48 protein-coding genes and 1 pseudogene (2 of these 49 cut by a window edge) are annotated in these 57,671 nt (G+C 56.3%); 30 read left to right on the forward strand and 19 right to left on the reverse strand.

What is annotated here, in order from left to right; genetic code table 11:
- Both DV711_RS16805 and DV711_RS16810 read left to right on the forward strand, forming a co-directional pair.
- Nucleotides 1-371 carry the 3' portion of a multiheme c-type cytochrome gene (locus DV711_RS16805; RefSeq protein ID WP_114696896.1) on the forward strand. 1,267 nt of this gene lie to the left of the window's left edge, so 371 of the gene's 1,638 nt are visible here — the last part of the coding sequence; its start codon lies off the left edge, out of view; its stop codon occupies nt 369-371.
- Entirely contained in the window at nt 361-780 is a 420-nt protein-coding gene (locus DV711_RS16810) for a type II secretion system protein GspG (RefSeq protein WP_114696897.1), read from the forward strand. The genes DV711_RS16805 and DV711_RS16810 overlap by 11 nt, the downstream gene beginning before the upstream one ends.
- A 5-nt stretch (nt 781-785) precedes the next feature.
- Here the strand turns inward: DV711_RS16810 and DV711_RS16815 are convergent, their stop codons facing one another.
- Nucleotides 786-1,484 carry a zinc metallopeptidase gene (locus tag DV711_RS16815; RefSeq protein ID WP_165840150.1) on the reverse strand — a complete coding sequence of 233 codons (699 nt, stop codon included), beginning with the start codon at nt 1,482-1,484 and terminating at the stop codon, nt 786-788.
- A gap of 160 nt (nt 1,485-1,644) precedes the next feature.
- On the opposite strand from DV711_RS16815, the gene ribA reads away from it, so the two are divergent.
- Nucleotides 1,645-2,265, forward strand: coding sequence for a GTP cyclohydrolase II (gene ribA, locus DV711_RS16820; protein WP_424398996.1), 621 nt, complete (start codon nt 1,645-1,647; stop codon nt 2,263-2,265).
- Nucleotides 2,266-2,459: 194 nt separating this feature from the next.
- Here the strand turns inward: ribA and DV711_RS16825 are convergent, their stop codons facing one another.
- Nucleotides 2,460-2,903: a winged helix-turn-helix transcriptional regulator gene (locus DV711_RS16825; protein WP_114696899.1), complete on the reverse strand. Its 444-nt coding sequence runs from the start codon at nt 2,901-2,903 to the stop codon at nt 2,460-2,462.
- A 78-nt stretch (nt 2,904-2,981) separates the two neighbouring features.
- On the opposite strand from DV711_RS16825, the gene DV711_RS16830 reads away from it, so the two are divergent.
- Together DV711_RS16830 and DV711_RS16835 are read left to right on the forward strand one after the other, a co-directional pair.
- Nucleotides 2,982-3,401 (forward strand): hypothetical protein, encoded by a 420-nt coding sequence (locus tag DV711_RS16830; RefSeq protein ID WP_114696900.1) that lies wholly within the window; start codon nt 2,982-2,984, stop codon nt 3,399-3,401.
- Entirely contained in the window at nt 3,401-3,718 is a 318-nt protein-coding gene (locus DV711_RS16835; protein WP_114696901.1) for a YciI family protein, read from the forward strand. Before DV711_RS16830 ends, DV711_RS16835 begins: the two co-directional genes overlap by 1 nt.
- A 69-nt stretch (nt 3,719-3,787) precedes the next feature.
- Here DV711_RS16835 and dxs read toward each other — a convergent pair whose 3' ends face one another.
- From dxs to DV711_RS16850, 3 genes are read right to left on the reverse strand one after another with little or no spacing between them, the layout of a single operon-like run.
- Entirely contained in the window at nt 3,788-5,623 is a 1,836-nt protein-coding gene (gene dxs / locus DV711_RS16840; protein ID WP_114696902.1) for a 1-deoxy-D-xylulose-5-phosphate synthase, read from the reverse strand.
- A 45-nt stretch (nt 5,624-5,668) separates the two neighbouring features.
- Nucleotides 5,669-6,574 (reverse strand): (2E,6E)-farnesyl diphosphate synthase, encoded by a 906-nt coding sequence (gene ispA, locus DV711_RS16845; protein ID WP_114696903.1) that lies wholly within the window; start codon nt 6,572-6,574, stop codon nt 5,669-5,671.
- A 6-nt stretch (nt 6,575-6,580) separates the two neighbouring features.
- Nucleotides 6,581-6,829 carry an exodeoxyribonuclease VII small subunit gene (locus tag DV711_RS16850; protein WP_114696904.1) on the reverse strand — a complete coding sequence of 83 codons (249 nt, stop codon included), beginning with the start codon at nt 6,827-6,829 and terminating at the stop codon, nt 6,581-6,583.
- A 260-nt stretch (nt 6,830-7,089) separates the two neighbouring features.
- Here DV711_RS16850 and pomA point away from each other — a divergent pair, with 260 nt between their 5' ends.
- From pomA to DV711_RS16870, 4 genes are all read left to right on the forward strand, one after another.
- Nucleotides 7,090-7,854 carry a flagellar motor protein PomA gene (pomA, locus tag DV711_RS16855; protein ID WP_114696905.1) on the forward strand — a complete coding sequence of 255 codons (765 nt, stop codon included), beginning with the start codon at nt 7,090-7,092 and terminating at the stop codon, nt 7,852-7,854.
- Between the two features lie 42 nt (nt 7,855-7,896).
- Nucleotides 7,897-8,859 carry a flagellar motor protein MotB gene (locus tag DV711_RS16860; protein ID WP_114696906.1) on the forward strand — a complete coding sequence of 321 codons (963 nt, stop codon included), beginning with the start codon at nt 7,897-7,899 and terminating at the stop codon, nt 8,857-8,859.
- A gap of 75 nt (nt 8,860-8,934) precedes the next feature.
- Nucleotides 8,935-9,891 carry a magnesium/cobalt transporter CorA gene (gene corA / locus DV711_RS16865; RefSeq protein WP_114696907.1) on the forward strand — a complete coding sequence of 319 codons (957 nt, stop codon included), beginning with the start codon at nt 8,935-8,937 and terminating at the stop codon, nt 9,889-9,891.
- Between the two features lie 123 nt (nt 9,892-10,014).
- On the forward strand, nt 10,015-10,662 hold the full coding sequence (locus DV711_RS16870; protein WP_114696908.1) for a glutathione S-transferase family protein: 648 nt from the start codon (nt 10,015-10,017) through the stop codon (nt 10,660-10,662).
- Between the two features lie 50 nt (nt 10,663-10,712).
- On the opposite strand, the gene dtd is transcribed toward DV711_RS16870, so the two are convergent.
- From dtd to typA, 8 genes and pseudogenes are all read right to left on the reverse strand, one after another.
- On the reverse strand, nt 10,713-11,150 hold the full coding sequence (dtd, locus tag DV711_RS16875) for a D-aminoacyl-tRNA deacylase (protein ID WP_114696909.1): 438 nt from the start codon (nt 11,148-11,150) through the stop codon (nt 10,713-10,715).
- 54 nt (nt 11,151-11,204) lie between these two features.
- Nucleotides 11,205-12,155, reverse strand: coding sequence for a prolyl aminopeptidase (gene pip, locus DV711_RS16880; protein ID WP_114696910.1), 951 nt, complete (start codon nt 12,153-12,155; stop codon nt 11,205-11,207).
- A gap of 83 nt (nt 12,156-12,238) precedes the next feature.
- Entirely contained in the window at nt 12,239-12,640 is a 402-nt protein-coding gene (locus DV711_RS16885; protein WP_114696911.1) for a hypothetical protein, read from the reverse strand.
- Entirely contained in the window at nt 12,637-12,816 is a 180-nt protein-coding gene (locus tag DV711_RS19400) for a hypothetical protein (protein ID WP_133297479.1), read from the reverse strand. The genes DV711_RS16885 and DV711_RS19400 overlap by 4 nt, the downstream gene beginning before the upstream one ends.
- Before the next feature lie 240 nt (nt 12,817-13,056).
- Nucleotides 13,057-13,266: pseudogene (locus DV711_RS16890) on the reverse strand (translational GTPase TypA); the annotation flags it as partial.
- A 448-nt stretch (nt 13,267-13,714) separates the two neighbouring features.
- The gene (locus DV711_RS16895) at nt 13,715-14,230 is read right to left on the reverse strand and encodes a hypothetical protein (protein ID WP_133297480.1); all 516 of its coding nucleotides are present in this window, start codon (nt 14,228-14,230) and stop codon (nt 13,715-13,717) included.
- Nucleotides 14,231-14,238: 8 nt separating this feature from the next.
- A complete protein-coding gene (locus DV711_RS16900) occupies nt 14,239-25,581 on the reverse strand; it encodes an Ig-like domain-containing protein (RefSeq protein WP_165840151.1) in 11,343 nt (3,780 codons plus the stop codon).
- Nucleotides 25,582-26,138: 557 nt separating this feature from the next.
- The gene (gene typA / locus DV711_RS16905) at nt 26,139-27,977 is read right to left on the reverse strand and encodes a translational GTPase TypA (RefSeq protein ID WP_114696914.1); all 1,839 of its coding nucleotides are present in this window, start codon (nt 27,975-27,977) and stop codon (nt 26,139-26,141) included.
- 511 nt (nt 27,978-28,488) lie between these two features.
- Between typA and glnA the strand changes: the two genes are divergently transcribed.
- The 3 genes from glnA (at nt 28,489) to glnG (ending at nt 32,735) form a co-directional block, all read left to right on the forward strand.
- Nucleotides 28,489-29,895, forward strand: a complete 1,407-nt coding sequence (gene glnA / locus DV711_RS16910; RefSeq protein ID WP_114696915.1) for a glutamate--ammonia ligase — start codon at nt 28,489-28,491, stop codon at nt 29,893-29,895.
- Between the two features lie 328 nt (nt 29,896-30,223).
- Nucleotides 30,224-31,291, forward strand: coding sequence for a nitrogen regulation protein NR(II) (gene glnL / locus DV711_RS16915; RefSeq protein WP_341537600.1), 1,068 nt, complete (start codon nt 30,224-30,226; stop codon nt 31,289-31,291).
- 16 nt (nt 31,292-31,307) lie between these two features.
- Nucleotides 31,308-32,735, forward strand: a complete 1,428-nt coding sequence (gene glnG, locus DV711_RS16920; protein WP_114696916.1) for a nitrogen regulation protein NR(I) — start codon at nt 31,308-31,310, stop codon at nt 32,733-32,735.
- 6 nt (nt 32,736-32,741) lie between these two features.
- On the opposite strand, the gene DV711_RS16925 is transcribed toward glnG, so the two are convergent.
- Entirely contained in the window at nt 32,742-34,916 is a 2,175-nt protein-coding gene (locus tag DV711_RS16925; protein WP_114696917.1) for a tetratricopeptide repeat protein, read from the reverse strand.
- A gap of 108 nt (nt 34,917-35,024) precedes the next feature.
- On the opposite strand from DV711_RS16925, the gene DV711_RS16930 reads away from it, so the two are divergent.
- Nucleotides 35,025-35,486: a tRNA (cytidine(34)-2'-O)-methyltransferase gene (locus DV711_RS16930; protein ID WP_114696918.1), complete on the forward strand. Its 462-nt coding sequence runs from the start codon at nt 35,025-35,027 to the stop codon at nt 35,484-35,486.
- A gap of 78 nt (nt 35,487-35,564) precedes the next feature.
- Here the strand turns inward: DV711_RS16930 and secB are convergent, their stop codons facing one another.
- From secB to DV711_RS16945, 3 genes are read right to left on the reverse strand one after another with little or no spacing between them, the layout of a single operon-like run.
- The gene (gene secB / locus DV711_RS16935; RefSeq protein WP_114696919.1) at nt 35,565-36,074 is read right to left on the reverse strand and encodes a protein-export chaperone SecB; all 510 of its coding nucleotides are present in this window, start codon (nt 36,072-36,074) and stop codon (nt 35,565-35,567) included.
- A 39-nt stretch (nt 36,075-36,113) separates the two neighbouring features.
- Complete coding sequence (grxC, locus tag DV711_RS16940) at nt 36,114-36,371, reverse strand: glutaredoxin 3 (RefSeq protein WP_114696920.1); 258 nt, start codon at nt 36,369-36,371, stop codon at nt 36,114-36,116.
- A 38-nt stretch (nt 36,372-36,409) separates the two neighbouring features.
- On the reverse strand, nt 36,410-36,826 hold the full coding sequence (locus DV711_RS16945; protein ID WP_114696921.1) for a rhodanese-like domain-containing protein: 417 nt from the start codon (nt 36,824-36,826) through the stop codon (nt 36,410-36,412).
- A 247-nt stretch (nt 36,827-37,073) separates the two neighbouring features.
- Between DV711_RS16945 and DV711_RS16950 the strand changes: the two genes are divergently transcribed.
- The 6 genes from DV711_RS16950 to DV711_RS16975 all read left to right on the forward strand — a co-directional run bounded on the left by DV711_RS16950 (nt 37,074) and on the right by DV711_RS16975 (nt 43,301).
- Nucleotides 37,074-37,334 (forward strand): hypothetical protein, encoded by a 261-nt coding sequence (locus DV711_RS16950; protein WP_114696922.1) that lies wholly within the window; start codon nt 37,074-37,076, stop codon nt 37,332-37,334.
- Nucleotides 37,318-38,304, forward strand: coding sequence for an SEL1-like repeat protein (locus DV711_RS16955; protein ID WP_114696923.1), 987 nt, complete (start codon nt 37,318-37,320; stop codon nt 38,302-38,304). Before DV711_RS16950 ends, DV711_RS16955 begins: the two co-directional genes overlap by 17 nt.
- A gap of 101 nt (nt 38,305-38,405) precedes the next feature.
- Entirely contained in the window at nt 38,406-39,950 is a 1,545-nt protein-coding gene (gpmI, locus tag DV711_RS16960) for a 2,3-bisphosphoglycerate-independent phosphoglycerate mutase (RefSeq protein WP_114696924.1), read from the forward strand.
- Complete coding sequence (locus tag DV711_RS16965) at nt 39,947-41,113, forward strand: murein hydrolase activator EnvC family protein (protein ID WP_114696925.1); 1,167 nt, start codon at nt 39,947-39,949, stop codon at nt 41,111-41,113. Before gpmI ends, DV711_RS16965 begins: the two co-directional genes overlap by 4 nt.
- A gap of 41 nt (nt 41,114-41,154) precedes the next feature.
- The gene (locus tag DV711_RS16970) at nt 41,155-42,456 is read left to right on the forward strand and encodes a S41 family peptidase (RefSeq protein WP_114696926.1); all 1,302 of its coding nucleotides are present in this window, start codon (nt 41,155-41,157) and stop codon (nt 42,454-42,456) included.
- Complete coding sequence (locus tag DV711_RS16975) at nt 42,456-43,301, forward strand: divergent polysaccharide deacetylase family protein (protein WP_207802676.1); 846 nt, start codon at nt 42,456-42,458, stop codon at nt 43,299-43,301. The genes DV711_RS16970 and DV711_RS16975 overlap by 1 nt, the downstream gene beginning before the upstream one ends.
- Nucleotides 43,302-43,316: 15 nt before the next feature.
- Here DV711_RS16975 and DV711_RS16980 read toward each other — a convergent pair whose 3' ends face one another.
- Nucleotides 43,317-43,712 (reverse strand): acyl-CoA thioesterase, encoded by a 396-nt coding sequence (locus DV711_RS16980; protein ID WP_114696927.1) that lies wholly within the window; start codon nt 43,710-43,712, stop codon nt 43,317-43,319.
- 185 nt (nt 43,713-43,897) lie between these two features.
- Between DV711_RS16980 and DV711_RS16985 the strand changes: the two genes are divergently transcribed.
- The 11 genes from DV711_RS16985 (at nt 43,898) to phoU (ending at nt 56,027) form a co-directional block, all read left to right on the forward strand.
- The gene (locus DV711_RS16985; protein WP_114696928.1) at nt 43,898-44,890 is read left to right on the forward strand and encodes a PstS family phosphate ABC transporter substrate-binding protein; all 993 of its coding nucleotides are present in this window, start codon (nt 43,898-43,900) and stop codon (nt 44,888-44,890) included.
- Nucleotides 44,891-45,507: 617 nt separating this feature from the next.
- The gene (locus DV711_RS16990) at nt 45,508-45,963 is read left to right on the forward strand and encodes a hypothetical protein (RefSeq protein ID WP_133297481.1); all 456 of its coding nucleotides are present in this window, start codon (nt 45,508-45,510) and stop codon (nt 45,961-45,963) included.
- 39 nt (nt 45,964-46,002) lie between these two features.
- Nucleotides 46,003-47,544: a hypothetical protein gene (locus DV711_RS16995; protein ID WP_114696930.1), complete on the forward strand. Its 1,542-nt coding sequence runs from the start codon at nt 46,003-46,005 to the stop codon at nt 47,542-47,544.
- 51 nt (nt 47,545-47,595) lie between these two features.
- Nucleotides 47,596-48,228: a hypothetical protein gene (locus tag DV711_RS17000; RefSeq protein ID WP_114696931.1), complete on the forward strand. Its 633-nt coding sequence runs from the start codon at nt 47,596-47,598 to the stop codon at nt 48,226-48,228.
- Nucleotides 48,229-48,335: 107 nt separating this feature from the next.
- A complete protein-coding gene (locus DV711_RS17005; protein ID WP_114696932.1) occupies nt 48,336-48,698 on the forward strand; it encodes a roadblock/LC7 domain-containing protein in 363 nt (120 codons plus the stop codon).
- Nucleotides 48,699-48,747: 49 nt separating this feature from the next.
- Nucleotides 48,748-49,209 (forward strand): PAS domain-containing protein, encoded by a 462-nt coding sequence (locus DV711_RS17010; RefSeq protein WP_114696933.1) that lies wholly within the window; start codon nt 48,748-48,750, stop codon nt 49,207-49,209.
- An 11-nt stretch (nt 49,210-49,220) separates the two neighbouring features.
- A complete protein-coding gene (locus tag DV711_RS17015; protein ID WP_114696934.1) occupies nt 49,221-49,967 on the forward strand; it encodes a phosphate/phosphite/phosphonate ABC transporter substrate-binding protein in 747 nt (248 codons plus the stop codon).
- Between the two features lie 279 nt (nt 49,968-50,246).
- Nucleotides 50,247-52,538, forward strand: coding sequence for an ABC transporter permease subunit (locus DV711_RS17020; RefSeq protein ID WP_114696935.1), 2,292 nt, complete (start codon nt 50,247-50,249; stop codon nt 52,536-52,538).
- A gap of 59 nt (nt 52,539-52,597) precedes the next feature.
- On the forward strand, nt 52,598-54,289 hold the full coding sequence (gene pstA, locus DV711_RS17025) for a phosphate ABC transporter permease PstA (RefSeq protein WP_114696936.1): 1,692 nt from the start codon (nt 52,598-52,600) through the stop codon (nt 54,287-54,289).
- A gap of 29 nt (nt 54,290-54,318) precedes the next feature.
- Nucleotides 54,319-55,197, forward strand: coding sequence for a phosphate ABC transporter ATP-binding protein PstB (pstB, locus tag DV711_RS17030; RefSeq protein ID WP_114696937.1), 879 nt, complete (start codon nt 54,319-54,321; stop codon nt 55,195-55,197).
- Between the two features lie 110 nt (nt 55,198-55,307).
- On the forward strand, nt 55,308-56,027 hold the full coding sequence (gene phoU, locus DV711_RS17035; RefSeq protein WP_114696938.1) for a phosphate signaling complex protein PhoU: 720 nt from the start codon (nt 55,308-55,310) through the stop codon (nt 56,025-56,027).
- A gap of 76 nt (nt 56,028-56,103) precedes the next feature.
- Here phoU and DV711_RS17040 read toward each other — a convergent pair whose 3' ends face one another.
- Nucleotides 56,104-57,671, reverse strand: the 3' portion of a protein-coding gene (locus DV711_RS17040) for a formate--tetrahydrofolate ligase (protein WP_114696939.1). Its footprint extends 106 nt past the window's final position; only the last 1,568 of its 1,674 coding nucleotides appear in the window; its start codon lies beyond the right edge, outside the window — the gene reads right to left on this strand; it ends in the stop codon at nt 56,104-56,106.

Here is a 57,671-nt window from a genome sequence, read left to right on the forward strand (position 1 = left end):
GCTACATCAAACGGATGTACAACGATGACGGGGCTTACAACGATCGTCATATCCTGTTCGATGTCAACCGGATGCACTACGAGCGTAAACCGATCCGGCCGATGGAAACCGATCGAATCGGCTATCGGGTGCCATTGGGTGAGGCCGCCAGTGGCCCGCTGAAACTAGAGGTCAGACTCTGGTACCGGCTGGCGTTGCAGCAGATTCTGGAAAACACCGTCGAGCAGTTTCCAGTGGAAGCCAAGCTGCTTGAAGGCACGGTGATCCCGCCGGTGGTGATGCTCGAAACGGTCAGCGAAGTTGACCCTGCCGAGGTATCCAAGGTGTGGGCCGGTTCGGGCGCCGCTAAGGGAGCAGATCATGGGGCTTAATCGGAAAGATATCTCACTGCTGGATCTGGTGATCGTCATGCTCTGTGTGCTGGTGGTGGTGGTGATCAGCGCCCACTATGTCGAGGCATTGGAGAGTCCGCAGCAAGCCGATGCCCGACGGGCTCGTGATGGCTTGATGATCATCGAGAGTGCCGTCGGGGGCTACGGGACCGATCGGGGAGTCGGGCCACCCAGCAGCGCGGCGGGCGGCTTGCAGGTGTTGGTCGAGGCCGGTTACCTGCCGGGCATTCCCGTCGACCCCTGGGGGCAGCCTTATCAATACCAATACCCGGGGGCCTACGACATCATGGATATCTGGTCCCGGGGACCCGATAGGGTAGACAGTGAAGACGATATCGTCAGCTGGGATCGCTACGGCAACCTGGTCCGGGATCTAGGGGTGAAGTAGCCGAGTCAGTCGAGCTGTGGAAGTCGAAACCCCAGCACCTTCAACCAGTGGCGCCCGTCCAGCAGGTTGGCCAGCGCATAAGCGAAGGGGCTCAGGGCGCAGGCGGCCAGCAGCTGTTTCACGGCGGGTCGATCCTGCTGCTTGATTTGCTGCGAGCGTACCAGCAAGGGCAGGGCATACTCGAAGCTGGCTTGCCATTCCAGCGGGATGATTATCAGGTGGACCAGCGCACCGGTCAGCATGCTGACGACGGCACAAAACAGCAGCGTGGCACCGATGCTGGGCTCGAGCAATGCCACCAGCGGTGACAGTAGCAGTGCACCGGAGCCGATCTGCTCCCCCTGCTCGGCCAGATGCAGCAGTCCGGCCCGAAACCGTCCGGCGGCGGCCTTGCGATGGTCCTGCCAGGCGTGGCCCACCTCGTAGGCGGCTTTAACCAGCGCCGTCAAACTGTGGTTATTCATGCAGTTGGGGCTGAGGCAAACCGCCTTGCTGTCAGAATCGTAATGGCTGCGATGTTGCGTTGGTTCCAGATGGACCTGGGGCAGGTGCAGCTGGCGAAGCTGTTCGCAGGCTAGCTCGCCGCCGCTGTCGGGCAGATCCTGCCTATCGCGGTTATGCTTAAAGAACACATAGCGAGCCCAGATCTTGGGTGCGGCCAGCACCACCACCACTGCCAGAAGAATCGATAACAGGTCGAACATGGCTGTGCTCCCGTTAGTCATCGAGCTATTTTTTGCTTGTTAGACTTTAGTATATATAGCAGGGATTCTGTGTTGGTCTAGGGTGCGGAATATCAATTTTGTTTAAATGGTCGCCAAGCCATTGTCCCGGTTGCTAGAATACAGCGCCGATTTTTTAGAGATGATTCCCGTGTCAGTCAGTTATATCGCCAGCTCCAAGCTACCCACCCCCTGGGGGACCTTCCAGATGCATGGTTTTGAAGACCAGCAGAGCGGTAAGGAGCATGTGGTGTTGACGTTCGGTGAACTGGATCCCGAATCTCCGGTGCTGGCACGGATTCACTCCGAGTGCCTGACCGGCGATGCGCTGTTCAGTATGCGCTGCGATTGCGGTTTCCAGCTCCAGGAAGCGATGAAGCGGATTGCGGATAATGGCAGCGGCGCCATCCTGTATCTGCGCCAGGAAGGCCGGGGTATCGGACTGCTGAACAAGATCCGGGCTTACCATCTGCAGGATCAGGGGGCCGATACGGTCGAAGCCAACGAGAAGCTGGGCTTTGCCGCCGACCTGCGCGATTACAGCATGTGCGTGACGATGATGGAGCACCTGGGAATCAAGTCGGTACGGCTGATGACCAACAACCCACGCAAGGTGGAAGCGCTGAAGGGTTTCGGCGTCAACGTGGTCGACCGTGAACCGCTGCAGGTGGGCAAGAACAGCCACAACGAGCAGTACCTGGCCACCAAGGCCGGCAAGCTGGGGCACATGATGTCCGAGCATCACTTCGCCGACGACGAATAATCGAGCAGACTTATCGCTCCGACCCAGTAGGCCTCGAACTTCTGGGTCAGCCTCCCATCAGTACCAGCCGGTGACTCTGGGCGCTTCTTCGCCAAACACCCCGTCTATGACCCAGCCGCATCAAGGCAGGGCTCGGTGGCTGAGCTGGCTCGGTAAAGCCTAAAGCTCAGTCGGTGGATCGTCCTCTTCGATTTCTAACCGGTTAAAAACTCAGCTTCCCAACGCTGGAGTTCAGCCAGCATTGCGGCCTTAAAGGCTTCCTGGCCTTGGTCCATCAAGTTCCTTTTTTCCGTGGGAATGTCGAGATAGTGCGCTAAATAGCTGTCTGCCCAGTAGACCAGTGGCGTCAGTACATGGATCAGGTCCTTACCCATATCCGTCAGGTAATAGAGCTTCCTGCGGGCACTTTCCGGATGGGGTATTTGGGCAACGAGACCTTCTCTTTCCAGCATTTTCAGGCGCTCGGTCAGGACGCTGGTGGAGATTTTCTCAGGCATCAGCAGCATGTCTTTGAATTCGTGAACGCCGAAAAACAATAGATTTCGGATCACAAGTAGCGTCCAGTGGTCGCCCAGGATATCCATGGAACAGGCAACGGGGCAGCCGGTTCGGGTTCGGTGTTCGATTTTTACAGCCATTTAAAATACTTGCATAAGAGAAGTGTTCTGCTATTACTTCTATTATAGAAGTAATTAGAGGGGTTCAAGGATAGTCCTATGGTCTCTACCAGAAAGATTGCTCAATTCGTTGCGGCTTATTTCGTGATCACCATGTGCTGGGCCTATCCATGGCATATGGTTCTGTTCCATGACCTGTATGCGGCAATAGGTGCGCTCCAGCGTACCGAGCCCCTCATGGCATACGGGATGTCGGCCGTTGTGCTCCAGGGCGCAGTGATTGGTTATCTGTTTCCCTATTATCTGGCGGGGCGTCCTTCGACGATCCGCTTGGGGGTCCAGTTTAATTTACTTGCGGGTTTGCTGACTTACAGCGTGATGGCGTTCGCTAATGTCGCCAAGTTTAACATTGAGCCGGTTTCCGTCTTCCTGCTGTACCAAACGACGTTTCAGCTGGTGCACTTTGTGTTGTCGGGAATCGCCATGGGCCTCATTTTCAAAAGCCGGAGGATACAGTAATGGCACAATTTATCTTTACCTATCATGGCGGTAGAAAGCCTGAGTCGCCGGAAGAGGGTGAACGAATGATGCAGGAATGGCAGCACTGGGCGGCAGGTCTAGGCCCGGCTCTTATCAATCCTGGGAATCCTGTGGGGATCACGAAGGTTTTGACGGCCGAAGGGCCTTCCGATCTACCTTCGCCCCATCCCATCATGGGTTTTTCCATCCTGGAAGCAGAGGATATGGACCAGGCACTGCAGTTGCTCGGTGGCTGTCCACATTTCCAGCTTGGTGGGACGCTGGAGATCTCCGAAATGATGGAGATGCCAAGTTGATGGCTTGGATAGGGTCAGCGTTAACCACGCTGACCAATGTCGCCTGAACCTGGGATCGCTACCCCGGCTTTATGCTTCGATTCGCTGTTGAATCCGTCTGATCAGCGTTTCCGCATCCAACCCGGCCTGTTGGCGCAACTCATCCGGTTGGCCGTGACCGATAAACTGATGCTCCAGTCCCAGATTCATCAGAGCGATCGATTGGTTGGTCCGAGCGGCCCATTCGTTAACCGCTGAACCGGCGCCGCCGGCGATGGCATTCTCTTCCAGGGTGACCAACAGCTGGTGGTCGGATGCCAGTTCGGTCAGTCGGGCTTCATCCAGCGGGACGACAAAACGCATATCCACCAGGGTCAGATCCAGTGACTCGGCGACCTCGCGGGCCGTCGGCAGCAGGTGGCCGAAGTTAAGTAGTGCGGCCTTGTTGCTACCCCCAGCGGTGCGAAGCGTGCGGCTTTGTCCCAGTGGGATTGGCTCAGGGTTCGGCGCCGGAGTTGCTCCCGGCCCTTTGCCGCGGGGGTAGCGAACACAGGCGGGTCCCGGATGCTGATAGCCGGTCTGCAGTAGACGCACGGTTTCGGCTTCGTCCGCCGGAGTCATGATCACCAGTTCGGGAATGCAGCGCAGAAAGCTCAGGTCGAAGCTGCCGTGGTGGGTCGGACCGTCTTCGCCCACCAACCCGGAGCGGTCGATCGCCAGCAGTACATCCAGCTGCTGCAGCGCGATATCGTGGATCAGTTGATCATAGCCGCGCTGCAGGAAGGTGGAGTAGATCGCCACCACCGGCTTGGCTTGTTGGCAGGCCAGCCCGGCGGCCAGGGTCAGGGCGTGTTGTTCGGCGATGGCGACATCGTAGAAGCGTTCCGGAAAACGCTGGGCGAACTCGACCATCCCGGAGCCTTCGCTCATCGCCGGCGTGATCGCCACCAGCCGTTGATCCTGGCTGGCTTGCTGACAGAGCCAGTCGCCAAACAGCGTTGAGTATTTGATCCCGGGCTGAGAGGGCGCTTCGGCCTCCTGCGGTGAGGGCATCTTGGTGATCGCGTGGTAACCGACCGGATCCTGTTCGGCCGGCTCAAACCCTTTGCCCTTGGTGGTGACCACGTGCAGGAACTGCGGGCCCTTGGCCTGACGCAGGCGACTCAGCTCGCCGATCAGGGCATCGAGGTCATGGCCATCGATCGGGCCGCTGTAGCTGAACTCGAGCGCTTCGAACAGCGCGGCGGCGGTGCCGGACTCGGTACGATGGCCGTTGCCGTCACGGCTGACCTGGTCGATGTCGAAGGCATTGCGCAGATGTTTGGCTAGGTAGGTCGCCAAGCCGCCTTCGTTGGCCGAGATCGACATATCGTTGTCATTCAGGATCACCAGCAGGTCGGCGCTGGTATGGGCGGCGTGGTTCATCGCTTCGAATGCCATGCCGCCGGTCATGGCGCCGTCACCGATGATCGCCACGGCGCGCTTGTCTTCACCCTGGAGCTGATGCGCCAGTGCCATCCCCAGCGCGGCGCTGATCGAGGTGCTGGAGTGACCGGTACCGAAGCAGTCGTAGCGGCTTTCGTGCCGTTTCGGGAATGGCGCCGGGCCATCGCTGTGGCGGATCCGGGGCAGTTGCTCGCGACGGCCGGTCAGGATCTTATGGGGATAACACTGGTGGCCCACGTCCCAGATCAGGCTGTCCTCGGGGGTGTTATAGACATAGTGCAGCGCCAGGGTCAGCTCGACCACCCCGAGTCCGGCACCGAAGTGACCGCCGCTTTGGGCGACGCTGTAAAGCAGGTAGCTGCGTAGCTGTTCGGCCAGCTCGGCTAGTTCACCGGGTTGGAGTTGGCGCAGAGTGGCCGGATCGTCGATCCGATCAAGCAGCGGGGTTTCGGGACGGCAACTGGGAAGCGTACGGTGCATAGAAACAGTCTAGTCAGTGGCCGGTGTAGCCGCCGGTGATTGGTATTAGTGGTCGCGGCTGATGATGTAGTCGGCGATCAGGCGCAGTAGCTCAGTATTCTGGGGCAGCGGCTGCAGTGCATCTAGGGCCAGTTGATGGAGTTTTTGGGCCATCTCGTGGGCGCCTTTGAGGCCAAGCAGAGCCGGATAGGTGGACTTACCCCGGGCCAGATCGGCCCCCTGGGTCTTGCCGAGGGTCTCGGTATCGCTCTCGATGTCGAGGATGTCGTCCTGGACCTGAAACGCCAGACCGATGGCGTTGGAGTATTGCGCCAGCGCGGCCAGGGTTTGCGGATCGGCGTTACCGGAGGCGCGGGCGCCCAGTTCAACCGAGGCATTGATCAGGGCGCCGGTTTTGAGATTGTGAACCCGCTCCAACTGCGCCAGTGTCAGGGTTTTCTCTTCGGCGTCCATGTCCAGCGCCTGACCTGCCACCATGCCGCTGGCGCCGCTGGCTCGGCTCAAACAGAGCAGCATCGCCAGGCGGTTTTCAGCCGCCAGTGCTGGGTCGTTGGCCAGCAGCTCAAAGGCCAGGCTCTGTAACGCGTCACCAGCCAGAATCGCGGTAGCTTCGTCGAAGGCGATATGGCAGGTGGGCTTGCCACGGCGCAGCTCGTCGTCGTCCATCGCCGGTAGATCATCGTGGATCAGGGAGTAGGCGTGGATACACTCAACCGCTGCCGCCGCATTGTCGGCTCGAGCAGGTTCGCCACCCAGCGCCTCACAGGCAGCGTAGACCAGCACCGGGCGGATCCGCTTACCGCCATTGAAGAGGCTGTAGCGCATCGCGTCCAGCAGTCGGGCCGGATGTCCATCGGGATGGGGGGCGGTTTCAAGGCTGGACGATAGCGCGCTATCGACCCGTTGGCATAGGGGTTCGATTCGGTTGGCGAGGGCTTGCTTGGGGTTCATGCCGGCTCAGTTTTCCACCGGCTCGCCGGTTTCGAAGTCGACCGCTTCGATCTGGCCGTTCTGCTCGATCAGTACCTGCACTTTCTGCTCGGCCTGACTGAGTCGTTGCTGGCAATCGCGGGTCAGTTTGATGCCCTGCTCGAAGGCCTGCAGCGACTGCTCCAGAGTCAGTTCACCCTGCTCCATCTGATCCACCAGCTTCTCGAGTTCGCTGAGGCTGGCTTCGAAATCGGGGACTTGGCTTTTGCGGGGCATAACGGCTGACTTCTGGACGGCTGAGGATTAGGAGCGCTTACACTACCTGAGCCCCCGGAGGGGGTCAATCCAGGCTGTAGGCGCCCGCGTCGATGCTGCCGGACGGGGGGCCATTAGATAACCAAAAGATAACGGGAAGATGCAGGGTATAGGTGATCTTTTATGCCGTTTTTTTGTTATGATCTTGCATTCCTTTCGCATAGAAATAGAAGCAAAACAGTAGCTTCTGTTGAATCCTAAGGTTTTAAGGGGGTTTCAGGGTGGATATCGCAACGCTGGTTGGCCTGGTCGGCTCATTCGGCATCATTATCGCGGCCATCATCCTCGGTGGCAGCGCGGGGGTTTTCATCAACCCGCCATCAATGCTGATCGTGATCGGCGGTACCATCATGGTGGTACTGATGCAGAATACCCTGGCCCAGTTTATCGGCTCCTTCAAGGCGGCCGGTAAGGCCTTTATGTTCAAGTCGGTATCTCCCGACGAACTGATCTCCGAAACGGTTGAACTGGCGGACGCGGCTCGTAAGGGCGGCCTGCTGTCGTTGGAAGAGAAGGAGGTCAGCACCGATTTTATGCAGCGTGGCATCCAGCTGCTGGTGGATGGTCATGATCCGGAAGTGGTCCGCACCCTGCTGACCAAGGATATGAACCAGGCCAAGAATCGACACGAAGTGGCGATCAATATGTTCAATACCATGACCGACGCGGCCCCGGCGATGGGGATGATCGGTACGCTGGTGGGCCTGGTACAGATGCTGTCCAACATGGACGACCCCAAGGCGATCGGTCCGGCGATGGCGGTAGCCCTGCTGACCACGTTGTACGGGGCGATGATTGCCAACATGGTATCTGGCCCGATCGCGTCCAAGCTGGTGGTGCGTCAGGAAGAGGAAGCGACCAATAAGGCGCTGACCATCGACGGACTGTTGGCGATCCAGGCGGGTCAGAACCCGCGCGTGATTGAGCAGATGTTGAAGAACTATCTGTCCGAAAGTAAGCGTGGCGGATCTGAGGCTGAGGCCTGATAGTCCGCACGACTGGTTGGGCTGCTGAGACGGTTTGAGGCAATGAGCGAAGAAGCCGAAGAGTGTAAATGTCCCCCACCCGGCTCCCCGGCCTGGATGGCGACCTTTGCCGACCTGATGTCGCTGCTGATGTGCTTCTTCGTACTGTTGCTGTCGTTCTCGGAGATGGACGTTCTCAAGTTCAAGCAGCTGGCCGGTTCGATGCGCGAAGCCTTCGGGGTTCAGAACCAGATCAAGGCCAAGGATATTCCCAAGGGCACCAGTATTATCGCCCAGGAGTTCAGTCCGGGGCGCCCGGAACCGACGCCGTTGAACGAAGTACGCCAGTTCTCCACCGATACCTCCAAGCGCAATCTCGATGTGCGTCGTCAAGAAGGCCGAGCTGAGTTCCTGGATATGGACGCCGGTGAGCTGCAGGAGCTGTTGCGGCAGATGAAGGAGGAGGAAGCGCAGCAGGAGCAGAATCGTTCCGAAGCCGAACAGGATGCGCTCACCATGGCGCTGGCGCTGCAAAAAGAGATCGGTGAAGGCAGTGTTGATGTGGAAACCCGCGACGGCAAGGTGATTATCCGGGTCAAGGAGAAGGGCTCATTCACATCCGGTGCGGCCGAGTTGAATGCCGAATTTGTACCGATCATCTCCAAAATTCGAGACGTGCTGCTGGGTATCAAGGGTATGGTGGCAGTCGAAGGCCACACCGATAACATTCCGATCTCGACTGCGGAGTTCCAGTCCAACTGGGGTTTGTCGGCGGCACGAGCGCTGTCGGTGGCGCAAGAGCTGTTTGCCGATCCGCGGATCGATCAATCTCGTTACGAGGTGTCGGGTTATGCCGACTCCAAACCGCTGGTTCCAAACAATTCAGCCGAGAACCGCTCGATCAACCGGCGGGTCGAGATCGTGATCCAAAAGGGCAAGGACGAAGAGCTGTTCAACCGCTTACCTGCCGGAACTGGCGGTATCGAGGTCGAAGGTTTGGATCTAAATCCTTCGGAAATTTTCTAACTAGAATCTGCTAACAGATTCTAAACTGTATCCAGATTAGCCACGTCGCCTGATCGGCGGCTTTGGAGTTCATCAATGCTTCGTGTCTTTGGTATCCACAACGGTCGACTGGCCGAGCAGCGGGCGCAGGAAAATGATGAACAAACCCCGCGCCTGGGCGAAGGGGCCTGGATCGATGCCCACGAGCCCAGCGACGAGGAGCGTGACCGGCTCGAGGCCTTTTTGCGGGCCGAGCTGCCCGAATCCGATGATGTCGAAGAGATCGAGGCCTCGGCACGTTATTTCATCGACCACCTCGGTATTCATATTCACTCACTGTTCCTGGCCCAGAGCGAGGGCCGGCATCAGACCGTCACCACCGCTTTCATCTTACAGCCGGATCGATTGATCTCGATCCGCGATGACGATCTGGCTGACTTCCGACTCCTGCGTCTGCGCACCCGTGCCGGACAGATCGAGGTCAACACCCCGGCGGAACTGCTGGTATCGCTGTTCGATCAGAAAGTCGAGAACCTGGCTGACCAATTGGAGGATATCCATACCGATCTGGAAACCGTCAGCTATTCGGTGCTGGAGGAGGAGGACTCGGCCTTGGACGATGCGATCGATCAGTTGGCCAAGACCGAGGACAGCAACGGTAAGATCCGGCTCTGTCTGATGGATACCAAGCGGGCGGTGGCCTATATGATGCGCCAGCTGCGTAATGCGCCGGATCTGCAGGAACAGTGCCGTGAAATCATGCGTGATATCGATACGTTGATGTCCCACAACACCTTCCTGTTCGATAAGATCAACTTCCTGATGGACTCCACCCAGGGCTTTATCAATATCAAGCAGAACCAGATCATCAAGATCTTCTCGATCGCCGCCGTGGTGTTCCTGCCGCCGACCATGATCGCCAGTATCTACGGGATGAACTTCCAGTTTATGCCGGAGCTGGCCTGGGAGTTGGGTTATCCCTGGGCGCTGCTGTTGATGGTGCTGGCCGGGATCGCTCCCTACCTCTACTTCAAGCGTAAAGGCTGGCTGTAAGCGCCAGTTTCCAAAGATGTTTTCTATAAGCGGCGTCCAGGTGGCGCCGTTTGCGTTGTTGCCGATGCGGGACTAAGCTGAATCGCCGATCAGCTTTGAGAGCAATAACAATAGGAACCTATCATGATCAAGGTGTTTGGATACCCTAATACCCGCTCGTTACGGATCACCTGGCTGCTGGAAGAGCTGGGGTTGGATTACGATTACCAACTGGTTGACCTGGCTAAGGCTGAACACCACTCGGACTGGTACCGGGCGATCAACCCCAACGGCAAGGTGCCGGCGATCAACGATGGCGATCTGGTGATGTTCGAATCCGCTGCGATTGCCAGCTACCTGGCGGATAAATACGGCGACAACCGGATGATTCCCGAAGTCGGTACGCTCGAACGGGGATTGTACGAGCAGTGGAATCGCTATGCCGTTTGCGAGCTGGAGCAGCCGCTTTGGACCATCGCCAAGAGCAAGTTTGCGTTGCCCAAGGAGCATCGGGTAGCGCAGATCCAGCCGACCAGTGTGTGGGAGTTTCAGCAGGCGCTGAAGGTTCTCAGTCAGGGGCTGGGTGACAACGATTATCTGGTCGGTAACCGGTTCACGGTCGCCGATATCCTGGTGGCGCAGACCCTGCAGTGGGGAGTGGTGTTCAAGCAGACCATTGAGCAACCCAACCTGCAGGCCTATCGGGAGCGGATGCTGGCCCGGCCGGCTGTGGCGCGAGCCATGCAGCGCGAAGCCGACGCCTTGGCGAATCAGCAGCAAACAGAAAGCTAATTTGACAAGCTTTTATCGGGTTCTGCAAATCAAAAGCCAGTTTTGATTAATCAGCTTTCCAGCATGAAGGTGACCGGACCATCGTTGAGCAGCGCCACCTTCATATCGGCGCCGAAACGACCGGTTTCCACCGTTGGGTGGAGTCGGCGTGCCTGTTCGACGAAATAGTCGTACAACTCCTCGCCCAGCGCCGGAGGGGCGGCACTGGAGAAGCTGGGCCGCAGCCCTTTACGGGTGTCGGCGGCTAGGGTGAACTGCGAGACTACCAGCAGACCACCGCCGGTCTGGCTCAGGCTCAGGTTCATCTTGTCATCCGCGTCGGCGAAGATGCGGTAAGCCAGTACCTTCTTCAGCAGCTTGTCGGCGCTGGCCTGATCGTCGCCTTTCTGGACCCCCAGCAGCAGCAGAATACCGGGGCCGATCTGGCCGTTAACTTCATTGTTGATGGTGACGGAGGCCTGGCTGACACGTTGAATCAGGGCGAGCATGGGGTTCCTTAACTGCAAGGTTCGGTGTGCTGTTGGGCGAGTGATTCTACCAGCTTAAGCCAGCCGCAGCGCAAACTGGTTGGTGGCTTTGATCAGGTTGTCGGTGATGCCCGGCTCTAGCGCCGAATGTCCGGCATCGCGGACGATATGGAGCTCGGCGGTGGGCAGTTTCTCATACAGTGCATAGGCCTGGTTGATCGGGCAGACCATATCGTAGCGACCATGGATGATGATGGTCGGAATATCCTGGATTCGAGCGGCATGATCAAGAATCTGGTTCGGCTCGATAAAGGCGTTGTTGACGAAATAGTGCGCCTCGATACGGGCCATCGCCAGGGCCACATGGGGATCGCTGAAGTGGGTCACCAGCGAATTGCTCGGATTCAGGGTCGAACAGCGCGCCTCCCAGGTCGACCAGGCTTTGGCGGCGGCCATGCGGGCCAGTTCGTTATCCGAGGTCAGGCGGCGGTAGTAGGCGCCGACGAAATCCTGTTGTTCCTCCGCCGGTATCTGGGCGGCGTAATCTTCCCAGAAGTCCGGGTAGATATGGTTGGCCCCCTGCTGGTAAAACCAGCGTATATCCTGTTCGCGACACAGGAAGACACCGCGCAGAATCAGACCGTTGACCTGCTTGGGATGGGTCTGGGCGTAGAGAAGGCTTAGGGTTGCCCCCCAGGAGCCCCCGAACAGCAGCCAGCTGTCGATGTCCAGATGCTGACGGATCGCCTCGATATCGTTGATCAGCAGCTCGGTGCGGTTGCCCTCCAGTTCGGCATGGGGCTTGGAACGGCCGCAACCGCGCTGATCAAACAGGATGATGCGGTATTTTTCCGGATCAAAAAAACGGCGATTGAAGGGGCTGGTGCCGCCGCCGGGACCGCCATGCACGAACAGCACTGGACGACCATTGGGGTTGCCGCTCTCTTCCAGATAGAGACTGTGCCGGTCATCGACATCGAGCCATTGCTGTTTGTAGGACTGAATCTCAGGGAAGAGGCTGTGCATGACGTCGCTCCTGCTAGTCTATCCCTTTGATAATAGCGGCAATGGACCGATAGTCACAGCGAGTCGTGGCGATTCTCTGTGGCTCAATTGGAGCTGCAGGGCTCGGCCAGGGTCTGGCGGATCAGGGTCAGTTCCCGGGCGGCTCGCTCGGCGCTTAGCGGCTCAATGGGGAGGCTGTGGTAGAGCGGGTTGGGGTGTTGGTCGCGCCATTGTTGAGCCTGTTGCCGGTTAAGGAACAGATGCAGGCCCGACTCGATCATGGTGGCGCTGTTGGTCATGCTCCACTCGATCAGAAATAGCTCTGCGCATGGGGTCTGTTCGAGTCGATCAAGAAGCGCACTGTTTTGGTGCGAGTCGAATGGATCACCGCCATCGATGTTGTAGCTGCGCAGTTCGCTATGCTGGGGCTGTGGGATATGGATGGTATGACCGCTATCCTGTTGCAGCGTCAGAATCTGACGCAGCAGCTGATTGAAGACGCTCATTCCTGTTTGCCGGATTCGCTGTTTGCCGCGGCGCTATCCTTTTCTTTCTCGGCGGGGGATTCTGCTTCGTCTTTCTCGGGCTCGTCCTTGAAGGCCAGCGGAATCAGACGCCCGATCACAAACCAGCCCACCAAGAAGACAAACATCGGTGCGAGCACCATTATCGATTCTAACATAGAGACTCCGTACGGCTGTGCCGGACCGACCCGGCCCATGGCGATTGATTTGTTGATGTGAAGGTCCGTCGATGATCTTGTGACCTTTACCGCTCTGATTCTATCCCAGCTGGGCGAGGATTTGTCTGGGTTAGATCAAGACGGATTAAAGATTGGCGGGTCCTGCACGTTACGCAGGCTTCTTCAGCCAGGGAGCAGACAAAAAAATCCCCGCCGAAGCGGGGATTTTCAGTCAAACGATTAACCGCCGCGAGCGGCACGCTTACGCTCGTGCTCCTTCAGGAACTTCTTACGCAGGCGGATATGGTGCGGCGTCACTTCGACCAGTTCGTCGTCTTCGATAAAGTCCAGTGTCTGCTCCAGGGTGAAGCGGACCGGCGGGGTCAGCTGGATGTTTTCATCGGAGCCGGAGGCGCGGATGTTGGTCAGCTGCTTGCCCTTGGTCGGGTCAAATCTCCAAAAAATAAATCTGTCCCGGTTTTCGTGTCCCGGTTTTCTGCTGGGATAGATCAAGGTGAACCGAAGATCATGGAGCCTATCGGAGCCTGGTCGCGCTTTTCTGTTCCGATTCGGTGCAGACTGCGAACCAGACGGGCAGGGTTATCGACCCTGGTCACCCCGTCCTTGGGGCCGTGACCCTATGTTGAAATTATCGGGACCGGGGGAGCAAAAAAAATAAATCTGTCCCGGTTTTTCCGTCTTCGATAAAGTCCAGCGCCTGCTCCAGGGTGAAACGGACCGGCGGGGGTCAGCTGGATGTTTTCATCGGAGCCGGAGGCGCGGATGTTGGTCAGCTGATTGCCCTTGGTCAGGTCAAATCTCCAAAAAATAAATCTGTCCCGGTTTTCTGATCCTATCTTCTATTTCGATATAGCGATAACATGCCAGCACGTAACCATCATCCTGAGCCTGGTTTTGATTTTGACAGATACTCCTGTAAAAAATCACTAACTTCATCAGCAGCCTGCAGCGATTTCAAATGGTAAAGCATAACTTCATCATCACTGCCGTCTTTTTGTGCTTGCTTAAGCAGAGAGGTGTATCTCACTTCATCATCTAATAATCGCTTGTGCTTTTCGTAAGGCACTCCGTGAGTTAGCTGGTACTGCCATAAGTTCCACTTGTAGGCAGAGTCAATCTCTTCAGGAATCTCAGCTGCAGATAAATCTAGACTTCTAATGATTTTATCCAGAGCTTTTTCATAATCATTTTCAGATAAATTAAATTTTTTCCATTCAATCCTGTTACCAGCCCCCCACTCTGATGGATCTCTTTTGCAAAGGTCGCTCAGTACAGTGTATGGAGGAATCACTTTAGCCTGATACATATAGTGGAATTCCAAAAGAAATTCATGTAAGTCACTATCATGACTTTCCACACCTACATTTGTAGAGACCGTATATTTTACTCTCATAATTAATTCTACTTGGGCATCATTAAGTTAGCACCTGTATACACGGCCGTGACTGGTACACAGCTCCCCCTTGGGCCAGGTTTATATGATTCAACGCCAAGATGAAGAAAGCCAGTACTCTCCATAGCTACAAAATAGCTAACATCTTGATTTCGTGGTTTTGCGTATAAAACTGACCGTAAATCTGTTTGTGTCCAGCCAGATATCCATGGATGCAATAGCGTTGCATAAATACCAGGGGGGCGTTCTAGGCCATCTGGGTGCTTAAACCACTTAGATGCAAATCCGCACTGCATTGCCATTATTGCTCTTGCTGCAACACGATCTGTGTAATGATAAACAAGATCTCCTCGGCCTTTCGATGATTCTGTAACCTTTGACTCAAGCTTTCCACGCTCTAGCTCCAACATCTTCTGAGCTGCAGCACTATTTGCAAGCATGGTTGTATATGAGTCATTCACACCATATGCAATGGTACCCGATGCAAACAAGCCTACCGCTATCCGGGCGAAAGAGCTTACTCCTACTGCAATAGAGGTACTTTGAATCTGAGAACTAATTCCGCTTGGTGCAATAAGTCCAAAACCAAATTTACCTGTCGGATCAATGTAACTACTGGGATCAGAATTAGCATAAAGGTATTTATTGAGAGTTATGGGATCATCATCCCAGCCTTCAAATAAATCCTGCTGCCTAAACCGTCCAACTTCCTGGTCATAATAACGCGCCCGCAGATAGTACTGCCCCAGGCTCGGATCAAACTGCTCTCCCGCAAACTGATAGCTGTTCTCCGTACTACCGGTCCGATTCAGCAGCCCACCAAACGCCTCATAGCCGAAGCTGTCGCTCAGGTTACCGCTTTCATCGGTTAATGAACGGGTCGAGCCCAGGCCGTCGTAATGGAAGAAGAACTCTTCCCCTCCCTGCTCCTGACTGATCAGGTCATCACCGTAGCGGTACAGGATCTGATGGCTGGTGCCGGCTTCCACCAGTACCTGGGCATAGTCGCGGTTGCTGTCGACGGTGTACTCGGTGGTATCACCCGCCTCAGACTTGCTGATGCGGATGCCGTCCGGGTTATAGCCGAACCTGGTATCGATCCCGGCTTTGTTGAGACTGACTAGCTTGTTGTCGGCATCGTAGCTGTAGCGGGTGACCAGGCCGCCCTCGGTTACGCTCAGGGTGTTGCCGTTATCGTCGTAGCTGTAGAAGGTGCCGCCCTGCTGGGTCAGCCGGTCGTTATCGTCGTAGACGTAACTGGTGCTGACACCATCGATGGTCTGATAGTCACGATTACCGACTTTGTCGTATTGGTACGTTGCGTTGTAGTCACCGTTAACAGGGTCGGTGATCTGCTCGCTGACCAGTCGGTACAGTTGATCGTAACTGTATTGGCTGTCACGGCCATTGGCTTCGAGGATACCGGTGCGGCGACCGGTGGCATCGAGGTTATAGCTGAATCGGCTCAGCAATGCACCGCCCGGGCCGTAGTGGCTGATCTGCTCCAGCCGGTTAAGGTTGTCGTAGACGTAGGTGGTGCTGGTGCCGTTGGCGTAACTGATAGAGCTGCGGTTGCCGACTTGGTCATAGCCGTAGCTGGTGGTACCGCGTACATCGGTAACGCTTTCCAGTCGGTTCAGCACATCGTAGCCGAACTGCTGGTCGAGTAGCACATTGGCACCGCCGTCGATCACCTGCAGTCGGGTACGGTTGCCGTTGGCGTCGTAGGCGTAGTGCAGCTGGTTGCCGTTGGGTTGGGTCTCTTGGATCAGGCGGTTACGACTGTCATAGCGATACAGCCAGGTGCCTTCGGCGTTGCCGGCACTCAGGCGGTTGCCTTCGGCATCGTAGCTGAAGGCCTCTGCGCTGCCGTCGTGATAATCGGTGCGGGTCAAGCGGCCGTTGCTGTCGTAACGGTGGTGGCGTGTGTTGCCGTTGAAGTCGGTCTGTTCGACCAGCTGCCCAGCGGCATCGTAGACGAAGCGCTCACGCTGACCCATAGGTAGGATGCGGGCGGTAACCCGACCCAGGCTGTCGTACTCCCAGCGGGTGGTACGCCCTTCGGCATCGGTCTGGGTCAGTTTGTTGCCAGCCTCGTCATAGCTGTAGTGGGTTTCACCACTGAGGGCATCGGTGACGCTGGTCAAGCGCCCCAGTGCATCGTAGCGGTACTGGGTGCTGATGTTGGCCTGATCGGCCTGAGCGGTACGGCGGCCCAGCGCATCCAACGTATCAGCCAACGTCGATGCGTTATCGAAGCGGGTTTCGGTTCGCTGATCCAGCGCGTTATAGCTGTAGCTGGTGGTGTGCCCCAGCGCGTCGGTTTCGCTGATCAGGTTACCGTTCTGGTCGTAACCGAAACGGTGCTCCTGCGCCAGTGCATTGCGGCTGAGGATACGACGACCGGCCCGGTCATAGTTGTACTCGGTACGGTTGTTGTTGGCATCGATTTCGGCGGATACCCGGCCCGCCTCATCATACTCGGTGCTAATCACCGAACCGTCCGGGTAGATGGTCTGCAGCAACCGGTTGAGATCGTCATAACCGTAATGGGTGGTGTGACCCAGCCGGTCGGTATCCGTCAGTTTGTTGCCTTCGGCATCGTAGCTGCTGCGACTGAACGTACCATCGGGATAGCGTGTCTCCAGCAAACGACCGTAGACGTCGTAGTCGTATTCAGTACGACGTTGAAGGCTATCGATAGCGGCGGTCTGGTTACCCAGCGCATCGTACTCGCTGTGCTGGACACTGCCGTCGGGCAGCTGGGTTTTGATCACCCGGTTTTGGGCGTCGTAGGTGTAGACGGTGACATCATCGACCACCAGGCCATCGGCCAGGGTGCGGGCACGGGTTTCGCTCAGCACATTACCGTTGGCATCGTAGCTGTAGTGCACCACCTCACCCAGGTGGTTGGTCTCGGTCAGTTTGTTGCCATCCGCATCGTAGGTGTAGGAGGTGGTATGACCGAGCACATCCTGACTGAGGCTGACATGGCCGTTGGCATCAATGTTGTTGCCGGCAATGTTGCCGTCGGGGTCGGTTACACTGAGTAGGTTACCAACACTGTCGTAGACGTTGGTGTAAGCCTGCGACTTGGCATCGGTGATAGTTAGTTCCTGGCCACGGGTGTTGTAGCTGAAGCTGACGGTATTGCCTTCGCCATCGGTCTGGGTCAGCTGATCGTTGCTGGCATTGAAGGTCGCGGTGGTGACGTTACCCAACGGATCGGTCTTGCTGAGCTGGTTACCGCGTTCGTCATAGGTAAAGTTGGTACGCTGTCCCAGCGGGTCAATCCGGCTGGTGACGTTACCCATATCGTCGTAGTAGAGGAAGGAGGTACGCCCCAGACGGTCGGTGATCACCGATTGGCGACCGGTAATATCATGATTGAACTCGGTACGGTTACCGTCGCTATCATCCTGAGCGATCAGGCGACCATCGTCATCATAGATATTGCGCACCAGGGTTCGACCGAGTGGATCGATAATATCGAGCAGGCCATGGTTGCTGTTATAGGTGAACGAGGTATCGTTCTGCCCCGTATCACTGTAAAGCGACAGATTTTGTGCAGCATCGTAGCCGTAGTTCAGGATGTTACCGTTCGGGTCGACGATCAGGGTGATGCGGCCCTGACTGTCGCGCACGAAGTCGACCGACTTGCCACTGGAATGGACGATGCCGTCGTTGCTGTAGGTCAGGGTGTGACCGTTAGGGTCGATCACCTGCTCGATACCCAGATCCTGATTGAGCAGGTAGATATAACCGGTACGGGTGGTCAGTTTGTATCGGGTCGGGTTGACGGGGCCGCTAAAGCTACCCGTTTCCAACAGAGTGCCGCCTTCATAGCGTGCATTGACGCTATCCAGCGCTTCCAGTTGTGACTGGGTATCACCTACCGCGTTGAATACCAATTTAACGTCTTTAACTACCTGATAACTGTTACAACTCGGCGAAGCCGCTGCCTCAAAGCGTTCTACATCACCCGTCGGCAGCGTTACACTGACCACGGGAGCACCTTGCGGCTCGATACAGAAATCCGCGTAGACGCCATAGGGGCCACTGCGGTATTCGTTGATTTCCCAGAATTTGCCCGGTGTGCGTGATTCTTCGACTTTAACGTCTTGATAGCCCACGCTCCAGCCATAGCCGAAGTCGAGTGATTCAAAACGGCGACGACTGTCGTAGGTACGAGTGACCCGGATCGGAATACCGGCCACAGGGATATTCAGGTCTTCAAAAGTGACACTGAAGTTGCCGACCTTGAGGTCGCCATCAACCAGCACCACCACGCCATCAGAGCTGGTCTGGCCATTGACATCCTCGGCCTGCACAATCAGATCATACTGACCATTGACCAGCAGGGTGGGATCAAAGCTTGCGACCACACCCTCGGTGATGTTGGTCGAGCCTTCACCAATCTGTTGCCACCGCTGCTGGCCTTTGGGTGAGACCAACACTCGGTAGCGAGTCAGGTTGTCGTCCTCAACGGTCGCGATCACGTCAACGGGCGCTGTGATCCGGCTATCGAACTCGGGGCTGATGAAACTGACCAGCGGGGCTGTCGTATCGGTTTCGTCACGAACCGAGAAGCTGGCGGTTTGCACGGTGGTAGACTGCTGATCGGTTACGGTCGCGATGATCTCGTGTGAGCCGATGCCACTGGCAACGACCTGAGCTTGGCCGAAGCTGTTCAGCGGTACATTCAGCCCATCCACCTGCAGCGAGGCTTCGGTTGCTCCCAGACCCCCTTCGCTGAAGATATCGATTGATACAGTGTCGCCTTCGGCAGGGTATGGCGGTGTGACCAGAATCGTCACTGCCAGCGGCAGAGGCTTTTCGGTGACCTGGATGGTGAAGGTTTGCAGGGCGCGGCCTTGGCCATCGTCGGCGAACAGCGTCACTTCATGGCTGCCCACCTGATCCGGTAGTGGTGTCCACTCAACCAGACCTTCGGCACTCACGTTCATCCCCTCTGGCTGTACGGTGGTGCCAAAGCTGAGCAGATCTCCGTCGGGATCGCTGGCAACGATCTGAGAGCGGTAGTCGTAACCGACAACGGCGGTGGTCAACGGACGGCTGCTGATCTGTGGGAACTGATTGTCAAGATCCTCTACTGCCTGCAAATGGTAGCTCTGCAGAGCCGCCGCCTTGCCGTCGGTTACCCGAATGCTTATTGCATGGGTACCCACCTGCTCACTGGTCGGCGTCCACTGCAGCAGCCCTTGAGCATTAATCGTCATGCCAATAGGCGCATTTTCCAGGCTGTAACTCAGCACATCGCCGTCGGCATCACGGGCGATCAGTTGATAGCGGTATTGCTGATCAACCAGCGCCGGGGACTGTGGGGTGCTATCAATCTGCGGTGCGCTATTGGCTGCATCGGCTGCGTTAACAAAGATGTTAAAGCGTTGCAGGCTAGCCGAGCCTCGGCTGTCGGTCGCGCGTACCACCACATCATGTGAGACCTCAGCCTGTACCGCGCTGGGCGTCCAACTGACTTGATTGCCATCGATATGCATACCGTTCGGTGCCTGATCCAGGCTGAGCTGAATGCTGTCGCCATCGGCATCGGTGGCTGCAATACGATAGAGGTAGGGCTGATCAACCGTCGTCTGCTGAATCGGCAGGCTAGTGATTATCGGCGGGTTATTGGCCGCTTCGTTGACCGGTAAGGTCAGTTTCTGAATCGCATTGCCGCCACGACCATCGCTGACAACCAGCTCGACGATCTGCGTTTGGCCGATCAGACTGGCATCCGGCAGCCACGTTAACAGTCCCTGCGCCGAGATCGACATGCCAACCACATCGTTGATCAGCGCATAGCTCAGCGCATCACCATCCGGGTCGCTGGCCATGACTTGATAGCTGAACACCTGACCGGCATAAACACTGCCGCTCGGCACGCTGCTGATCACCGGAGGCTGGTTGGCCAGATCAGGGTCGATGACCTCGATCAGGAAGTATTGACGGCTGTAAGCCCCCTGCGGGTCCAGGGCGATCACCTCCACAGGCTTGAGACCGATATCCGCTGCTGTCGGCGTCCAGTTGATCTGGCCGCTGACGCCGTCAATGGTCATTCCCGGCTGCGAACGGCTGAAGAAATAAACCACCGCATCACCATCGGGGTCGGTCGCATCGACGTCGTATCGATAGGTTTGGCCTGCGGCCACGGACGGCGTTGGTTCGGAGCTGATAACCGGCGGTTGGTTATCCGGTGTGGTGACGGTCAATACATGGCGCTGTTCCGCTACGGCACCCGACAGGTCGGTGGCGCGGATGGTGAAACTGTAAACCGCTTCTGCCAGATCGGTAAGGGTGATCTTGCCGGTACGTGGGTGGATGCTGATACCTTCCGGTGCATCGACTAGCTCAAAGGCAAAAGTATCCCCCTTGTCCGGGTCTTCGACCGTCACGGTAAAGGTATAGAAGTCACTACCGATCGGTGCGGTACTGGCAGCGGAGCTGCTAATCACCGGCGAATCGTTGGTATCGGCTACCGACAACGCGAATTTCTGACTATCAGAGAGCCCGGCGGGGTCAAATACTCGGACATCAACGATCGCTGCTCGGCTACTGTTGTTATCGGTAAGACACTCGGTCACATCGTCGGCCGTTGTCAGGTCGGCACGAATACTGTTGATCAGCGCATCGCCATTGGCGACCTCCAGCGACACGATAACCTCTTCGCCAGCAGCCAGCGGTGGAACCGTTTGCTGGCCCAGCGCTTCATCACCGCTCCAAAAATGCTCGTGGGTAAAGGTGATGATGGTCGGCTTCGTCACTGGTGCTAAGCCTCGGTTTTTCACCTTGGCTGACAGGGTGTTGGAATCTTCATCAAAAGTGATGCTGTGCACCGTCAGATCTGGCAGTGCCAAGGCTTCACGATCTGCAAAGGTGTTCAGGCGGAAGGTGTTATGGGTTAGCCAACTGGGAGTCGGGTTGGCTGGAATGGTGCCGTCATCGTTAACGTTATTGATGCTGTAGGCGTGTTGATTCCAGATGGCGCGCGTTGGGGCCCAAGAGTCGTTGATATCTTCGAAAACGCGAATGCCGGTGGTGCCGCTGAAGTTGTAATTATTTGAGACTACGACAATCTCGGCATGATTATCATTATCTACATCGACTACCAGAGGGTATTCAAATAAAGTACCTGATGGATTAGGGATTTGAAGCTTTATAGTTCCCGTTTCTCCCTCATAAACACGGAAATAATGCTCATCTCCATATAAAATCTCCGCTTTACCATCACCTTCAAAGTCAAATACAGATGATCCCGTGGCTTGAGAACTCCAGTCTTTCGTCTTGCTTTTCCATTTAACAGTTCCATCTGCTTCAAAGGCAACATAATAGTTTGCGCCTGCAACACCGATTTCTGGCTCTCCATCGCCGTCAATATCTGCAATAGTTAATGGACCTCCTCCATTACCCGGTATAGACACAGGCCCCCATTTTACCGAACCATCATGCTCAAGTAATTTGATGGTATGCGTATCATGCTTAACGGCAATTTCTGGATAATCGTCACTGTCGAAATTACCTACTGCAGCACTATAACCAGATGAAGCATCCCAAATCATATTCCCTTGATGGTCATAAGCTTGGCCTGAAGCAAAAACTTCTTGTTTGCCATCAAGATCAAGATCCAGCGCCAATACCTTTGAATCTCTTCTCGCAGTACGCCACAGCTCTTGTCCGGTCACAGCATCATAAACGATACCCGACATCACAATCTCTACCTGCCCATCACCTTCGAGGTCTGCCAGAATAGGAGCGCCGAAGTGTGTTATCGACCTTTCATACTTTTTACGGCCATCATTTTCATAAACAATTAGAGTTTTAGAGCCATTGTAATATCCACTACCGACGATAACCTCGACTAAGCCATCGCCATCAATATCTCCAACAGCTGGAGCAAACATCGGCGTTGCCCAACGTGCGGTTGTATTGGACCATATTTCTTTACCATCTTTTCCACTAACTGCCCGTAAAATACCCGGATTCCTGTAGTACCAATTACGGAAGGTAGAAAAAATAACGTCTGGCGTGTCCTTACTATTTATCTCACCATCAGAATTATCATCATTAAGCTGAGCTACTACTGGCATTGCCATAACTTGGTTATAGGCAGAATAAAAACTCGACCCTGACCAATGCCACTTCAGGACTGGCTCAAACTGACCAGTTGAAGCCACAGGCTCGGCCATACACATCGTATTGCTATCAACGCGATTATCGATAAAGCCCTGCGTCTTTACCCAGTCAATTAAGCCCGAGTTTATATCCACAGCCAGTTCTTCGGGTCCCTGCTCGATTTGATAGCGCAGCAGATCACCTGGATTGGGATCAGTTGCCTCCACATCGTATTGATAAGCCGAGTGTTCTTCACCACGAATCAGCGCATCGCTGATAATCTGCGGCGACAGGTTTTGGTATACCGTTAAGGTGAAGGTTTGCTGGGTTGTTGCGCCGCGCAGGTCTTCCACCTCAACCGTGATTTGATAACTACCGGCTGCTAAAGCGCCCGGTGCTGAGGTGAATTTTCCGGTACGTGGATCGATAAATAGCCCTTCGGGCCCGGAGATCAGGGTAAAACTGTGGGCATCACCGTTATCGGCATCGGAAGTTTCAACCCGATAATCAAATGATTGTCCCGCCTGCAATTCGATAACAGGCTGGCTATCGATCACCGGCGCTTGGTTGACATCATCGACATTGAGTGTGAACACCTGGGTATCGAATAGCTGGCCCGGATCTGTCACACGCAGGCGAACCAACGCTGCGACAGCATTGTTGTTCGTGATCTGACACTCTTCCACCTTGTCGCTGACCGATAGCACGACATGAACATCGTCATTTAGGCGTTGATCATCGACAGTAATGTTGGGTTTTAGCGTCACCCCGCTGGTCAAGGCATTTAAGGAAACCGCTCCAAGCAGATCCCCCATTTGGGGATCTCCGTTGTAAAAGGTCACCTTGACCGGCGCGGTAATGTCCGCCAAACCACGATTTGTGATTTCAACTGAAAGCTGGTGTATGCCGCTATCATTCTGCTGCAACTGTATATGCCCGACCCGCACATCAGGATTGCCCAGATGCTCCAGAGCAACCGGCAGGTAGGCCATCACCAAGCTGGTCGTTGCTAAATGGGTACTGAACAAGCCGCTGTTGGTTACCCAGGTCCCCGATGGGCTCTGATTGTCCAGAAGGTATTCAATATTGGCTATAATCGCCGGATCGGTGATGGCAGGCTTTTGATAGTTCAACGCGATGCCGACCCAGGCCGACGTTAAGGGGTCTCCAACCGCTCCACTGGCATAACGGTTCCAACCACCGTCTTGTTCTTGCCGTTGGCGCAGTAGGCTATCCAGATGATCAATAGCCGCTTGGATCTGGTCATAAGAACTTTGGTTTGCGAGTAGTGGTACCAACTCAGCTAAGGTCACCAATCTAAATGCGCTGAGCAGGCTTTGATCCTCATTATTAAAAGCCCGTGCTAAAACAAACTCGGTAATGCCGGAGGCGGCTTGGCTGTAGTTTTCCACCAGTGTTTGCTGGTTACTGGTTAACGTCTCTCGCTCGGTACTCTCAGCAATAAACCGAGCTGCACTTTGAGCGATCAACATCGTCATGGCATCGGTATTATTCAGCCAACCGGTATCATGGTCTTGGCTCCAATACAGCTGCTGACCATTGCTTTGTCTGCGTTCCCAAAAATAAGCTAAAGCGTGCTCGCGAGCTTCATAGGTCAGCTCTCTCTCAGGTACTTGATTGAGTGCCCAAAGAGCAAACGCTGTCTGCGTCTTCGCGTATTCAGGGTGGGAGCGACGTATAGTTCCATCCGACTGCTGGCTAGCCAAAATCTCTGTTAGTAGATAATTGGCTGCCGCCTCATCGATCTCAGCCTTATCTTTTGACGCCTGCAACCCCAGCAAGCTCTGATTCTGTACATGACAACCGAGGCAGTTTTTTCTCTGATGCCAAGAAATCGCTTCGCGTGCGGTGTAGATACCGGCATTTTTGATTGCTGTACGTACCCGATGGAACAGCGGTGCGATATAGACTTGAGAGTTTACCTCATCACCCTCTTCATACAGCTTGGTCGCCCCAGTGGGGACGATATAACACTGCTTGTTAAACGTCGGCACCGACTGAACATAGCTATCCTGTGGTAGCCAGCTCATCGATCCATCATTGGGGTTGATGCTCATGCCCTGTGGGCCAAAATCAAGGCTATAGGTCAGCGGGTCTTGGTTGGGATCATCAGCAAGAACCTGGTGGTCATAGTACTGCTGCTCTGGAGTAACGGTTAATGGCGGGTTGGTGATAACCGGCGGTTCATTAGGATAGATCACAGTGATGGTGACCGTAGCGGGAGCAGATTCAAGCTCACCATCGCTAACGCTGTAGGTGAAGGTCACCACACCATCATAGAAAGGCGTTGACTGGTACGTTAGTTGAGCATCTTCGCCACCCAGTGAGCCGTCCTCGGGCTGACTCAAAACACGGTACTGCAGGTTTTTACTGTCGATATCATCACCCAGCAGGGTAATAGGCAGCACGATGCCACTCTCCACTTCGGCAGTAATATCTTGAGCGGTAGGCGGGTCATTCACCGGTACTACAGTGATCACATAGTTGGCCGGTTGTGAGTCCAGCTCACCATCATTGGCGATATAGGTAAAACTATCAGGGCCAAAGTAGTCTGGATTTGGCTGATAGGCGTAACGTCCATCCACCTGTGTCAAGGTGCCATGTTGAGGTTGGGTTGCCGGTGAGAATTCTAGAGGGGTCTGTTCTATATCTGAGCCACTGAACGTGAGCGGGATCGGGGTGTCTTCAAGGCCGCTTGCCGTTTTGTCATCAGCAACAGGAGGATCATTTACAGGGGTAACGTCAATCGACACTGTTGCGGTATTTGACAGTTGTTCGCCGTCATTAACGATAAATACCAAGCTATCCGGACCGTTATAATTTTCGGTCGGCGTGTAGGTCACCTGATTATCTAGTACCTCAATCACACCTTGCTGTGGCTCGGTCAGGATCTCATACTGCAATGAATCGCCGTTCTCGTCAGTGGCTAGCAGGCTGATAACAATTGGAGTGTCTTCCGGTGTAGTAATGGATTGATTCTGAGCCACCGGTCGGATGTTGTAACAGCGAGTGTAACGTTTAAAGATAAAGCTGATATAGCCCTTGCCGCTGTACTGGTAATCAGTCAGTGAAACTACAGCAAACTTAGCCACTTGATAGTCAAAGTGGGATCCCTGACCGCGGTGATCATTCCATACCGGGATAATAATATTGCGGTTTAATAAGGCGTCGGTGTGAGCGCGGTTATCGTCGCTGTTCATCACACCCGGTGAACCTTCGACCCAGTCACCAATATTTAACTGGTGATCTAGCGGATTATCTGGATTCTGATAATTTTGGCTATTACCCGGCGGAATGAGGCTGGTGGCGACAGTATTCGCATCGGTGTCCCCCTGCCAGGATAGCCAGCTGTAATTTCCTTCCTCGGCATTAAGAGGAATGTTTGGGAAATGCTGGCCTGGTTGAGCGCCTGCTAGAACGGATGTCGGAACCGTAAGCGGATAGAGCGAACAGAAGTCGGGCTCTAGAATAATATCTTCTGTTTCAACAAAAGGTGCGGCTAAAACAGTATTGCTAAATAAAACGATAGCCGAGCAGACTCCGAGAAAGCCCTTTCTCATATCAACATCCTTGTTGTAATCAACTAATTGTCTAGCGAATAATCAGCGCACCTAACCTTATCAGGTCCAGATGGCTTTGTCAGATAAGCGTAAGGTCGATTGGAAATGTTTGAGCGGACATAAAAAATCCGATGCTGGTATCAACATCGGATCTTATATTCGGCCTTCCCTGGCTCAAATATTTAAGCAAGGAGTATTTAACCGCCGCGGGCGGCACGCTTACGCTCGTGTTCCTTCAGGAACTTTTTACGCAGGCGGATATGGTGCGGCGTCACTTCGACCAGTTCGTCGTCTTCGATAAAGTCCAGTGCCTGCTCCAGGGTGAAGCGGACCGGCGGGGTCAGCTGGATGTTTTCATCGGAGCCGGAGGCGCGGATGTTGGTCAGCTGCTTGCCCTTGGTCGGGTTGACCGCCAGGTCGTTGGAGCGGCTGTGGATACCCAGGATCATGCCTTCGTAGACTTCGACATTGGGGTCGATGGACAGACGGCCACGTTCCTGCAGGTTGAACAGAGCGTAGCCCAGCGCCTTACCGCCTACCATGGAGACCAGCACGCCGTTGATCCGCGATACCACTTCACCCTCTTTGACCGGGCCGTAGTGATCGAAGATCGAGGTCATGATGCCGGTGCCGGAGGTCAGGGTCAGGAACAGGCTACGGAAGCCTATCAGACCGCGGGACGGTATCAGGAAGGTCAGGCGAACCCGGCCCTTGCCGTCCACTTCCATGTTGGTCATGTCGCCCTTGCGCTTGCCCAGCTCTTCGATGATGGCGCCCTGATGCTCGTCCTGGACGTCGATCATCACCTCTTCGAACGGCTCGTGGATTTCACCGTCGACCTCTTTCTGCACCACTTCCGGGCGGGATACGCCAAGTTCAAAACCTTCGCGGCGCATGGTCTCGATCAGTACCGACAGGTGCAGTTCGCCTCGACCGGAAACCTTGAATTTCTCTGGTGAGTCACCTTCTTCAACCCGCAGCGCCACGTTGTGGATCAGTTCGCGCTCCAGGCGTTCCTTGATGTTACGGGAGGTGACGAACTTGCCGTCCAGACCGGCGAAGGGAGAATCGTTGACCTGGAAGGTCATCGATACGGTCGGCTCGTCGACGCTCAGGGCCGGCAGTGCTTCGACGTTGTCCGGGTCGCACAGGGTGTCGGAGATGTTGAGTTTGTCGATGCCGGTCACGCAGACAATATCACCAGCCTGGGCGGAGGCAACGTCGACCCGTTCCAATCCCATATAACCCATGATCTTGAGAACCTTGCCGCTGCGAACCTGGCCATCGATGTCGATCACTTTGACCTGGCCGTTGGTGCCGATGCTGCCGCGCTTGATCCGGCCCACGCCGATAACACCCAGATAGCTGTTGTAATCCAGCGCCGAGATTTGCATCTGGAACGGACCGTCGACATCAACCTTGGGAGATTCAACATGCTCGACGATCGCTTCGAACAGCGGCGTCATGTCGTCGGCCATGGAATCGGGTTCCAGACCGGCGATACCGTTCAGGGCGGAGGCGTAGACGACCGGGAAGTCCAGCTGCTCATCGGTGGCACCGAGGTTATCAAACAGGTCGAAGACCTGATCCATCACCCAGTCCGGACGAGAACCGGGGCGGTCGATCTTGTTGATAACGACGATCGGCTTCAGGCCCTGAGCGAATGCCTTCTGGGTCACGAAGCGGGTCTGCGGCATCGGGCCATCGACAGCGTCGACCAGCAGCAGTACGCAATCGACCATCGACAGTACGCGCTCTACCTCACCACCGAAATCGGCGTGTCCGGGCGTGTCGACGATGTTGATGTGGTAATCATTCCACTCGATGGCGGTATTTTTGGCCAGGATGGTGATACCACGCTCTTTTTCCTGGTCGTTGGAGTCCATGATCCGCTCGGAGCCCTCATCACGGCGGGCCAGGGTGCCCGATTGCGACAGCAGCTTGTCGACCAGGGTGGTCTTGCCGTGGTCAACGTGAGCGATAATGGCGATATTTCGCAGCTTGCTGATATCGTTGATTTTTTCAGGTGCGGACATGGTTAGAACTCAAACAGGGTGGAGGTGGAGGGTCCAATAAAAAAGTGCCCCCGGCTTGGACCGGGGGCAAAGTTGGTCAGATTATACACCATTGTTGGGCAATCATAGGACGTGAAATTGACCTTTATCGCTTTGGCGGCATCGGTCGAGCTGCGGCTTTTTCCTCAGCGGTGTCGTTGAGGGAGGGAGAGGTTGCCCTATTGATCGTCAACTGGCCCCATTGATGAGCCGGGATTGGTTGCAAAGCGATCAGTGAGCGCTATGCTATGAGCTGGCTTATGCACCAAAATGGTAACCTGGCAAGATTAACGCACCATAATGGTGCGCATAAGGTTTGATTTAGGACGTTCTGCTACCGAATTATGCGGGTTTTACGGCGATTTTCGTGTTGGCACGGGTGTTGCTATGTCTTATGCCGAGTGAATTAACCAGATTTTGCCACAGGCGATACGGTTCGACTGTTAATAGTAAAGTAGCACTGGAATAGTGCAGACATAATCGGAGAAATCATATGTCAGAGAATACTCTGAAGCTGATCCAAGAAAGTGAAGCCCGCTGGGTTGACCTGCGTTTCACCGACACCAAGGGTAAAGAGCAGCACGTTACTATTCCTTCTAGCGAAGTTGACGAGGATTTCTTCGAAGAAGGCAAGATGTTCGACGGTTCTTCCATCGCTGGTTGGAAGGGCATCAACGAATCAGACATGATCATGCAGGCTGACGACGAAGCTTCTCGCCTGGATCCCTTCACCGAAGACGCTACCGTTATCGTTCGTTGTAACATCGTTGAGCCGACCACTGGTCAGGGTTACGACCGTGATCCGCGTTCCATCGCTTCACGTGCCGAAGAGTACCTGAAGTCTACCGGTATCGGTGACAGCGCGCTGTTCGGTCCGGAGCCTGAGTTCTTCGTCTTTGACGACGTTAAGTGGCACGCTGACATCTCTGGTGCCGGCTACCAGATCTCTTCCGACGAAGCAGCCTGGTCTTCAAACGAAGTCTTCGAAGGCGGCAACATCGGTCACCGTCCGACTGTTAAAGGCGGTTACTTCCCGGTTCCTCCGGTTGACTCTCTGCACGACCTGCGTGCTGCGATGTGTGACGCCATGTCTGCCATGGGCCTGGAAATTGAAGTACACCACCACGAAGTTGGTACTGCCGGTCAGTGTGAGATCGGTGTTGGCGCCAACACCATGGTGAAGAAGGCTGACGAAGTTCAGATCCTGAAGTACTGTGTTCACAACGTTGCCCACGCTTACGGCAAGACTGCGACCTTCATGCCTAAGCCGCTGGTTGGTGACAACGGTTCCGGTATGCACGTTCATATGTCCATCTCCAAAGATGGTCAGAACCAGTTCTCCGGTGACCTGTACGGTGGTCTGAGCGAGCAGGCTCTGTACGCTATCGGTGGTGTTATCAAGCACGCCAAAGCGATCAACGCTTTCGCCAACGCTTCTACCAACTCCTACAAGCGTCTGGTACCGGGCTTCGAAGCTCCGGTTATGCTGGCTTACTCTGCCCGTAACCGTTCCGCTTCTATCCGTATCCCGTACGTAACCAACCCGAAAGCACGTCGTGTTGAGTTCCGTTTCCCGGATCCGACTGCCAACCCGTACCTGTGCTTCGCGGCGCTGCAGATGGCTGCCCTGGACGGTATCAAGAACAAGATCCACCCGGGCGATGCGGCTGACAAGGACCTGTACGACCTGCCGGCTGAAGAAGCGGCTGAGATCCCGACTGTATGTTCAAGCCTCGAAGAGGCGCTGGACGCGCTGGATAAGGACCGTGAGTTCATGACCGCCGGTGGCGTTATGTCTGACGATGCGATCGATGCCTACATCGCGCTGAAGAACGAAGAGATCGAGCGTCTGAACATGACCACTCACCCGGTCGAGTTCGACATGTACTACAGCGTGTAAGTCATTACCCGCTAAATAAAAAACCGCCTTCGGGCGGTTTTTTTTTGGCTGGAAAAAGCCCCTGCCGTTGTTATCCGAGCTTTGGCTTGCGATGCCTTCTGATGGTGCGCTAAAGGGGAGAAAAATCTATTTGCACCAAAATGGTGCGCTGTTTGATTTGGGGCTCTAAACTGTAGTTAGGAATCGGGTTAGAAAGCCCCGAATGACGGGTGATCGAGAAAGATAGGCAGGATTCACAAGCTGGTTTGGTTCTTGCAGTTACTATCAGTAATAACCGCCTGAGTCTCGGCATGGTCCGTCGAGCAGGCAATCGGAATCGGAGTGATCTGTGCGGAATCTGTATAAGCAGCTATTGGATAACCTCTCGGGTGCGGTGTTGATGCTCGACCGTGATCGCTGCCTGCAATACCTCAATCCGGCCGGTGAGATGCTGTTCGATGTCAGTGCTCGTCGGGTCCAGGGGGAGAGCGTCGTGACGCTGATTCGGGATCATTCGGAGTTTTACGATGTGCTTAGCGACGTCTACGAGAGCGGACACTCCTTTACCCGACGCGAGGCGCATCTGCTGCTGTTCCATGGTCGTGAGATTGCGGCGGACTACAGCGTCACCCCGCTGGTAGGCGAGCATAACGGCTCGTTATTGGTAGAGATTCTGCCGCGGGATCGGTTGGTGCGCATCGGTCGTGAAGAGGAGTCCCGGGCGCAGCAGGAAGCCACCCGGGGGCTGATTCGTGGCTTGGCCCATGAGATCAAGAACCCGCTGGGCGGTATCCGTGGAGCAGCTCAGTTGCTGGAACGGGCGTTGCCGGATCGAAGCCTGGAGGATTACACCCAGGTCATTATCGGTGAAGCCGATCGGTTGCAGAACCTGGTCGACCGGATGCTGGGGCCGCGAAACCTGCTCGATAAGCAGCCGCTCAATATTCACCAGATTCTGGAGCGGATCTATAACCTGGTGAGCGCCGAAACCGGCGGCAGCGTCGAGCTGCTGCGCGATTACGATCCCAGTATCCCGAACCTGGAAGCCGACGAAGAGCAGCTGATCCAGGCGGTCTTGAATGTCGTGCGCAACAGTGTGCAGGCGTTGCTGGAATCGAACACCGAATCGCCACGGATCGTGCTGCGTACCCGGGCGATCCGTCAGTTCACCCTGGGTAATGAGCGCCACCGGCTGGTGTGCCAGCTGGTAATCAGCGACAACGGCCCCGGAGTACCGGACAAGCTCAAGGAGACGCTGTTCTTCCCGATGATCAGTGGCCGTGCCGAAGGTACCGGTCTGGGGCTGTCGATCGCTCAGTCGATCATCCATCAGCACCGGGGGCTGATTGAGTGCCAGAGTCAGCCGGGCCACACCGATTTTATTATCTATTTCCCACTCGATAACGAGCGGGCGTAACGAAGGAGTACCGTCGATGACGTCTGTCGCCAATGTCTGGATCGTCGATGATGATCGATCGATCCGCTGGGTACTGGAGAAAGCGCTGGAGCAGGATGGGCTGCAGAGCCGGGTTTTCGAATCCGGTGATGAAGCGCTGCAGGCGCTCAACAGCGAACAGCCCGATGCGTTGGTCAGCGATATCCGGATGCCGGGCATCAACGGTCTGGAGCTGCTGGAGACGATCCAGCAGGCTCATCCGGATCTGCCGGTGATCATCATGACGGCGCACTCGGATCTGGACAGTGCGGTGGCCTCCTACCAGGGTGGGGCGTTCGAATACCTGCCCAAGCCCTTTGATGTCGACGATGCGGTGGCGTTGGTCAAGCGGGCCGTGATCCACGCCCAGGAGCAGCGCGCCAGTGCCGAAGAGGAGGCGGTCGAGGCCGCCACCGAAATCATTGGCGAAGCGCCGGCGATGCAGGAGGTGTTCCGGGCGATCGGGCGGCTGTCTCAATCCAACATCACGGTGCTGATCAACGGTGAATCGGGTACCGGTAAGGAGCTGGTGGCCCACGCTCTGCACAAACACAGCCCGCGTAACCAACAGCCTTTTATTCCGCTCAATATGGCGGCGATTCCGCGGGATCTGATCGAATCCGAGCTGTTTGGTCACGAAAAGGGGGCTTTTACCGGCGCCGGCAACCAGCGCAAGGGGCGCTTCGAACAGGCCGACGGCGGCACCCTGTTCTTGGACGAGATCGGGGATATGCCCTCGGAAGCCCAGACCCGTCTGCTACGGGTGTTGGCCGATGGTGAGTTCTACCGCGTCGGCGGCCATACGCCGGTCAAGGTCGACGTCCGGATTATCGCTGCAACCCACCAGGATCTGGAATCCCTGGTCAAGGATGGGCGCTTCCGGGAAGACCTGTTCCATCGTCTCAATGTTATCCGTATCCATATCCCCAAGCTCAGTGATCGGCGTGAAGATATCCCGCGCTTGGCGCAGTTCTTCCTGGCCAAGGCGGCCGAGGAGCTGGCGGTGGAGCCGAAGGTGCTGACCGAGGAGGCCGAGCGCTTCCTGTGCACCATCAGTTGGCCCGGCAACGTGCGTCAGCTCGAAAATGCCTGCCGCTGGATCACCGTAATGGCCTCGGGCCGGGAAGTGCTGGTGGCCGACCTGCCGCCGGAGTTGCTCAGTGAGGAACCGAGCCAGCAGCTGGTGGGTAGCTGGGAGCAGGGGTTGCGGCTATGGGCCGAACAGGCGCTGGCCCAGGGTCACAAAGACCTGCTCGGTGAGGCGGTACCGACCTTCGAGCGGATCATGATCGAAACCGCCCTCAAGCATACCGGCGGTCGCCGTCGTGATGCTTCGTTGCTGCTGGGCTGGGGTCGCAATACCCTGACCCGCAAAATCAAAGAGCTTGGGATGGAGGATTCGGGGGATATGGATGAGAGCGCTTAAGATCACTCAATCTCCCTCCACGTTATCTATGGCTTGAGCTTGCCTGGCCTGGTAGCTGGCATAGAGCTTCTCTAGATAGTCCTCGAAGATATCGTCCCGCGGAAGGTGGTGGGTTTTGATATCTTCTTTTAAACCTTGATAGGATCTTGCACCACCTAGGTCGATTGCTTCGGCTAGTAATTGCTGCCAGGTTTCTTCATCGGTATCGCCGCAGAGATAATGGGCGTAGCTGAGATTGCCTTTAACGACCCAGAGATCATCAATACTGATGTTCTCCAGACTTTCTTGTAGTAGTTGGCGGCTGGATAGAAAGTCCTGATTTGCAAGTCCTGCTCCTTCTTGCCATTCGGTTCTCTTGGCTTGGTAAAGCAATAAAAAGCCTTTATCGTTCAGGGTCTTGGAATAAAGCTCTTGTAGGGCTGGTTCGTTACTATCATGGTAGTGTTGTAACAGCTGCTCGTAGCAAGCGATTTTTTCATCGGGCTCTTCTTGCTGATCGAGCATAACCCCTTTGCGAAGGAGCGCACTAGCGCATAGTGCTTGCAGGGTTGCTTGATCACTGCTGTCGTAGCGTTGTAACAGCTGCTCGTAACATGCGATTTCCTCATCGGATTGGCCTTGCTGCCCTAAAGCAGCGCCTTTATTCCATAGTGCCTTGGCGCAATACTCTTGCAGTGTTAACTGGTCGCTATCTCCATACTGTTGTAACAGCTGTTCGTAGCAAGCAATAGCTTTATCAAGTTGGCCTTGCTGGATCAGAGTGGCGGCCTTATTCAACAGAGCCATGGCACATTGTTCTTGCAAGGTTAGTTGGTTGCTATTGGAGTAGCGTTGTAACAGCTGCTCATAGCAAGCAATTTCCTCATCGGATTTTTTTAGTTGACCTAGAGTAACCCCCATATTCAGCAGTACCATGGCGCATTGTTCTTGCAGGGGCGGTTGGTCGTTATCGACGTAACGTTGTAAAAGTTTTTCGAAGCAAGAGATTTTTTTATCAGGTTGGCCTTGCTGGCCTAATGTAGCTCCTTTATTCCACAGTGCCTTAGCGCAATACTCTTGTAGTGCGGGTTGGTTGCTATCACCATATCTTTGTAGCAGTTCTTCGTAGCAAGCAATCGCGTTGTCGGGTTGATCTTGCTGGCTCAGTGTAGCTCCCATGTTCAGCAGTGCACTGGCGCATCGATCTTGTAGGGCTGGTTGGTCACTATCACGATAACGTTGTAACAGCTGCTCGTAACAAGCGATTTCCTCAATGGGTTGGCCCAGCTTGCCCAGTGTGACGCCTTTGTTGAACAGGGAATGTTCGAGTTGTTCGTCTGTTTCAGCGGTTTTTATCGCTTGTTCAAAGGTTTCTAAAGCTCTGAGGTAATCGTTCCTCTGATAAGCAGCTATAGCGAGAAGGTTCCAATCGTCGAAGGTGCGCTTGTTTTCGGGTTTTCTTGCTGCGTCTTGGCTTTGGTGCTGCTCGTACTCGGTCAGAGGTCTTTCAAGACTCAGCTGGTCTACTAGATCGTGAAGGCTATTGAGTTTTCCGTGCTGGGAATCGAGTTGTTTCTGTAACGATTCTAGCTTTTGATTTAGTTGTTGATCGAATTTGACCTCAATTGCATTGGCTGTCGCTTTAAGGCGCTTAGTAGCGGTACCGTCAATGTAGGATGTGATTTCGCACTCGATCTTATTGCTGGCGTGCTCTTTGATCCAGTCTTCAGTGGCGCTTACTGCGCTGCGTTTTGCCTGGGAGGCTGCGTTCAGATAGGTAATACTGGCAAAGGCAGCAAGTATTAGAGTGATCAATCCTCCATAAATAGCAAGGTAAAGTGAGATATCGCCAACCCGTTCCGAAAGAGAGTCTGTTTTGATATTCAGGTTTTGCTGGAATTGCTGCTTGCTCTGCTGTTGCTCTTGTTGCAGTTGACCCAGTTTTAGCTGCAATTGCTGAAGCTTTAGTTCTTGGTCGTGGCTTAGAGTGCTTGCTCGTTGGCTGGTTTGGTGCTGCTGTTCTAGCAGTTGTTCGAGTTGCTGGACTCTGTGTTGCTGCAGTAATAGCTGGGTTTCTAAATTGGTTGGCTGCGAGGCTGTAGCCGCCTGCAAGCCCTGCATCGGAATAACCAAGCTAACCAGCAATAGCAGCAGTGAAAGAATGTGGTTGGTGGCGAAGGCGGCGCGCTGTGGCTCTCTCATACAACTTCCTTGGCAAAATTCCCTGTCTTGAATGACTGATCCGATGCTAGCGGTTTTGATTAGCGCCGGGAAGGGCTGGAAAGTCTGAACTCCGGTATAATCCCGCCCATGCTAAATATCGTTCTCTACCAGCCGGAGATTCCCCCCAATACCGGCAATATCATTCGTCTGTGCGCCAACACTGGCTTCAAGCTGCATCTGATCGAGCCGCTGGGCTTTGATCTGGATATCAAAAAGGTGCGCCGCGCCGGGCTTGATTATCGCGAGCTGGCCGAGGTCAAACGCTATCCCGATCTGGACAGCTGCCTGAGCCAGTTTGGCGGTAAGGTCTACGCGCTGACGACCAAAGGTTCACGAAGCTATGCCGATGCCAAGTTTGAAGCTGGCGATGTACTGCTGTTTGGTCCGGAAACCCGGGGGTTGCCCGAAGAGGTGCGCAATGCGCTGCCGCCGGAGCAGCGGCTGCGGTTGCCGATGCAGCCCGATAGCCGCAGTCTGAATCTGTCCAACACCGTCGCGGTGATGGTTTACGAGGCCTGGCGTCAGTTGGGGTTCGAAGGCGGCAGCTGAGTTCTCGATCGACTGCTTTCGGACATAAAAAAACCGTCATGGGCTGATCCATGACGGTTTTTTTGAGCCTGTGAAACCTTAGTGGGTTTCGGCGCTCTGGGCTTCTGCCTGCGCTGCGGCTTCAGCGTGCTGCTGTACCTGCTGGGCAAACAGCGCATCGAAGTTAACCGGCGCCAGCATCAGGGCCGGGAAGCTGCCCTTGTTGACCAGGGAGTCGATGGTCTCACGGGCGTACGGGAACAGGATGGTCGGGCAGTAGGCACCCAGGGTGTGCTGCAGCTGGGCTTCTTCCAGACCGCTGATACCGAACAGGCCGGCCTGCTGGATTTCGACCAGGAAGGCGTTCTCGTCTTCGCACTTGACGGTGACGGTGACGGTCAGGACCACTTCGTACAGCTCGTCGTTCAGGGCGCGGGTACGGGTGTTCAGTTGCAGGTCAACCTTGGGCTGCCACTGCTGGGTGAAAACCTGGGGCGCTCCCGGAGTCTCGAAAGAGGCGTCCTTGAGGTAGATGCGCTGGATGTTGAAAGTCGGTTGGGCGGCCTGCTCGGCTTGGCCGTTCTCCGGGGTGTTGTTCTCTTCGGACATGGTTGTTCCTTAGGCTTGTTCGTAAAATTTGAGGTTGGTTCAGGCGCTCAGTAACGGATCTAGCCGCCCCTGTCGTTCCAGCGCAAACAGCTCGTCACAGCCGCCGACATGGGTGTCGCCGATAAAGATCTGCGGCACCGTACGACCGCCGTTGCTGCGCTTCATCATCTCGGCGCGTAGCTGCGGCTGTTGATCAACCCGGATCTCATCGAACTCGGCGCCCTTCTGTTCCAGCAGCATTTTGGCTCGGATGCAGTAGGGGCAGTAAGCGGTGCTGTAAACGGTAATGTTTGGCATGGATGCGTTCTCGCCAGTCACTTCATCAGGTTACTTCTTTATTTCTTTACCACTGGCAGGTTCTGGCCTTTCCATTCGGTAATGCCGCCGGATAGGCGAGTGACGTTGTCAAAGTTCTCGTTGTTGAGCAGCTTAACCGCCGCCGAGGCGGTTTGGCCGAGGTTGCAGACGATGATGATCGGTTTGCTGCGGAATTTTTCCAGTTCGCCAACGCGACGTTGCAGGTCTGCCAGCGGGATATTGACCGAGTCGGTGATATGGCCGGATTTGAAATCTTTCTTGGCTCGGATATCGACGACGGCGGCGCCTTCCTTGTTGATCAGCTGGACCGCGGCGTGGGTCGACAGTGCGGTGCCGCCTTTGCGCGATTCGGTAAACAGCAGCAGGCCAAGGGTGGCAACCAGGGCGGCGAACAGTTCCCAGTGATTGGTGGCGAATTCGATCATTTGATCCATGGGTACAGGGTTCCAAAGCTATGAAAACAAAGCGCACAAGTATACCCGGATGCAGCGACTGAAACCATGCTGTGGCGGTCATGTTGTGGTTAAGTTATGACCGTCTAGAGACTGCTTATGAATACTCTTTTTTAACTATTGTCATCACTATTGAAAGTTATGATGATCAAAATTCATTTGTGATAAATCTAAAATAGGTATATCTTTCCTAAACACTGAAATGATCACTAAATAGTTATTTTTAACCATGCAAGAACGCGAGTTAAAGCTGCTCTACAACGCCGGTTTTTTCGAGCTGTGCCGTGCTGTGCCGGTATCGATGGCCAAGGGCTGGACGCTGAAATTCCGCACCAAGGACAATCGCGAAGAGACGTTGATGCTGCAGCGCGGTCAGCGTGAGCGGGAGTTCAAAAGCTTGGATGGGGCTGTGTCGGTAGCGCGCAAGATCGGTTTTGATTGGGTGCGGGTCGAAATCGGTGAGATACAGTGGGATGAGCAGGTCGGTTAAGCGGCGGCTCGCGGCGCTATGGCTGAGTCTGGTGTTGGTCGGTACCGGAGTTGGCCTGGGGAGCGCTTCGGCGCAGGCGGCGGAAGATCGTCTGCAAGCACTGGTTGTTCAGCTGCAGCAGGGGCAGGTGTCGGATTGGGCGGTGCATTTGAAGGGGATGCACAGCGCCGACGGCCTGTTCCTGCTCGGCTGGCTCCTTGAAGGGGGCGTTTACGGGGTTGAGCAGGACCTGGATTACGGCCAACAATTGATCCAGCAGGCGGCCGAGATGGGCCATCTGGGTGCCATCGATTACTGTTGGCAGCGCTGTCTGGTACTGACTCCGGCGATCCGCCAACATCTGCAGCAAGCCGCGGTGCGGGATCAGGCGCATGGGCTCTATCTGCAGTCCCAGCTTGGCGCTACGCCGGAGTTGCCCAGTCCGGATCGAATGCTGCTGGAGGCTGCGCGCCAAGGCCATCCGGATGCGTTGGGAACACTCTACGTGGATCACTTCGTTAACTGGTCACGCCAGAAACGCAGCCTGGATCAGGCCGAGACCAAGCTCAAGCGCTGTGTCGATGAGGGGATCTCGATCTGTTATTACCTGCTGGGTGCGTTGTTCGAGCGCCACGGTGATCATCAGCAGGCGCTGCTCTATTTTCAACTTCTGCAACTGGTCGATCGAACGCTGTTCGATGCCTATGTGTCTGAGGCTCATATGGAGCAGCTGATGCTGCGGATTCCCCAGCCGGCGCGGGGGTTGATCCGCAACCGCGCTGCTACCCAGTTGGCGTTACGGGCGGCAACCGGAAACGATCGAATCGACCGTTTCCGTCAGTGCGCCGATCAGGCCGGTTACGACTGTGTGGCAAGGGTCTCGCGGGGTGATGATCGATGCATGTTGAGCTACTTTGAAAGCTCCCACCTGCGCGAGCTTCGAGACAGCCCCGGTTACCGCCGTTGCCTGGAACAGTTGGCGCTGCGCTGATTCCGTTCTGATCAGTGGCCCTTGCGCTGGTTGTCTGGTGCTCAGCGCCTGCTCAGAGTAAAATTACCCGCCATTTTCAGCCTCGCAGGAATTATCCCGCCATGACTCAGTCCAAAGCCGCCACTGCTCTGATCATCCTTGATGGTTGGGGTGTCAGCGACAATCCCGAAAATAATGCGATCTTTGCCGCCAAGACTCCGACCTGGGACCGGATCTGGGCTGAGAATCCACGTTCGATGGTGGCGACTTCCGGGATGGCGGTTGGTCTGCCGGATGGTCAGATGGGCAACTCCGAGGTGGGCCATATGAATATCGGTGCCGGTCGGATCGTGTACCAAAACTTCACCCGTATCACCAAGGCGATCGACGACGGTACGCTGTTTGACAACGCGGCGCTGGTGCAGGCGATGGACAAGGCGATTGCCGCCGGCCGGGCCGTGCATGTATTGGGCTTGTTGTCTCCGGGCGGGGTCCACTCCCACGAGCAGCACCTGCAGGCGCTGTGTGAGATGGCGGCCAAGCGTGGCGCCAAGCAGATCTTTGTTCACGGCTTCCTGGATGGCCGCGATATGCCGCCGCGCAGTGCGCAACCGTCGATTGAAGCGATGCAGGCCAAGCTGGAAGCACTGGGTGTCGGTGCGATCGCCTCGCTGACCGGCCGTTACTACGCCATGGATCGGGATAACCGCTGGGAGCGGGTACAAACCGCCTATGACGCCATGACTCAAGGCCGGGCGCCGTTCAAGAACAGCGACCCGGTGCAGGCCCTGCTGGATGCCTACGCCCGTGACGAAAACGATGAATTCGTCCAGGCGACCCTGATTACCGATGCCGACGGTCAGCCCCAGGGTCTGATCGCCGATGGCGACGCGGTAATCTGTGCCAACTTCCGTCCCGACCGGGCGCGCGAGATCACCCGTGCCTTTGTCGAGGCCGATTTTGATGGCTTTGAGCGTGGCGCTCGCCCGGCGCTGGCCGACTATGTGATGCTGACCGAGTATGCCGCCGATATCGATGCGCCCTGCGCGTTCCCGCCGGAGAGCATCAGCAACGGCCTGGGCGAGCACATGGCGCAACTGGGCAAAACCCAGCTGCGGATCGCCGAGACCGAGAAATATGCCCACGTGACCTTCTTCTTCAACGGTGGTCGCGAGCAGCCCTACGAGGGCGAAGAGCGAATTCTGGTGCCGTCGCCGGACGTGGCGACCTATGACCTGAAACCGGAGATGAGCGCCCCGGAAGTCACCGAAAAGCTGGTCGGCGCGATCGAGTCGGGCCAGTTCGACCTGGTGGTCTGTAACTTCGCCAACCCGGATATGGTCGGCCACACCGGCGACTTCGACGCCGCGGTGAAGGCGGTCGAGGCGGTGGACCAGTGCCTGGGCCAGGTGTTGGCGGCGCTGGACAAGGTCGGTGGTCAGGCGCTGATCAGCGCCGACCATGGTAACGTCGAGCTGATGGCCGACCCCAGTACCGGTCAGGCCCATACCGCCCATACGCTGTGGCCGGTCGGGCTGGTCTACAATGGCCCGCAACCGATCAAGCTGGAAGACGGCTGTCTGGCGGACCTGGCGCCGACGTTGTTGGGGCTGATGGATCTACCGGTACCGGCCGAGATGAGCGGCCGTTCGCTGCTGGCCGAGTGAGCCGAACCCTGGTCTTGAAACCCGGCTTCGTGGCGGCGTTAGTCGCCACGCTGCTGTTGTTGTGGCAGCCGTTGCTGTCGGCAGCGGACAAGCAGCAGACCCAACAACAGATCAACAAACTGCAAACCGATATCCGAGCGTTGGAAAAGCGCCTGCGCTCGGCCAAGGGGGAGCAGCAGCAGCTGAGCAACGCGCTGCGCAAAGCCGAAAAAGAGGGTGGTCGGCTGAGCCGCCAGGTAAAGCAGAATCAGCAGCAGATCGACAAGCATAAGCAGCAACTGGATAAGTTGCAGCGCCAGCAGCAGCAACTCCAATCCAACCGTGATCAGCAAGTTCAGGCCCTGTCCGACGAAATCGCGGCGGCTTATCGTACCGGTCGCCAGGATCGGCTGCGGCTGCTGTTGAATCAGCAGCAGCCCGAACGAATCACCCGCTTGCTGCGTTATCACCAGTACTTCTCCGATCACCGTACCGAGGCGTTGGCGCAGCTGGACCAGACGCTGGATGAACTGACCCGGGTCGAACAGCAATTGAGCGAGCGACAGCAGGCGCTGCAGACGGAGCAGAAGCAGTTGTCGGCCAGCGCCGATAAGCTGGCCAAGAGTCGCCGCTCGCGCCAGCAGGCGCTGTCTTCACTGAATAAGAAGATCAGCGGCCAGGCCCAGTCGCTGAAGCGTCTGAAAACCGATCAGCAGCGCCTCAAACGGATGCTGAAGGAACTCCAGCAAACCCTGGCACTCAATGAATTAAAGGTCTCGACGCAGGCATTTGCTAAGCTCAAGGGCAAGCTGCCGTGGCCGACTAAGCGAACCAGGGTGCTGCGGGCCTACGGTAGCCGCAATTCCCAGGGCGTTCGTGGTGACGGTATTCTGGTCGGCGGGCGTAGCGGGGAACCGGTCAGCGCAATACATCATGGCCGGGTGGTTTTCGCTGACTGGTTGCTGGGTTACGGTTTGTTGCTGATTCTGGATCATGGTGATGATTACATGAGCCTCTATGCTCATAATCAGAGCCTGATGCGACAGGTGGGAGACTGGATCGCCAGCGGTGAGCAGGTCGCTACCGTCGGCGACAGTGGTGGCCAGGGTAGTGCCGGGCTCTATTTTGCGATACGTCATCAGGGTAACCCGGTCGATCCGATCCTGTGGTTAAAACGACGTTGAGCCATAGCCGGGGCGAAGGTTTGCCCCAGAAAAGGACAGGTATGAAGAAAACAGCCAAACAACTGACTGCGATACTGGCTTTGGGTTTTGGCCTGGGCTGCGGTGTGACTGTGGCCGAAGAGCAGCAGAGCGAGCCGAAGCCGCCTTTACCGCTGGAGGAGCTGCGCACCTTCGCTGAAGTCTTCGAGCGTATCAAGGGCGCCTATGTCGAGGAGGTCAGCGATGCCGAGCTGCTGGAGAATGCGGTCAAGGGGATGTTGAGCGGCCTGGATCCCCATTCCGCCTACCTGGATCCGAAGGCGTTCGACAGCCTGCAGGTGAATACTAGCGGAGAGTTTGGTGGCCTCGGGATCGAGGTTGGCATGGAAGATGGCGCGATCCGGGTGGTGGCGCCGATCGATGACACACCGGCTCAGCGGGCCGGGGTGCAGCCCGGTGATCGGATCGTCAAGCTGGATAATAAGCCGGTGCGGGGGCTGGACCTGATGCAGGCGGTCAACCTGATGCGCGGTAAGCCCGGCACCAAAATCGAACTGACCATCATGCGCGATAACCAGCCGCAGCCGCTGGTGCTGACCCTGACCCGGGCGGTGATCAAGGTCGCCAGCGTCAAACAGCGGATGTTGGATGATAATTTCGGCTACTTGCGGGTATCGCAATTCCAGGTTCATACCGGCGATGACTTGGTCAAAGGGATCGAAAAACTGAAGCAGCAGGGCCAGCTGCGTGGCTTGATTCTGGATCTTCGCAACAACCCGGGCGGGGTGTTGCAGGCGGCGGTCGAGGTCAGCGACGCCTTCCTGGAAGAGGGGTTGGTGGTTTATACCAAGGGGCGGATTCAGCAGAGCGATCTGAGCTACAGCGCGACGCCGAAGAATCCCAGCGGCGAGCTACCTGTGGTGGTGTTGATCAACAGCGGTTCAGCCTCGGCATCCGAGATCGTGGCCGGCGCACTGCAGGATCATGGGCGCGCCGTCATCATGGGGACACCTAGTTTCGGCAAGGGCTCGGTGCAGACGGTGCTGCCGTTGGCGAATGAGCGCGCCTTGAAGCTGACCACCGCACGCTACTTCACACCCAATGGCCGCTCGATTCAGGCCGAAGGTATCGTGCCGGATATCGAGGTCGAGCAGGCGACGTTGACCCGACGAGATACCCGCCAGCGGGTCAAGGAGGCGGATCTGGTCGGTCATCTGGACAATGGCAACGACAGCGCTGCAGCCAATGACAGTGACAATGGCCGCAGCGACTCCGATACCAAGCTGCTGGAGAATGATTACCAGCTCAATGAAGCCTTGAATCTGCTCAAAGCGCTGTCGATCGTGGCGGTCAAAGCCTCCTGATGAGTCGGCGTTTCCGGGCTCTGACCTCGGGCATCTTAAGATCGCTGGCGCTGCTGTTGATGGTTGCGACAGCCAGCGCAGCGGTACCTGCTCCTGCGGCCACTGCCGAGGTTCAGCCCTCCGATGTCAGCGATTCGGTCAGCCAGCCGGCATTGGTGATCATTATCGACGATGTCGGCGATAACTATGCCCGTGGCCTGGCGGCGGTTGAGCTGCCCGGTCCGGTCACCTATGCGGTTCTCCCCCACAGTCCATTCGGCCCGAAACTGGCTCGTAAGGCCTATGCCGATGGCAAGGATGTGATCCTCCATGCTCCGATGCAGAACACCCGGGATCGCCCGCTCGGACCAGGGGCGCTGACGGCGGACCTGGGGCGGCAGCAATTCCGCCAAGTCCTGGAAGGGGACCTGGATGTGATTCCCCATGTGCAGGGATTGAATAACCACATGGGCAGCCTGTTGACCACGTTGCAGCCGCAGATGAATTGGGTGATGGAGCTGGCGCGAGAGCGGGGACTATTCTTTATCGACAGCCGGACTACGGCGTCGAGTGTCGCCTGGGAGACGGCGCGGCGTTTCGGTGTGCCGAATTTGAAGCGGGATGTGTTCCTTGACCATGAGCGCACCACCGAGTTTGTGCATCGACAGTTTATCAAGGCGCTGGCGATCGCTAGACGCCATGGCAGTGCGGTGGTGATCGGTCACCCCTACCCGGTGACGGTGGATTATCTGAAGCTGGCGTTGCCGCTATTGGATGAACAGGGGATCCGGTTATTGACGGCCTCGGCGCTGATCATGGAAAAGCAGGAGCGACTCCGGCTGGCCAGCCGCAATCAATCGCCTTAACCCGCCAATTTTCTGCTAATCGTTGGGCAGGCGCCGGATCCGACCCTGTTGGTCGAGAGCTACCTGAACGGTTTCCGCCTCGGTAATTTTACGCAGCCCGTGACCGTCGTGGCAGCGACCCCAGACCTCTACCTGAATCCGGATGGAGGAGTGACCGGTATCGACGATCCGGGTATGGAAGCTAAGCAGAGTACCGACCAGAACCGGCGACATCAGCTCGATAGCGCCGATCGAAACGGTCGCTACCCGGCCGCTGGCAATCTGGGCCGCGCGGGTTTCGGCCGCTGTGACAATCTGGGCCGATAGCCAACCACCGTAGATATCACCAAAAATATTACGACCCTCTTGCGAGGCCGGTAACTGCAGGGTTAGCTCGCCGTCGGGGGCGGGCAGGTTATCTTGTTCGGACATTATTATTCTTCGGATTAGAGGGCTGAAAGGCGCTGCGATCATAGCATTCGCCGGTGACTATGTAATCAATAGCTCAACGGCAGATTTTCTTCGGTATTCATATAAGTGTCATATAACGACCCTATAGTGGCCAGCAGTTACTTAATAACACTGTTAGTCGAATGAGAATGACTCAGGAGCAATCAATGAGCGTTAAAAAACTGCTGGCCGCTGTAACTCTGGCCGCTACCGGCATCAGCGCCGGTGCCCAAGCATCTGACCTGCTTGACCCGAATCTGCCGATGTACGACAAGACCAGCGGTGTCTCTGGTAATCTGTCCAGTGTCGGTTCCGACACCCTGGCTAACCTGATGACCCTGTGGGCTGAAGACTTCAAGCGTCACTACCCGAACGTCAACATCCAGATCCAGGCTGCGGGTTCTTCCACTGCGCCGCCCGCTCTGACCGAAGGAACTTCTAACCTGGGTCCGATGAGCCGCAAAATGAAGGACAAGGAGCTGGAAGCCTTCGAGAAGAAGCACGGTTACAAGCCGACTGCGATTCCGGTTGCTATCGACGCCCTGGCGGTATTCGTACACAAAGACAACCCGATCAAGGGCATGAGCATCGCCGATGTTGATGCTGTTTTCTCCAGCACTCGTAAGTGTGGTGCTGCGGCTGACGCTAAGACCTGGGGTGATCTGGGCGTAACCGGTAACCTGGGTAAGCAGACTGTACAGCTGTACGGCCGCAACTCTGTATCCGGAACTTACGGTTACTTCAAGAAGAAGGCGCTGTGTAAGGGCGACTTCAAGAGCAGCGTAAACGAGCAGCCGGGTTCAGCTTCTGTTGTCCAGTCTGTTTCTACCTCGCTGAACGGCATCGGTTACTCCGGTATCGGCTACAAGACCTCTTCTGTTCGCGCGCTGCCGCTGAGCAAGAAAGGCGACAACTACATCTCCGCGACTCCGGAAATGGCGGTAACTGGCAAGTACCCGCTGTCTCGCTTCCTGTACGTTTACGTCAACAAAGCGCCTAATAAGGCTCTGTCTCCGCTGGATCGTGAGTTCATCAAGATGGTGATGTCCAAGTCCGGTCAAGAGATCGTTGTTAAGGACGGTTACATCCCGCTGCCGAGCAAGGTTGTCGAAAAGACCCTGGCCAGCATCGGCGTCGACATGGCAATGGCTGCCAAGTAAGTCGAATCCAAGCTTGAGGTACCGGCGACGGTGCCTCGAAAATCAGGGACGAACCCCAGGGAAGCAGGATGCTTCCCTTTTTTATGTGCAGTATCTCAACCCTATCGAGACGACGGGAATCCTCTCCATGCTTGGTTTGGGGCTGGCTCGTTCTCGAATGGATGGGCCTGAGTGGGGCGCTGAACGACGATCTAATGACTTAGATCAACATGCATGAAATGCCTTCCTCGGCGGCCAGATTCTTTCCGACAGGCAGCCTGACCTGTAAGTCTTCTTCCGAACCATCATTTATGCCTTCGAGCTTTTTGATTTCCGAATAATCGAAATTCAAGCAAATACACTGGCTTAGGTTGGAACATCATGGAATAGAGATGCCTAGACGATGGATCAAGTTGCCTTTGCTTTGTTTCGCTAGGATCCCGACAGATCATCGTCTGTTGAGAAAAATCTAACACAGAGATTAGATTTACTAACTATTAAACTAAATGGGATATGGTTTAATCCCTTAAATAAATTGTTGTTATAGAAAGCAAAATTGACAAATGTCACTAATGATTTTTGTCAGCTGGCGAGGAAGGTTGTCTCGTCATTCGGGAGTTAAGACTGAGGGATTAATCGTGACTGTCGCTTTGCCATTGGACCTGGAGCGTTCACCGTCGACCATAAGTGCTGAAGCCGAGTGTTTGGACCGGGTTCAGGCCGCTTTTGAAGTTATGGCCTGTGATTCGTTGATCTACCGCGGCGACCAGCCCCGTCGTCTATTGCTGCATCTTGGCCGTCAGGTCGCGGCTCGACCCAAATTATTGTCCCTCCATGTGCGCCGAATCTTCTTATCGATTCAGCTAGGCGATCGGCAAGAGTTGCTAGCAGCCTTGGCTGATCTGTGCTGGGTATTGGAAAGTCGCGGACAGTTGCTGATGAAACGGCTCATTCAGCAGGCTGGTGCGCTACTCAGCGGTGAGCAACAGCAATTGTTAAGCCGTTATCTTGAATGTCCCGACCCCGATTGTCTTAAGCAGCTGGTTCCTCAGCGCTCGGTGCTGATCAACGGCGGCTTCAGTTTGCAGCTGTAAAGCCGGATTGACTAGAGATTCACATAGACAGGATGTCCGATGAAAATGCTGTACGCTTCCGCCACCGTAGGTTCTAAACTCAAGCGCATTGCGCCGTTGGGATTTGATCGTCCTACAGAGGCGCTGATCAAACTTTGTATCGAGCGTCAGCCGGAGCTGACCCTGAGTGGGCCGGAGCAGGCTGACCTGCTGGTGATTAATGGTGATCAGAGCGAAGCCCCGGAACAGCTACAGCAGCGTTACCTGAAGCAATACTCGCAACCCGGTGTATTGATCAGCCGGCGACCGATGGAGTGGCCCGGTTTTACGCGCTTGGAAAAGCCTTTCAGCAGCGAACAGTTTGTCGAAGCGTTACAGAACGCGGCACAGCTGGCATCGCAATCTAAAGTCGTTGAACAACCCGATCTGGCAGCGGCGTCGGGTGCCACGGCAAAAGGTCAGGATCGACGCAGCGATGCCTATCAAGCCTATTGCAGTCGGGTTGCCGCAAGTCAGAGCGCCTTGCAGCAAATGCAGCAGAACCGTAAGCAACAGAGTCAGCAGGCTTCGTTATTGAAGGTCCGGTTGCAGCAAGGTCTTGAGGCCAGTCGGCGAGCGGCGGAGGATGCTGTCCAGCAGCTGCAACAGCAAACTGAAGCGGAACAGGCGGCACCGGTTAAGCCGACTAAGCCCAAGCCATCAACAGCGCGCCGGCCAAAAGCAGAATCCAGCTCCAAGGCTAAGCCGCAAGCGGTTAAGAAATCGACGCCCAAGACCGCTAAGCCCAGGGTCGATGCGCCTGCCCCTGATCCTATCCCTACCGATTTTGTTCGGCCGGCCGTAGGCGGGAACTATCTTGAGCTTGATCTGCCGGTCACCGAACCGAAACTGTTGCCCGAACCACCGGTGGTAGCCTCCACACCGGTGTTGCCGACTGCCTCACCTGAAGGCATTGCCGCTGAGCCGATGAACCCCGTTCAGAAACCGATGGACAGGGCGATGATTGATCGTTGCTGCGGTCACAGCCCGGATCTCAATCTGCGCAATCCGAACAGCCGGCGGCGGGCTTTTTTCAATACCGAAGGCTGCTTTATGACCTGGCTGCCAAAGGCGGTCAACAAGGCTCGGCTGAATCAGATGCCGGTGCAGATCTCCGGTCTACCAAGCCCGCTGATCTATCTACCCGAACAGGATTGTTTTTGGGGGGATTTCGATCAGGAGCTGTTGTTGCAGTACTGCCTGAGTAAGTTCTCGATAGGCGAGCTGACGCTGCGCAGCCGCCCTGATCTGGTAGCAATCGAGCCTCAGGGAAAGCTGGCCGAACCGTTACTGGAGTCGCGGCAGGCGCTGATCTGGAAGGTGGCGCTCTGGACCACCCGCGGTCGTCTGACCGAGCAGTTGGAACCGGAAACCATCTACACCCTCAATTTCAAACCCGACTTCAGGCAGTTGCTGATGACCCCCGGTGCGGAACATATCACCGAACTCTGGCATCAGCAGAGTCTGTCGGCCACTGATCTGATCCACCGATTGAAGCTGCATCAGCGCTTTGTGTTCGCGTTTATGTCGGCGGCCAATGCGCTGGGCTGGCTGCAGCGTTAACCCGGCAGCTATCGAGTGATGTCCTAAACCAAATTCAGGAGGAATGTTCTGGTGCTGGATGAGTCTTATCGGAACCAATACGTCCAGGTGACCCCGGCTGGGGCCTACTATGCCACGCTCAATTCTGCGGCCGATGACGCCCGCACTCTATTGTTGCAGCTACTTAGCGCGGATATCGCGCTGCCCTATAGCAACGCGCTGATCACCGGCATTACCGGGCTTAGCCCGGAACCAGCGGCCGAGCTGTTCGACCGGCTCTATCGCAAGGGCTTCTTCGAGTTGTTCAAGCAGCCAGCGACGATCGTTGATGAAGGGCTGGAGAAGATGCTGCCCGAACTGCTGCCGGCCCTGTCGAGCACCGGACGGGTGGTGCTGGCCGATGACCAGGGCTTTTGCTTGGGCTGTGTAGGGTTTGAAGAACCCCACGCCGAAGCGTTGTCGGCGATGACCGCTGACCTGATTATGCTGTACGAGCGCCACCACGACCTGCTGGCTCAACAGCTGGGGGTCGACGGCGAGTCCTGGGGGCTGCTAGATCCGCTGGGTCAGAGCCAACTCGGATTCTGGGTCGTTCATATCGGCAGTAAGAAATTTGCCCTGATCATCGATGAGGCGCCGCAACTGAATCAGGCGGCGACGGTCGAGCTGTTAAGTGCGCTGGCACGACGCTATATCGGTTTTTAATTCATCAATTAACCCCTACAAGCCTTCAGGCCAGATCGGGCCTGGAAGAATACGTGAGGGTGGGGATCAAGGTGGTGCCCACTCGATGTGTAGACAAGGAGAACGTTATGCGCTCAGAAATGTTGACTTCAATTTTAAGCGATCTGAACGGCACCTCAGCCGATATCGAAGCGTCCGCGGTGATCTCGACCGACGGTCTGATGATCGCTGCGCTTTTGCCTTCCGGTATGGACGAAGACCGGGTTGGTGCGATGAGTGCGGCGATGTTGTCGCTGGGTGAACGGACCGCTAAGGAGCTGGCTCGGGGTGAGCTGGAGCAGGTGCTGGTCAAGGGAGATCAGGGCTATATCCTGATGACCCATGCCAACGAAGAGTCGGTTCTGACCGTGGTCGCCAAGCCCAACGCCCGACTGGGTTTGATCTTCCTCGATGTTAAGCGTGCCGCCGAGGCGATCGGTCCGATCCTATAACCGGCTGATCACGGCAAGTAGAACCCGTTCACTAAGCAAGGCGAGCAATATGGAAGATCAAAATAACGACGATGGTCGTATCGTTACGATCACCTATTACGGCGGGGCTACCCGCGAGGCGTTGATCGTCGACCATGAGGTGCCCTACCCGGACGGTAAGCTGATTGTTTCAAGAACCGATCCGAAAGGCTTTATTACCCACGTAAATCAGGCCTTCGTTGATATGTCCGGTTACAGTCGCGAAGAGCTGATCGGGGCTAATCACAACATCCTGCGCCATCCGGATATGCCGGCGGTCGCATTCGCCGGTCTGTGGGAAACGTTGGAGACTGGCACCAAGTGGCATGGCTACGTCAAGAATCTGCGCAAGGACGGCGCTTTCTACTGGGTCAAAGCGACGGTGATTCCTAACATTCGCGACGGCGAGGTGGTGGGCTATACCTCGGTCCGACGCAAACCTTCGCGTTCAAAAATCCGTGAGAGTGAAGAACTCTACGAAACGTTGAAGTAAGGAGATCCGCAATGACTTTAAATCTGACGGTCAGTCCTGACTTTGCTCCGGACCATATTGCCGGTTGGTATTTCTTCAATACCTGGTTGCAGCGACAGCTCGGTAATGCCGTGCATCTGGAGCTCTACGACAGTTTTGAGGAGCAGCGTCAGGACCTTCGTGCCGAGAAGGTCGACCTGATCTATGCCAACCCGTACGACGCCTCAATGCTAGTTCGCGAGTTGGGCTTTGAGGCTATTGCCCGGCCTCTGGCTCAGCCGGACGAGACCATTATCGCCTGCCGGGAAGATGCTGAGTTTGAGAGTGTCGAAGATCTGCAACCCGGCACCCGGGTGGCCACCACCAGTGATCCCGATGTGCACACCATGGGGATGATCATGCTGGAGCCGGCTGATCTGGACTCGTCCAATATCAGTATCGCCCAGCGCAGCAACTATGTGTTGGTGGCCAAGAGCCTGCTCAAACGCGAGGCCGATATCGGCTTCTTTCTGAAGGCGGGTTATCAGGACCTGTCGGCGTTGATCCAAAACCAGATGAAGGTGCTGGTCACCAGTCAGATCAGCGTGGTTCATCACACCCTGCTGGTGGGGCCGGGTATGCGCGAGCAGATTCCACTGCTGCAGGAGCGGTTGCTGGCGATGCACGAAGACGACAAGGGACGTTCGGTGCTGGAGAGTCTGGGCATTGAACAGTGGGAGAGCATGGATCGGGAGCGTACCGAATTCATGATCGACCTGATCGATACCCTGATTCCGTAAATCGGCTGCACTTTCACGGGGAGGCGCCTGGCTCCCCGTTCTTTCTTTTTACTTTACTCTTTCTCTACTTCCTTACCCTTTCTTTATCTTTACTCCCGATAAGCGCCGCTGACCATTAGCCTTTTCAAGGCGTTGACGTCATTTCGTCGTGACGGCCACATCGTATTGTCATATGGCCTCCCCACAATGCCTCAAGCTGCGCTTAAACCAATACGGTTTTATGTCGCTTTTATTACAGCTTGTCACAATTCTGTCATACCCCGGGGATAACCTACCGGCATGAAAAATACAGCCCCTCTCTCAGCCCCTGATCTGGACTTCGAAACGCCGGCAGCCAAGCGCTTACGCCGGTATCGTCGTTTCAAGGATCGCCTGGCGTCGGCCGTGGTCGGCGTTGGTGGTATCAGCGTCATCGTTGCGATTATGCTGATTTTTATCTACCTGCTTTATGAGGTCATGCCGCTCTTTCATGCTGCCGAGATCAAACCTTGGCAGCACGAGGGCGAAGAAGTGGTCCCTTACCAGCGACCCGGTGCCGATGCCGATACCTGGTATCTGACCGCTGAAGAACAGGCCGAGGTAGGTTTGCGGGTCGATGCGACCGGGCTGGCTTCTTTCTTTGATACCCGTACCGGTGAGGTTGGGCTGCAGCAAATGCTGGGTCAGACAGAGGCTGGGGCGGTGGCTTTTGCGTTGGGCTCCGAGTCTGAGCGGACCTTCGCGCTGGCCCATGCTGACGGCAACCTGACCTTCGCCAAACATCAGTACAAGGTCAGCTACCCCAACGATGTGCGGACTATTACGCCATCGATCGCCTATCCCTACGCCGATCAGGAGCTGGCGCTGGCGCCGGGTGTTGGCAACACTGAGTTGTTGGCCGTTCGTGATAGCGAAAACCAATTGATGGCGGCCGCTCTGGACGACCAGGGTCAGCTGTTCGTCAGTCGGTATAGCAAAGACGTCAACTTCATCACCGAAGAGGTGGAGATCAGTACCGATCATCTGCAGCTGGAGCTGCCGACCGAGAAGGTCGTTTCGTTGCTGATCAGCCCGGAAACCCGCTGGCTGTTTGTAGCCCGATCCGATGGCCTGGTGGTATCGGTCGATCTGCGTGATTTTGACGCACCCCAGATTCATGACGCGGTGCGTGTCAGCGATGCGACCATCACCCAAGCGCGTTTCCTGCTGGGCGGTAACTCATTGTTGGTGGCCGACAGTCAGGGCGTAACCCGCCAGCTGTTCCTGGTTCGCGACGATAGCAACAACTACGAGTTGAAAGAGATTCGTAGCTTCCGTGATTCGACCCCGTCCGAGATCGCCGAGGTGGCGATTGAACACCGTCGTAAGGGTTTTGTGGTCGCCGAAGGTAACGGACAGGTCAGTTTCTACAACTCCACCGCCGAAAACCTGGTGCTGAACGAGCAATTGTCCGACAGCGGTATCGCCTACCTGGCGATGACTCCACGGGCCAACGGTCTGCTGCTAGAGCAGGCTGACGGCAAGGTCAGCTTCTGGAAGGTCGAAAACGAACATCCGGAAGTGTCCTGGAGTTCGCTGTGGGAAGAGGTCTGGTACGAGGGCTACCAGGAGCCGGATTACATCTGGCAGTCGTCCGCGTCCAACGATGACTTCGAGCCCAAGTACTCTTTGGCACCGCTGTCGTTTGGTACCTTGAAGGCTGCATTTTACGCGATGCTGCTGGCCACGCCGCTGGCGATCTGCGGTGCGATCTACACCGCCTACTTCATGGCGCCGGCGATGCGCACCAAGATCAAGCCGTTTATCGAGCTGATGGAGGCACTGCCGACCGTTATCCTCGGTTTCCTGGCCGGTCTGTGGTTGGCGCCCTTTATCGAGAAACAACTGGCGACGGTGTTTACGTTGCTGTTGGTGGTGCCGATCGGGGTACTGGTGTTTGCCTACGGCTGGCATAACCTGCCCAAGAGCATCCGCCTGCGGGTCTCTGAGGGTTGGGATGTGGTCGTTATTATCCCGGTGGTGATCATTCTGGCCTGGCTCTGCCTACCCCTCAGCTCCGGTGTCGAACAGGTTCTGTTTGATGGCGACATGCGCGGCTACATCACCCGTGATCTAGGGATCACCTTTGACCAGCGCAACGCGCTAGTGGTTGGCCTGGCGATGGGCTTCGCGGTGATTCCGACGATCTTCTCGATCACCGAGGACGCCATCTTCAGCGTGCCCAAGTCGCTCAGTAACGGTTCACTGGCACTGGGTGCGACGCCGTGGCAAACCCTGCAGCGTGTGGTTCTGCCCACCGCCAGCCCGGGTATCTTCTCGGCGGTGATGATCGGTATGGGACGTGCGGTTGGTGAAACCATGATCGTACTGATGGCAACCGGTAACACTCCGATTATGGATCTGAACATTTTCGAAGGCATGCGTACCCTGGCGGCCAACATCGCGGTCGAGATGCCGGAGTCCGAAGTGGGTAGTTCGCACTTCCGAATCCTGTTCCTGGCGGCGTTGGTGCTGTTCGCGTTCACCTTTGTGGTCAACACCCTGGCGGAACTGATCCGTCAACGGTTGCGCCGCAAGTACGGATCCCTGTGATGACCAGCGGCCCGCTCGGTCGAGCGGGCTACTGTTGAACGGATAAGAGATAAGCGTTGATGAATATTTCCGTTAAAGAGTGGTTCAAGTCGGGAGCGCCCTGGGTCTGGTTGACCGGCGGTGCGGTAGCCTTGAACGTCATTATGGTGGCAGGTCTGCTGGCGCTGATCGCCGTGCGGGGACTGGGCCACTTCTGGCCGGCCGATGTCCTGCAGGCTGACTATATCGAGTCGGACGGGAGCCGGGTGGTGGTGATCGGTGAGATCGCCGATAGCGAAGATGTGCCGGCGATCCAGATGCGTGAAGCGGGCCTTGAAGTAGCCGAAGGCGTCGAAACCGTTCGTCGTGATCTGCTCAAGGTCGGTAACCGCGACCTGTTGGGCAGCGACTTCCGCTGGGTGACCGAAACTGGTCTGCAAGAGATCGAGCATCCGCCGCACCTGTTCGTGGCCGAGCGCCGCGAGTGGGGTAACTTCTACGGTTTCCTGCGTCAGGTGAAGCAAGCGGGCGAGCTGGTTGGGGAATACAAAGTCGGTGACGCCGATGCTGCCTACGATCAGCTCTATGCTGAGCTGGAGCAGCGCCTGGATCGGGCCCTGGATATCCACGACCAGATCAAAGATATCGAAAAGCACGAGATCGGCGCAATCAATGCCACCCTCGAGCGCCTGCGTCTGCGTGAGCGCAGCCTGGAGCTGAAGGGGCAACTGACTGCGGCTGATCAGGCTGATATTGCCGCGTCCCGCGCCGAGCAGGATGAGTCCTATAAGAGTTTGCAGGCGCGACTGGAAGAACTGTATCGGCAGATCGGGCGTGACTCGCTGGTGGCCGAAGTTTCTGATGGTCAGGTCGTCGAGATCGAGCTGAGCAAAGTGGTTCAGGTTTTCCGTCCCAACGCCATGGGCGTGGGCACCAAGCTGGGCTTCTACTTCGGCCAGATCTGGGCCTTTATGACCGACGAGCCCCGTGAAGCCAACACCGAAGGCGGTGTGTTCCCGGCGATCTTCGGCACCGTGATGATGGTACTGCTGATGTCGATCCTGGTGACGCCGTTCGGGGTCGTCGCTGCGGTCTACCTGCGCGAATACGCCAAGCAGGGCACCATGACCCGACTGATCCGGATTGCGGTCAACAACCTGGCCGGTGTACCGTCGATCGTCTACGGTGTGTTTGGTCTGGGCTTCTTTATCTACTTCCTCGGCGGCAACATCGACCAGCTGTTCTTCCCCGAGGCACTGCCGGCGCCGACTTTCGGCACCCCGGGGCTGATGTGGGCCTCGCTGACCCTGGCGCTGCTGACCCTGCCGGTGGTGATCGTGGCGACCGAAGAGGGCCTGTCCCGGATCCCCCGTTCGATCCGTGAGGGCTCGCTGGCACTGGGCGCGACCAAGGCCGAGACCCTGTGGAAAGTGGTTCTGCCGATGGCCAGTCCGGCGATGATGACCGGCGTGATACTGGCCGTGGCTCGTGCCGCCGGTGAGGTGGCGCCGCTGATGCTGGTGGGCGTGGTCAAGCTGGCACCGTCGCTGCCGCTGGATGGCAACTACCCGTTCATCCACCTGGATCAGAAATTTATGCACCTGGGCTTCCATATCTACGACGTCGGTTTCCAGAGCCCCAACGTCGAAGCGGCACGGCCGCTGGTTTACGCCACCGCACTGTTGCTGGTGGTGGTGATCGCCCTGTTGAACCTGAGCGCAGTTGCGATCCGAAATCGCCTGCGGGAAAAATACAAAGCGCTTGAGCACTAGGCTTAAGAAGAGAGTGAGTGGTAACTGACATGACAACTTTACTGACACCGGAAACCGCCGCGGCTGAGCCGGCCGAGCGCCCAGAAGGCAAGTCCCACGGCATCGACATCAGCTCCATGGGCCGTACCCAGCCGAAGATGGACCTGGCCAACGAGACCATCGCGCTGCAGGTTCAGGACCTGAATCTGTACTACGGCGAGAAGCAGGCCCTGAACGGTATCAACCTGGATATCGCCAAGAACCGGGTAACCGCCTTTATCGGTCCGAGTGGCTGCGGTAAGTCGACCCTGCTGCGCTGCTTCAACCGGATGAACGATCTGGTCGATTTCTGCAATATCGAAGGTAAGATCCTGCTCGACGGCAACGATATCTACGAGCGTGGCGTCGAAGTGGCCGAGCTGCGTCGTCGGGTCGGGATGGTGTTCCAGAAGCCGAACCCGTTCCCGAAGAGCATCTACGAGAACGTCGCCTACGGTCTGCGGATTCAAGGGATCAACAAGAAGCGAATTTTGGACGAAACCGTCGAATGGGCACTGCGTTCCGCGGCACTCTGGGACGAGGTGAAGGACCGACTGCACGAAAGCGCCCTGGGTATGTCCGGTGGTCAGCAGCAGCGTCTGGTCATCGCCCGGACCATCGCGGTGAAGCCGGAGGTGTTGCTGCTGGACGAACCGGCTTCGGCGCTGGACCCGATCTCGACCCTGAAGATCGAGGAGCTGATCCACGAACTCAAGCGTGACTTCACCATCGTCATCGTTACCCATAACATGCAGCAGGCGGCTCGGGTGTCCGACTACACCGCCTTTATGTACATGGGCGACCTGATCGAGTTCGGCGGAACCGACGACCTGTTTACCACGCCGCAAAAGAAACAGACCGAGGACTACATCACCGGTCGTTACGGCTAAAAACCATCAGGCGCACGCCTTCGCAGGCAGGGCGTCGTTAAACAGGGCCTTACCCACGAAATCGCACTCCTGATGACTTTTTAGCGGGGTGCAAGTTTAGGATAAGAAAGATGGCATTCGATAAAGATGCACACACGGATCATATCTCGCAGCAGTTCAACGAAGAGCTGGAGACGATCAAGAGCCACCTGATGACCATGGGTGGTGTGGCTGAGACTCAGCTGAACCAGGCGCTGGATGCGCTGATCGAAGGTGACTCGGGCCTGGCCCAGCGGGCACTGAAGGCGGACGACCAGATCAACGACTGGGAAGTCGCTATTGAAGAGCAGTGCACCCGGATTATCGCCCGTCGTCAGCCGGCGGCTTCCGACCTGCGGATGATCGTGGCGATCAGCCGAGCGGTCAGCGACCTGGAGCTGATCGGTGATGAGTCGGCGGGTATTGCCAAGTATGCCTTGGCGCTGCTGGAAGAAGATTCCTCCCATCGCTCCTTCAACGAGATCCGTCAGATCGGAGATCTGGTGCGTGAGATGATCTCCCAGACCCTGACCGCCTTTGCCCGCTACGACATCAACATGGCCTACAAAGTGGCCAAGAAAGAGAAAGATGTCGACGAGGCATTCCAGACCGCGATGCGCTCGCTGGTGACCTATATGATGGAAGATCCGCGCTCGATCAGCCGGGTGCTGAATGTGATCTGGGTTCTGCGTAGCCTGGAGCGGATCGGCGACCTGACCCGCAATATCAGCCACCACCTGATCTATCTGGTCAAGGGCGTCAACGTCGCGCACAGCAGCCTGAAAGAGATCAAGAAGGCGGTTAAAGGCTAAACGGCCGGCTTGCCTGTAAGACAGAAAAAGGACCCATCAGGGTCCTTTTTTATTGGATCGAGAAAAACAGGCTTGCTTAGAACAGCCCCTCAATATCCCCGTTGTCGTTGACGTAGATATTATTCGCAGCCGGCACCCGCGGTAGCCCCGGCATCCGCATGATCTCGCCGCAGACCACCACCAGGAACTCGGCCCCGGCCGACAGTGACAGCTCGCGGATCGGCACCACATGGTTGTTGGGCGCCCCCATCAGCTTGGGATCGGTGGAGAAACTGTACTGGGTCTTGGCCATGCAGACCGGGAAGTGACCATAACCCTCCGCCTGGAACTGCTTGAACTGATTCCGCACCTTCATGTCGGCGGTGATGTCTTCGGCGCCGTACAGGTTGCGAGCGACCAGCTTGGCTTTATCCCACAGCGGCAGTTCGTCATCGTACAGGGTACGGAACTGTGACTGCTGATTGTCGACCAGCCCCGCTACCGCTTCGGCCAACTCGACCGCGCCGGCGCTGCCGTCGGCCCAGTGGTTACAGACGTAGGCTTTGACGCCGTGGCGTTCGGCGTAATCCTTGATCATCTCCAGCTCGGCTTCGCTATCGCCGCTGAAACGGTTGATACAGACCGTCGTCGGAATGCCGAACTGACCGAGGTTGCGGATATGACGACCGAGGTTGCTCAGCCCTTTCTTCAGTGCTTCGAGGTCTTCACCCTCGAGCTGATCCTTGGCCAGTCCGCCGTGCATCTTCAGTGCCCGAACGGTGGCGACCAGTACGCTGGCGTCGGGCGTCAGGCCACTCTTGCGGCATTTGATGTTGAAGAACTTCTCAGCCCCCAGGTCGGCGCCAAAACCAGCTTCGGTGACGACGTAGTCGGACAGCTTCAGGGCGGTCTTGGTGGCGATCACCGAGTTACAGCCGTGGGCGATGTTGGCGAACGGACCGCCGTGGATGAACACCGGGTTATGTTCCAGGGTCTGGACCAGGTTCGGTGCCAGGGCGTCCTTCAGCAGCGCGGTCATGGCGCCCGAAGCCTGGATCTGATCGGCGGTCACCGGCTGTTTGTCGCGGGTGTAGCCGATCACAATCCGGCTGAGCCGCTGCTGCAGGTCTTCGAGGTTTTCGGCCAGGCAGAAGATCGCCATCACTTCGGAGGCGACGCTGATATCGAAACCGCTTTCCATCGGGAAGCCGTTGCCGGGTCCACCGACGCCGGAGACGATGTGGCGCAGCTGGCGATCGTTCATATCCACCACCCGGCGCCAGCTGATCCGGCGCAGGTCGAGACGGATCTCGTTGGACCAGTGGATGTAGTTATCGATCAGTGCCGACAGCAGGTTGTGGGCGGCGCTGATCGCATGCATATCGCCGGTGAAGTGGAGGTTGATATCCTCCATCGGCACGACCTGGGCATAACCGCCACCGGCGGCGCCGCCCTTCATCCCGAAGCAGGGTCCCAGGCTGGGCTCGCGGATACAGGCGCTGGCCGATTTGCCGATCCGGTTGAGGCCATCGCACAGACCGATGGTGGTGGTGGTCTTGCCTTCGCCGGCAGGGGTCGGGCTGACGGCGGTGACCAGGATTAACTTGCCTTGCTTGTGTCCGTTGAGTTGATCGATATAGTCGAGATTGAGTTTGGCCTTGGTGT

It is taken from the genome of Motiliproteus coralliicola, from assembly GCF_003345655.1.
Lineage (GTDB): Bacteria > Pseudomonadota > Gammaproteobacteria > Pseudomonadales > Balneatricaceae > Motiliproteus > Motiliproteus coralliicola.

What these genes read in the sequence shown, in the direction of transcription:
- DV711_RS16950 (WP_114696922.1), top strand. Translation starts at nt 37,074, where the DNA reads ATGCAAGAACGCGAGTTAAAGCTGCTCTACAACGCCGGTTTTTTCGAG.
- secB (WP_114696919.1), bottom strand. Translation starts at nt 36,074, where the DNA reads ATGTCCGAAGAGAACAACACCCCGGAGAACGGCCAAGCCGAGCAGGCC.
- pstB (WP_114696937.1), top strand. Translation starts at nt 54,319, where the DNA reads ATGACAACTTTACTGACACCGGAAACCGCCGCGGCTGAGCCGGCCGAG.
- DV711_RS16945 (WP_114696921.1), bottom strand. Translation starts at nt 36,826, where the DNA reads ATGGATCAAATGATCGAATTCGCCACCAATCACTGGGAACTGTTCGCC.
- DV711_RS19400 (WP_133297479.1), bottom strand. Translation starts at nt 12,816, where the DNA reads ATGTTAGAATCGATAATGGTGCTCGCACCGATGTTTGTCTTCTTGGTG.
- DV711_RS16985 (WP_114696928.1), top strand. Translation starts at nt 43,898, where the DNA reads ATGAGCGTTAAAAAACTGCTGGCCGCTGTAACTCTGGCCGCTACCGGC.
- DV711_RS16815 (WP_165840150.1), bottom strand. Translation starts at nt 1,484, where the DNA reads ATGTTCGACCTGTTATCGATTCTTCTGGCAGTGGTGGTGGTGCTGGCC.
- gpmI (WP_114696924.1), top strand. Translation starts at nt 38,406, where the DNA reads ATGACTCAGTCCAAAGCCGCCACTGCTCTGATCATCCTTGATGGTTGG.
- DV711_RS16975 (WP_207802676.1), top strand. Translation starts at nt 42,456, where the DNA reads ATGAGTCGGCGTTTCCGGGCTCTGACCTCGGGCATCTTAAGATCGCTG.
- corA (WP_114696907.1), top strand. Translation starts at nt 8,935, where the DNA reads ATGCTTCGTGTCTTTGGTATCCACAACGGTCGACTGGCCGAGCAGCGG.
- DV711_RS16870 (WP_114696908.1), top strand. Translation starts at nt 10,015, where the DNA reads ATGATCAAGGTGTTTGGATACCCTAATACCCGCTCGTTACGGATCACC.
- dxs (WP_114696902.1), bottom strand. Translation starts at nt 5,623, where the DNA reads ATGCACCGTACGCTTCCCAGTTGCCGTCCCGAAACCCCGCTGCTTGAT.
- DV711_RS16930 (WP_114696918.1), top strand. Translation starts at nt 35,025, where the DNA reads ATGCTAAATATCGTTCTCTACCAGCCGGAGATTCCCCCCAATACCGGC.
- DV711_RS16885 (WP_114696911.1), bottom strand. Translation starts at nt 12,640, where the DNA reads ATGAGCGTCTTCAATCAGCTGCTGCGTCAGATTCTGACGCTGCAACAG.
- DV711_RS16900 (WP_165840151.1), bottom strand. Translation starts at nt 25,581, where the DNA reads ATGAACAGCGACGATAACCGCGCTCACACCGACGCCTTATTAAACCGC.
- DV711_RS16970 (WP_114696926.1), top strand. Translation starts at nt 41,155, where the DNA reads ATGAAGAAAACAGCCAAACAACTGACTGCGATACTGGCTTTGGGTTTT.
- dtd (WP_114696909.1), bottom strand. Translation starts at nt 11,150, where the DNA reads ATGCTCGCCCTGATTCAACGTGTCAGCCAGGCCTCCGTCACCATCAAC.
- DV711_RS16825 (WP_114696899.1), bottom strand. Translation starts at nt 2,903, where the DNA reads ATGGCTGTAAAAATCGAACACCGAACCCGAACCGGCTGCCCCGTTGCC.
- pip (WP_114696910.1), bottom strand. Translation starts at nt 12,155, where the DNA reads ATGCACAGCCTCTTCCCTGAGATTCAGTCCTACAAACAGCAATGGCTC.
- DV711_RS16925 (WP_114696917.1), bottom strand. Translation starts at nt 34,916, where the DNA reads ATGAGAGAGCCACAGCGCGCCGCCTTCGCCACCAACCACATTCTTTCA.
- DV711_RS17005 (WP_114696932.1), top strand. Translation starts at nt 48,336, where the DNA reads ATGCGCTCAGAAATGTTGACTTCAATTTTAAGCGATCTGAACGGCACC.
- grxC (WP_114696920.1), bottom strand. Translation starts at nt 36,371, where the DNA reads ATGCCAAACATTACCGTTTACAGCACCGCTTACTGCCCCTACTGCATC.
- DV711_RS16810 (WP_114696897.1), top strand. Translation starts at nt 361, where the DNA reads ATGGGGCTTAATCGGAAAGATATCTCACTGCTGGATCTGGTGATCGTC.
- DV711_RS16860 (WP_114696906.1), top strand. Translation starts at nt 7,897, where the DNA reads ATGAGCGAAGAAGCCGAAGAGTGTAAATGTCCCCCACCCGGCTCCCCG.
- DV711_RS16995 (WP_114696930.1), top strand. Translation starts at nt 46,003, where the DNA reads ATGAAAATGCTGTACGCTTCCGCCACCGTAGGTTCTAAACTCAAGCGC.
- DV711_RS16835 (WP_114696901.1), top strand. Translation starts at nt 3,401, where the DNA reads ATGGCACAATTTATCTTTACCTATCATGGCGGTAGAAAGCCTGAGTCG.
- DV711_RS16850 (WP_114696904.1), bottom strand. Translation starts at nt 6,829, where the DNA reads ATGCCCCGCAAAAGCCAAGTCCCCGATTTCGAAGCCAGCCTCAGCGAA.
- DV711_RS16955 (WP_114696923.1), top strand. Translation starts at nt 37,318, where the DNA reads ATGAGCAGGTCGGTTAAGCGGCGGCTCGCGGCGCTATGGCTGAGTCTG.
- pstA (WP_114696936.1), top strand. Translation starts at nt 52,598, where the DNA reads ATGAATATTTCCGTTAAAGAGTGGTTCAAGTCGGGAGCGCCCTGGGTC.
- DV711_RS16895 (WP_133297480.1), bottom strand. Translation starts at nt 14,230, where the DNA reads ATGAGAGTAAAATATACGGTCTCTACAAATGTAGGTGTGGAAAGTCAT.
- glnG (WP_114696916.1), top strand. Translation starts at nt 31,308, where the DNA reads ATGACGTCTGTCGCCAATGTCTGGATCGTCGATGATGATCGATCGATC.
- DV711_RS16980 (WP_114696927.1), bottom strand. Translation starts at nt 43,712, where the DNA reads ATGTCCGAACAAGATAACCTGCCCGCCCCCGACGGCGAGCTAACCCTG.
- DV711_RS17010 (WP_114696933.1), top strand. Translation starts at nt 48,748, where the DNA reads ATGGAAGATCAAAATAACGACGATGGTCGTATCGTTACGATCACCTAT.
- phoU (WP_114696938.1), top strand. Translation starts at nt 55,308, where the DNA reads ATGGCATTCGATAAAGATGCACACACGGATCATATCTCGCAGCAGTTC.
- DV711_RS16830 (WP_114696900.1), top strand. Translation starts at nt 2,982, where the DNA reads ATGGTCTCTACCAGAAAGATTGCTCAATTCGTTGCGGCTTATTTCGTG.
- ribA (WP_424398996.1), top strand. Translation starts at nt 1,645, where the DNA reads ATGATTCCCGTGTCAGTCAGTTATATCGCCAGCTCCAAGCTACCCACC.
- glnA (WP_114696915.1), top strand. Translation starts at nt 28,489, where the DNA reads ATGTCAGAGAATACTCTGAAGCTGATCCAAGAAAGTGAAGCCCGCTGG.
- ispA (WP_114696903.1), bottom strand. Translation starts at nt 6,574, where the DNA reads ATGAACCCCAAGCAAGCCCTCGCCAACCGAATCGAACCCCTATGCCAA.
- DV711_RS17015 (WP_114696934.1), top strand. Translation starts at nt 49,221, where the DNA reads ATGACTTTAAATCTGACGGTCAGTCCTGACTTTGCTCCGGACCATATT.
- typA (WP_114696914.1), bottom strand. Translation starts at nt 27,977, where the DNA reads ATGTCCGCACCTGAAAAAATCAACGATATCAGCAAGCTGCGAAATATC.
- DV711_RS17020 (WP_114696935.1), top strand. Translation starts at nt 50,247, where the DNA reads ATGAAAAATACAGCCCCTCTCTCAGCCCCTGATCTGGACTTCGAAACG.